This window comes from Polyangium jinanense, from assembly GCF_028435365.1.
Map to the genome: position 1 here is coordinate 1 of NZ_JAGTJJ010000048.1, position 57,671 is coordinate 57,671.

At 68.2% G+C, this 57,671-nt stretch carries 42 protein-coding genes and 1 tRNA gene (1 of these 43 running past the window's edge); 20 read left to right on the forward strand and 23 right to left on the reverse strand.

Annotated features, from left to right (window positions below; genetic code table 11):
* Positions 1–110 precede the first annotated feature (110 nt).
* From KEG57_RS41985 to KEG57_RS42000, 4 genes are all read right to left on the reverse strand, one after another.
* Positions 111–4,253 carry a tetratricopeptide repeat protein gene (locus KEG57_RS41985; RefSeq protein ID WP_272422038.1) on the reverse strand — a complete coding sequence of 1,381 codons (4,143 nt, stop codon included), beginning with the start codon at positions 4,251–4,253 and terminating at the stop codon, positions 111–113.
* A 129-nt stretch (positions 4,254–4,382) separates the two neighbouring features.
* Positions 4,383–6,305: a M61 family metallopeptidase gene (locus KEG57_RS41990; RefSeq protein WP_272459547.1), complete on the reverse strand. Its 1,923-nt coding sequence runs from the start codon at positions 6,303–6,305 to the stop codon at positions 4,383–4,385.
* A gap of 232 nt (positions 6,306–6,537) precedes the next feature.
* The gene (locus KEG57_RS41995; RefSeq protein WP_272422041.1) at positions 6,538–7,818 is read right to left on the reverse strand and encodes a S1C family serine protease; all 1,281 of its coding nucleotides are present in this window, start codon (positions 7,816–7,818) and stop codon (positions 6,538–6,540) included.
* Positions 7,819–7,902: 84 nt separating this feature from the next.
* A complete protein-coding gene (locus KEG57_RS42000; protein WP_272422044.1) occupies positions 7,903–9,264 on the reverse strand; it encodes a hypothetical protein in 1,362 nt (453 codons plus the stop codon).
* 69 nt (positions 9,265–9,333) lie between these two features.
* Here KEG57_RS42000 and KEG57_RS42005 point away from each other — a divergent pair, with 69 nt between their 5' ends.
* Together KEG57_RS42005 and KEG57_RS42010 are read left to right on the forward strand one after the other, a co-directional pair.
* On the forward strand, positions 9,334–10,056 hold the full coding sequence (locus KEG57_RS42005) for a hypothetical protein (RefSeq protein ID WP_272422046.1): 723 nt from the start codon (positions 9,334–9,336) through the stop codon (positions 10,054–10,056).
* A 153-nt stretch (positions 10,057–10,209) separates the two neighbouring features.
* Positions 10,210–11,790: a hypothetical protein gene (locus tag KEG57_RS42010; RefSeq protein WP_272422047.1), complete on the forward strand. Its 1,581-nt coding sequence runs from the start codon at positions 10,210–10,212 to the stop codon at positions 11,788–11,790.
* Between the two features lie 269 nt (positions 11,791–12,059).
* Here KEG57_RS42010 and KEG57_RS42015 read toward each other — a convergent pair whose 3' ends face one another.
* From KEG57_RS42015 to KEG57_RS42030, 4 genes are all read right to left on the reverse strand, one after another.
* Complete coding sequence (locus KEG57_RS42015; protein ID WP_272422048.1) at positions 12,060–13,028, reverse strand: HD domain-containing protein; 969 nt, start codon at positions 13,026–13,028, stop codon at positions 12,060–12,062.
* A gap of 68 nt (positions 13,029–13,096) precedes the next feature.
* Positions 13,097–13,594: a SixA phosphatase family protein gene (locus KEG57_RS42020; RefSeq protein WP_272422049.1), complete on the reverse strand. Its 498-nt coding sequence runs from the start codon at positions 13,592–13,594 to the stop codon at positions 13,097–13,099.
* Positions 13,595–13,641: 47 nt separating this feature from the next.
* The gene (gene recA, locus KEG57_RS42025) at positions 13,642–14,763 is read right to left on the reverse strand and encodes a recombinase RecA (RefSeq protein WP_272422051.1); all 1,122 of its coding nucleotides are present in this window, start codon (positions 14,761–14,763) and stop codon (positions 13,642–13,644) included.
* Between the two features lie 156 nt (positions 14,764–14,919).
* The gene (locus tag KEG57_RS42030; RefSeq protein WP_272422052.1) at positions 14,920–18,183 is read right to left on the reverse strand and encodes a POTRA domain-containing protein; all 3,264 of its coding nucleotides are present in this window, start codon (positions 18,181–18,183) and stop codon (positions 14,920–14,922) included.
* A 99-nt stretch (positions 18,184–18,282) separates the two neighbouring features.
* Between KEG57_RS42030 and KEG57_RS42035 the strand changes: the two genes are divergently transcribed.
* Entirely contained in the window at positions 18,283–19,095 is an 813-nt protein-coding gene (locus KEG57_RS42035; RefSeq protein ID WP_272422053.1) for a phosphate/phosphite/phosphonate ABC transporter substrate-binding protein, read from the forward strand.
* Positions 19,096–19,397: 302 nt separating this feature from the next.
* Here KEG57_RS42035 and KEG57_RS42040 read toward each other — a convergent pair whose 3' ends face one another.
* Entirely contained in the window at positions 19,398–23,819 is a 4,422-nt protein-coding gene (locus KEG57_RS42040) for a translocation/assembly module TamB domain-containing protein (RefSeq protein WP_272459548.1), read from the reverse strand.
* A 158-nt stretch (positions 23,820–23,977) separates the two neighbouring features.
* On the opposite strand from KEG57_RS42040, the gene KEG57_RS42045 reads away from it, so the two are divergent.
* Entirely contained in the window at positions 23,978–25,690 is a 1,713-nt protein-coding gene (locus tag KEG57_RS42045) for a MopE-related protein (protein ID WP_272422056.1), read from the forward strand.
* A gap of 70 nt (positions 25,691–25,760) precedes the next feature.
* Here KEG57_RS42045 and KEG57_RS42050 read toward each other — a convergent pair whose 3' ends face one another.
* Positions 25,761–26,825 (reverse strand): endonuclease/exonuclease/phosphatase family protein, encoded by a 1,065-nt coding sequence (locus KEG57_RS42050; protein ID WP_272422057.1) that lies wholly within the window; start codon positions 26,823–26,825, stop codon positions 25,761–25,763.
* Positions 26,826–26,969: 144 nt separating this feature from the next.
* On the opposite strand from KEG57_RS42050, the gene KEG57_RS42055 reads away from it, so the two are divergent.
* Complete coding sequence (locus KEG57_RS42055) at positions 26,970–27,152, forward strand: hypothetical protein (RefSeq protein WP_272422059.1); 183 nt, start codon at positions 26,970–26,972, stop codon at positions 27,150–27,152.
* A gap of 85 nt (positions 27,153–27,237) precedes the next feature.
* On the opposite strand, the gene ettA is transcribed toward KEG57_RS42055, so the two are convergent.
* Together ettA and KEG57_RS55925 are read right to left on the reverse strand one after the other, a co-directional pair.
* Positions 27,238–28,917 (reverse strand): energy-dependent translational throttle protein EttA, encoded by a 1,680-nt coding sequence (gene ettA, locus KEG57_RS42060; RefSeq protein ID WP_272422061.1) that lies wholly within the window; start codon positions 28,915–28,917, stop codon positions 27,238–27,240.
* Between the two features lie 113 nt (positions 28,918–29,030).
* The gene (locus tag KEG57_RS55925) at positions 29,031–30,644 is read right to left on the reverse strand and encodes a lipopolysaccharide biosynthesis protein (protein ID WP_272459549.1); all 1,614 of its coding nucleotides are present in this window, start codon (positions 30,642–30,644) and stop codon (positions 29,031–29,033) included.
* Positions 30,645–30,762: 118 nt separating this feature from the next.
* On the opposite strand from KEG57_RS55925, the gene KEG57_RS42070 reads away from it, so the two are divergent.
* Positions 30,763–30,838, forward strand: a tRNA-Asn gene (locus KEG57_RS42070).
* A gap of 115 nt (positions 30,839–30,953) precedes the next feature.
* On the opposite strand, the gene KEG57_RS42075 is transcribed toward KEG57_RS42070, so the two are convergent.
* Entirely contained in the window at positions 30,954–31,691 is a 738-nt protein-coding gene (locus KEG57_RS42075) for an O-methyltransferase (RefSeq protein WP_272459550.1), read from the reverse strand.
* Between the two features lie 220 nt (positions 31,692–31,911).
* Here KEG57_RS42075 and KEG57_RS42080 point away from each other — a divergent pair, with 220 nt between their 5' ends.
* Positions 31,912–32,766, forward strand: a complete 855-nt coding sequence (locus tag KEG57_RS42080) for an AraC family transcriptional regulator (protein WP_272459551.1) — start codon at positions 31,912–31,914, stop codon at positions 32,764–32,766.
* A 157-nt stretch (positions 32,767–32,923) separates the two neighbouring features.
* On the opposite strand, the gene KEG57_RS42085 is transcribed toward KEG57_RS42080, so the two are convergent.
* Positions 32,924–33,664, reverse strand: coding sequence for an SDR family oxidoreductase (locus KEG57_RS42085; protein ID WP_272422230.1), 741 nt, complete (start codon positions 33,662–33,664; stop codon positions 32,924–32,926).
* 108 nt (positions 33,665–33,772) lie between these two features.
* Here KEG57_RS42085 and KEG57_RS42090 point away from each other — a divergent pair, with 108 nt between their 5' ends.
* Both KEG57_RS42090 and KEG57_RS42095 read left to right on the forward strand, forming a co-directional pair.
* The gene (locus KEG57_RS42090; RefSeq protein WP_272422231.1) at positions 33,773–34,669 is read left to right on the forward strand and encodes an AraC family transcriptional regulator; all 897 of its coding nucleotides are present in this window, start codon (positions 33,773–33,775) and stop codon (positions 34,667–34,669) included.
* Positions 34,670–34,871: 202 nt separating this feature from the next.
* Entirely contained in the window at positions 34,872–35,663 is a 792-nt protein-coding gene (locus KEG57_RS42095; protein WP_272422233.1) for a phytanoyl-CoA dioxygenase family protein, read from the forward strand.
* A 45-nt stretch (positions 35,664–35,708) separates the two neighbouring features.
* On the opposite strand, the gene KEG57_RS42100 is transcribed toward KEG57_RS42095, so the two are convergent.
* On the reverse strand, positions 35,709–36,629 hold the full coding sequence (locus KEG57_RS42100) for an oxygenase MpaB family protein (protein ID WP_272422234.1): 921 nt from the start codon (positions 36,627–36,629) through the stop codon (positions 35,709–35,711).
* Positions 36,626–37,342, reverse strand: a complete 717-nt coding sequence (locus KEG57_RS42105; RefSeq protein WP_272422235.1) for a TetR/AcrR family transcriptional regulator — start codon at positions 37,340–37,342, stop codon at positions 36,626–36,628. Before KEG57_RS42105 ends, KEG57_RS42100 begins: the two co-directional genes overlap by 4 nt.
* Before the next feature lie 122 nt (positions 37,343–37,464).
* On the opposite strand from KEG57_RS42105, the gene KEG57_RS55930 reads away from it, so the two are divergent.
* From KEG57_RS55930 to KEG57_RS42125, 4 genes are all read left to right on the forward strand, one after another.
* On the forward strand, positions 37,465–38,496 hold the full coding sequence (locus tag KEG57_RS55930) for a pyridoxamine 5'-phosphate oxidase family protein (protein WP_272459552.1): 1,032 nt from the start codon (positions 37,465–37,467) through the stop codon (positions 38,494–38,496).
* A gap of 76 nt (positions 38,497–38,572) precedes the next feature.
* The gene (locus tag KEG57_RS42115) at positions 38,573–39,040 is read left to right on the forward strand and encodes a MarR family winged helix-turn-helix transcriptional regulator (protein ID WP_272422237.1); all 468 of its coding nucleotides are present in this window, start codon (positions 38,573–38,575) and stop codon (positions 39,038–39,040) included.
* A gap of 23 nt (positions 39,041–39,063) precedes the next feature.
* A complete protein-coding gene (locus KEG57_RS42120) occupies positions 39,064–40,239 on the forward strand; it encodes an alpha/beta fold hydrolase (protein WP_272422238.1) in 1,176 nt (391 codons plus the stop codon).
* Positions 40,236–41,600, forward strand: a complete 1,365-nt coding sequence (locus tag KEG57_RS42125) for an MFS transporter (RefSeq protein WP_272422239.1) — start codon at positions 40,236–40,238, stop codon at positions 41,598–41,600. Before KEG57_RS42120 ends, KEG57_RS42125 begins: the two co-directional genes overlap by 4 nt.
* Positions 41,601–41,662: 62 nt before the next feature.
* Here KEG57_RS42125 and KEG57_RS42130 read toward each other — a convergent pair whose 3' ends face one another.
* The 3 genes from KEG57_RS42130 to KEG57_RS42140 form a co-directional block, all read right to left on the reverse strand.
* Positions 41,663–42,022 carry a GFA family protein gene (locus tag KEG57_RS42130; RefSeq protein ID WP_272422240.1) on the reverse strand — a complete coding sequence of 120 codons (360 nt, stop codon included), beginning with the start codon at positions 42,020–42,022 and terminating at the stop codon, positions 41,663–41,665.
* A gap of 119 nt (positions 42,023–42,141) precedes the next feature.
* On the reverse strand, positions 42,142–43,836 hold the full coding sequence (locus tag KEG57_RS42135) for a sensor histidine kinase (protein WP_272422241.1): 1,695 nt from the start codon (positions 43,834–43,836) through the stop codon (positions 42,142–42,144).
* Positions 43,837–43,855: 19 nt separating this feature from the next.
* Positions 43,856–45,028 carry a glutathione-independent formaldehyde dehydrogenase gene (locus KEG57_RS42140; protein ID WP_272422242.1) on the reverse strand — a complete coding sequence of 391 codons (1,173 nt, stop codon included), beginning with the start codon at positions 45,026–45,028 and terminating at the stop codon, positions 43,856–43,858.
* 206 nt (positions 45,029–45,234) lie between these two features.
* Between KEG57_RS42140 and KEG57_RS42145 the strand changes: the two genes are divergently transcribed.
* The 6 genes from KEG57_RS42145 to KEG57_RS42170 all read left to right on the forward strand — a co-directional run bounded on the left by KEG57_RS42145 (position 45,235) and on the right by KEG57_RS42170 (position 52,609).
* Positions 45,235–46,185, forward strand: coding sequence for a LysR family transcriptional regulator (locus KEG57_RS42145; RefSeq protein WP_272422243.1), 951 nt, complete (start codon positions 45,235–45,237; stop codon positions 46,183–46,185).
* Positions 46,186–46,738: 553 nt separating this feature from the next.
* A complete protein-coding gene (locus KEG57_RS42150) occupies positions 46,739–48,601 on the forward strand; it encodes an amidohydrolase (RefSeq protein ID WP_272459553.1) in 1,863 nt (620 codons plus the stop codon).
* A gap of 14 nt (positions 48,602–48,615) precedes the next feature.
* Positions 48,616–50,265 carry an MFS transporter gene (locus tag KEG57_RS42155; RefSeq protein WP_272459554.1) on the forward strand — a complete coding sequence of 550 codons (1,650 nt, stop codon included), beginning with the start codon at positions 48,616–48,618 and terminating at the stop codon, positions 50,263–50,265.
* Entirely contained in the window at positions 50,262–50,732 is a 471-nt protein-coding gene (locus tag KEG57_RS42160) for a DoxX family protein (protein ID WP_272459555.1), read from the forward strand. Before KEG57_RS42155 ends, KEG57_RS42160 begins: the two co-directional genes overlap by 4 nt.
* Complete coding sequence (locus KEG57_RS42165; RefSeq protein ID WP_272422248.1) at positions 50,732–52,162, forward strand: alginate export family protein; 1,431 nt, start codon at positions 50,732–50,734, stop codon at positions 52,160–52,162. Before KEG57_RS42160 ends, KEG57_RS42165 begins: the two co-directional genes overlap by 1 nt.
* 60 nt (positions 52,163–52,222) lie before the next feature.
* Positions 52,223–52,609, forward strand: coding sequence for a VOC family protein (locus KEG57_RS42170; protein WP_272422249.1), 387 nt, complete (start codon positions 52,223–52,225; stop codon positions 52,607–52,609).
* Between the two features lie 13 nt (positions 52,610–52,622).
* On the opposite strand, the gene KEG57_RS42175 is transcribed toward KEG57_RS42170, so the two are convergent.
* Positions 52,623–53,309: a glutathione S-transferase family protein gene (locus tag KEG57_RS42175; protein WP_272422250.1), complete on the reverse strand. Its 687-nt coding sequence runs from the start codon at positions 53,307–53,309 to the stop codon at positions 52,623–52,625.
* 24 nt (positions 53,310–53,333) lie between these two features.
* Positions 53,334–53,819 carry a DoxX family protein gene (locus tag KEG57_RS42180; RefSeq protein ID WP_272422251.1) on the reverse strand — a complete coding sequence of 162 codons (486 nt, stop codon included), beginning with the start codon at positions 53,817–53,819 and terminating at the stop codon, positions 53,334–53,336.
* Positions 53,820–53,950: 131 nt separating this feature from the next.
* On the opposite strand from KEG57_RS42180, the gene KEG57_RS42185 reads away from it, so the two are divergent.
* Positions 53,951–54,877, forward strand: a complete 927-nt coding sequence (locus KEG57_RS42185) for a LysR family transcriptional regulator (protein ID WP_272422252.1) — start codon at positions 53,951–53,953, stop codon at positions 54,875–54,877.
* Between the two features lies 1 nt (position 54,878).
* On the opposite strand, the gene KEG57_RS42190 is transcribed toward KEG57_RS42185, so the two are convergent.
* Both KEG57_RS42190 and KEG57_RS42195 read right to left on the reverse strand, forming a co-directional pair.
* Entirely contained in the window at positions 54,879–55,544 is a 666-nt protein-coding gene (locus KEG57_RS42190; RefSeq protein ID WP_272422253.1) for a lysophospholipid acyltransferase family protein, read from the reverse strand.
* A gap of 136 nt (positions 55,545–55,680) precedes the next feature.
* Positions 55,681–57,671, reverse strand: partial view of an AgmX/PglI C-terminal domain-containing protein gene (locus tag KEG57_RS42195; protein WP_272422254.1) — the 3' portion only. Its footprint extends 49 nt past the window's final position; 1,991 of the gene's 2,040 nt are visible here — the last part of the coding sequence; the start codon falls outside the window, past its right edge — the gene reads right to left on this strand; it ends in the stop codon at positions 55,681–55,683.

Here is a 57,671-nt window from a genome sequence, read left to right on the forward strand (position 1 = left end):
AGAACTGCGCATCGCGCAGTTCTTCCACCCCGAGTCCAGGGCTTGCCCTGGTTCGGGTCGAGGGGCGAACAGCCCCCGCGGGGTCCGGGGCAGAGCCCCGGCGCAGCGGCTTAGTTCGTAGCCTTCCCGGCGAGCAGGTCTGCGGCTGTCTTGCGGATGCGGGGCTCGGGGTCGCTTGTGGAGAGCTTGCGCAGGATGGGCTCGGCGGCGGCGCGATCGAGCGAGGCCATCGAGAGGGCCGCGGCCTCGCGCACGAGGGCGTACGGGTCCTCCTGCGCGATTGTGGTGAGCGTGTCGAAGGCGACGCGGCCGCCTGCGCCTGCGCCGAGACGACCGAGCGCTTCGGCGGCGCGCACGCGGAGCGGCCAGCTCGGAGCCTCGCGGCCGAGGCGCGCGACGGCGGCGATGGTGGCTGGGTGCTTGACCTTGCCGAGTGCGGCGAGGGCTGCCCGCCGTACGCTCTCTTCGGGATCGGAGAGCGCGTCGATCACGGCGTCTTGTGCCTCTTTTTCGGGCCTGCGCGCGAGGAGCTCGACTGCGCGTGTGCGGACCTCGAGCGCCGGATGGCGGACGAGCGCGACGAATGCGGGGACGACGGCGGCGGCGATGCGCTCGATCGCGGCGGAGCTTGCGCGTGCCGACTCGGGATCGAGTTTGTCGTCGGCGCCGAGCAGGGGCGCGAGTGAGAGATCTGCGTCGCTTGCAAGAAGCGCATCTGCCACGACGCGGGCGCGATCTGGTGAGGTCGAGGCTGCGGCCACGGCTGCGCGTTCGAGCGAGGGCGCGAGTGCGACGAGGGCGCGGGCGCGGGCGGACGCGAGGCGTGCCGCGTCGGGGCCGAGGCCTGCGAGGATCTCCTTCATGGAGAGTGGTCCATCGGGCACCGGCAGTGCTTCGCCCGTGCGGGAGAAGTTTTTTGTGGCGAGCGCGGTTGCGGCGGCGACGGCGGTGCGGCGCATCGACTCGTCGGTCGCGAAGAGGCTCGACGCGAGGGCGTTCTCGGCCGAGGCGCTCTGCGCGGCGTCGCCCTTTGGCGCGAGACGCGCGAGGGCCACGAGGGCTGCCTGCCGGAGGATCGGCTCGTTCGCGTCGGCGAGTGCGACGAGCATGTGGAGGTTTTCGCTCTGGGAAGCGCCCAGCTCCGCGAGCGCGTGCACGGCTGCGGCGCGTGCGGTGGCGCCGGCCTCGGGCGCGCGGGCGAGGGCCACGAGCGCGGGCGTGTACTTCTTGTCGTGCGTGAGCCCGAGGCCGAGGGCCGCGACGCCGCGCACCTCCGGCGAGGTCGAGCCGAGAAGTTTGACGAGCAAGGCTTCCGCCTTCTTGTCGCCCATGCGCGCCACGCCCCAGGCTGCGGCGACGGCGATGGAGTCGCTCGGCAGGAGCGCCGCGCCCGTGTCCTTTGGCGCGAGCATCTGCTCGTAGCGCGGCAGGATCGACGGATCCCGCAGCGCGCCGCATGCGATCATGGCCCGCACGCGCAGGCTCTTGTCGGCCTGGCCCGTGGCGTAGTTGTAGAGGGCCGGTCCCGCGCTCTTGTTCTCGACGTATGCGAGCACCTCGATCGCGATCTTCTGCTGCGACTCCTTGTCGTCGGCGAGCGCGTCGAGCAGCGGCTTGATCGCGCGTGCGCCGATCTTCGCGAGTTCCGCGCGGGCCGCCTTCGCCGCAGGGGACGTCCCGCCCTCGTGGCGCACCTTCTGCACGAGTGGCAGCGTCATCGCGCCGTACAGCTCGACGAGCAGGCGCCGGTAGATCCCCTTCTGCGGGTTGCCGACGGCCACCGGCAAAAGCTCGCGTTCGAGGGATTCGAGCGAGTTCTTGCCGAGGTTGATCTGCATGCTCATGCGCGCCGCGCGCGAGACGAGCTCCTCGTCGGGGGAGGAGCGCACGACGCGGCGGAAGAGGCGATCGGCTTCGTCGACCTGGCCGCTCGAAAGGAGCAACTCGGCGAGGTCGAAGTAGACCGGGAAGAGACGATCGTTCCGCTGGATGGCCTGCCGATACTCCGCGATCGCGTGCGGAAAATCCTGCCGCCGGCGGTACATGTCGCCGAGCTTCTGATGGCCGTTTGCGTCCTCGGGCGAGAGCTCGACGGCGCGCGCTGCGTACTTGATGGAGTCGTCGTCCCGATAGAGCTCGGCCGCGTACTGGGCCATGCGCTGGTAGAACTCGCGGGCGCGCTTGGGGTTCACCTCGACGAGTTTTTCGAGGACGCCGATCGCGCCGAGCAGGTTTTGTTCGAGCACCAAGATTCGTTCGAGCGCGAGCAGGCTCTCCTCGTCGCCGGGCGCGAGCTCGGTGACCTTGCGCAGCGTGGCCTCGGCGTCCGCGAGGCGATGCAGGCGGCGCTGCACCTCGGCGAGCAGCCTTCCGGCTTCGAGATCGGGGGGGCTCCCGTTGAAGCGCGCCGTGAGCGGCGCGACGCGGCTCGGGAGCTCGTGCGCGAGCGACCACAAGCTCACGATGTGCGTGCGCGCCTCGCGCGCGAGGAGCTTGTCGTTCTGGGCGCCGGCGAGCAGCTCCTCCCAGATCACGCGCGCCTCGGCGTAACGCTGCGCGGCGCTGCCGAGCGACGCGGCCGTGCGCTCGATCGCGATGGCGAGGTTCTTCTTGTACCGGACGTTGGTCGGCTCGAGCTGAACGGCCTCGCGCAGGGCGTTCAGCGCTTCGAGCGGCATGTCGTGGTCGAGGTAGACCTCGCCGAGCAGGGAGTTTGCCCGCGCGCGGTTCGGCACGACCTGCTTGATGCGCGCCCACGTCTCCAGGGCCTTTTTCTTGTCGCCGGCCTGGTAGTAGCGATCGCCGAGGTCGACGATGTACGTGTGGTCGGCGCCGCCCGAGGTCGCGAGCTTCTGCAGGACCTTGAGGGCTTTGTCCTTCTCCTCGACGCGCTCGTAAAAGTCGGCGACGGCCGCGAGGATCTCGGGCTCGCTGCCGACGCGCGCTTCGAGCTCGGTGAGGAGCTTCAGCGCCTTCGGGCGATCGCCGCGCTGGATGAGCGTCTCGCAGAGCTCGAAGACGAAGTCCGGGTTTCCCGGCGCGGCCTTGATGAGCGCCTCGTACTCCTTGATCGCCGCGTCGAGCTCGCCCGCGGTCTGCAAGAGGTGCACGAGCTTCAGGCGCACGTCGATCGCGCGGCTGTCGATGCCGAGCACCTTGCGGTACGTGGCAATCGCCTTGTCGACGTCGCCCGTCTCCTCGTAAAGGCCGCCCAGCGTGGCGAGACGCTGCGCGTCCTGCGCCTTCTCGGCTTCGAGGATCGGGATGAGCTCGGCGAGCTTGCCTTCGGCGCGGAAGGCGTCGGTCATGATGACCAGGATCTCGGCGCGCACGCCGGCCGCGCCGCCCGCGACCGAGAGCGCGCGCTTGAGCACGCTGAGCGCCTCCTCGGTCTTCTTCTGTCGCGCGAGGACCTGACCGAGATCGCGGAGCGCAGGCGCAAGCGCGCGGTTGTCGCCGGCCGCGGCCTTCACGAGCTCGCGGAACTCGACCTCGGCGCGATCGTAGAGCGCCCGGGCGAGCAGCTCCCGGCCGAGCTCGGCCTTCACGAAGAGCGAGCCCTGCGCGGCCTTCACGAGCGCGTCGTGGTGCTTCTTCGCGGCCTCGAAGTCCTTCAGATCGAGGCAAAGCCCGAGGAGCGTGCGTGTCGTCTGCTCGAAGTCCGGGCCGGGTTTGAGCAGGGCGAGGGCCTTTTCGTAGCTCGCGCGCGCCGCGGATTTGTCGCCGCGCTCGGCCTGGAGCTGCGCGAGGGCGAGGATCGCCTGCGGATCGTTCGGCTTCTCCGCGATCGCGGCTTCGTACGTCTTGACGGCGTCCTCGGGGCGGCCGTCGAGCTTGTAGATGCCGGCGAGCGCGACTTTCGCGGCCCAGGCGTCGGCGCCCGGCGTGGCAGCGCGTTTTTCGAACTCCTCGACGAGCTTCTTGATGTTGCCGTCGCGCTCCCGATAGAGCTGCGAGAGCCGCTGGAGCGGGAACGGCGCGCTCGGCTGCGAGATGACGATCGCCGTGTACCGCGCGATGAGCGCGTCGCTCCCCGGGCCTTTGCCGGTCGCCTCGTCGCCCTGAGGCTGCTTCGGCTGCTTGGGCTGCTTCGGCTGACCTCCGCTCCCGGGCTGCGGGTTCGGCTTGGGCGGCTTCTTGCGGTTGCGCCCGGACGGGTCGAAGTCCGCGGCCTCGGCGCTCGGCGGCGCGAGGACGGTCGCGGCGAAGGGCAAGCCGAGGAGCAAGCAGCCGGCGAGGACGTGGGAGCGCACGAGCGGGAGGGTATCACGCGGAGGCGCGTCGAGCCTGCTCGCGGAGGAGAGCGGAACCGGCAAGCGGAGGCGGAAACGGAAGTCCGGGTCGAGTTCGGAGGAGATGTCCGCGCGCGGCTGTCAGTTTTTTCAGTTTTTGCCCGAGCTCGCCGGACCGCGGGGCGCCCGAGACTTGATGACCTCACCGAGCAGGTCGGGTCTCGAGGAGTCGCGTTCCAAGTGCGGATGTTTCTCCCCCTCGGTATAGTTCACGAAATAGGTCCTATAAAACCCTGCGTTCTCCACCAGCAGCTCGATGGGCTGGCGCGTCCTCTTGGCCGTCCGCAGGGCGTTTCGGAGTTCTTCGGCGGACCATTGCCGTCCATTCACCGCAATCAGTTTCATGCCGGGCGCGAGGCCGGCCCGTTCCGCTGGCATACCGTTGATGGCGTCCACGATCCTCCCGTCCTCGCTCCGCGTGCGAACCATCAACCCGATCGAATAGCTGAAGTCTGCTAGCCGTCGATACTCCCTATAAAGGGATTCCGTGAGCTCGTTGGGTTTGTCGGTATAGGTCAACTTCCACCCACTCGATTCGATGCCTCCGAGTGGAGCGTGCGGTTCCGTGGAGTTCAATCGAGCGTCGAAGAAACCCTTCCAGTCGTAGGGAGCCACGTCATTGAGGGCAGCGACCAGGTCGTCGAACGTGTAGGGCTTCATCTCGGGGGCGCCGCTGCTTCCGCCGTAAAAGAGGCGGATGAAGTCGTCGAGCGACCGCCGGCCCTGGGTCTCTTGGCGGATGATCCCGTCGGCTTCGAGCCAAATCAGCACCCCCTCACCGTAGTAATCGGTGCCCCGCCGCCAGGCTCTCCATTCCCGCGGCGCGCTGCCGAGGATCTGTGACGAGATCGCCGTGTCTACCAGGGGGCGCCACGTGCGTCCTGGGCGGGCGCGATCCAGATACGCAGCGGTGCTCGCAAGATCCTCCCGATACTCCTCGGGCGTGAAGAGGCCGCTGCGGGCCGCGAGCACATTCCCCAGGTATTCCGTGAGTCCTTCGTAAACCCACAGCATCTCTCCCTTCATTGGCTGCTGGAAATCGGGCGTCGCCAGGCCAGCGGGGCGACGGTATTTTCCGACCCAGGAATGCACGAACTCGTGCGAAAGCAAGCTGCCCGCCAGCTGCCGCAAGCCGTCGGTGCTGAGGGAACGCTCCGGAAGCCGGTTGTCACTGGATTCATGGTGTTCGAGTCCGAGGTAACCACCCACGTGATCACTGAGCGATATCAGGAAACGGTAACTGCGATAGTGATGAGCGCCGAAAAGGGCGTGGGCCTCGGCGACCAGTCGTTGGTAGTTTTCGGCCATTTGCGCCGGCATTTCCAGCGCCGACTCGGAATCGCCGGCCATGTCTATCTGGTGAGGAGGCAGGCCGGAGACGCTGAGCGGAATCGTCTGAAAATGAGCGCCGGTGAGGACCGGCGAGTCCACGAGGGTCGTCAGAGATACAGGGTCAAACTCGATGGTCTCCCCGCTCTGCTTTGCCACCGGTAGCGCGGTGCCGAACTTCCACCCGGCGGGCAGGCGCAACGTGGCGGCATAGGTCAGCTCTCCTGGTGTGCGGCCCTGGGGAGAGAGTAGGACCTGATTCCAGCTCAACACAGCCAGTTGCGCACTGGCCGACGAACCCTCAGCTGCTTGGGTGGGTGAGATGTAGTCGAGCTCGACCTCGATGGCATCCGCTCCGGCAGGCGCCTCCAGATGGAAGGCATACATGTCCACGTCGTCGCGTCTCCAAGCGAGCGTCTGGCCCGCGGCGGTGAACTTCAGTCCCGTGAGGTTCACAATCGGGCCTTGCGGGCTGTGGTGGCCGGGAATCCATTTGGGATAGAGCAGAGTAAGAGGTCCCGGTGTGACGGGGATGATCAACTTGGCATGAAAGAGCCGGCGGGGCGCTTGGCTCAAGTCCACGCTCAGGCGAATGGTCTGAGCCTCCGCGCTCCCGGCGCCGATCGAAATCAACGCCACCGCGACCCAACTCAACCAACTCCTCATCATGGAAATGTTTCGCATGGATGCCCCCCCGAAATGGCTTCCCCCATGTCGCCCCACATGATGTGTAGGCCGCTCGTGCGCGGTCGTCAAATGGGGCTCGAGGCGCCAGGATCAGCGAAGGCAGGGCGAAAACGGAGCCGCGTCAAGAAACGCTATGGCGGAGGACAACTGCAAAAAAGGCTTGGCAGGTTCGCGTCTCTCGTAAGGCTCTCCAGAAGCGCGTCCCCCGAGGCACCTGCCATCCCGTATTTCATTCGTATCCGGCGAGACGCCAGTGACCCTGCTCCAGGCGGAAGCGCATCGTCCGGCGCTCGCCCGAGCCGAGATCCATGCCCACACGCACGAACCCGCGATCCTCGTAATCACGCACGTCCTTCTCGACGACGCGCGAGCAAGGATCCCCCGTGATGCCCTTTTGCCGTTTCAGGTCGACGTAGAGGTAGGCGAACGTGAGGCCGCGCAGGTGCTCCATCACGTCGCCTTTTTTTACGGCCGACACGAGCTCGCCGAAGGCCTCCTCGTTGACCTTGGGTTTGCCCGGAGTGACCTCGCCCGTTTCCTCGTTGCGCTCCGGAGGGCCATTCTCGATGTACCGGAGTTCCCAGGTGGGCACACCACGCTCGGCGACGAGGCGATCCGAGACGAGCGAGACCGTGGAAATGGGAGGCTCGCCGCCGATGCTGAGCTCGTCCGTGAGCTCCTTGCACGAGCCTTGGATTTGCTTGATCGTCGCCTTGACGTCCGTCTTCGAAGGCACCTTGAAGGCGCGATCGAGCACGCCCTTCACCGTGGCGGCGGGGACGGCGCTGTAGAGGTTGTCGTTCGAGCGCATCGTCAGCGTGTTGATGCCGATGACCTCGAGCGAGTCCTTGCGGAAGAGCGGGCCGCCGCTGTTGCCTGGATCGATCGCGGCCGTGTGCTGCAGGAACGAGGACTTGTGGCCGCGCACCGTGACCGCGAAATCGGAGTTCGAGATGGTGCCGCTCGTGAGCCGGTACGATTGCTGCTCACCGACGCGCGGATACCCCGAGGCCTGCACGGCTTCGTCGTTTTTCGCGGTGCCGTCTCCGAGCGTGGCCACCGCAATGGCGCTCGTCGCAAGGCTGTCGGGCACCTTCACCACGGCGACGTCGTATTTGTCGTCCGTGTAGAGGACGTCGCAATCGTTGAGCGACGTGTGTTCGTCGAGCACGATCGTGACCTTCGGCGCGCTGTCGACGACGTGCCGGTTCGTGATCAGCACGAGGCCCTTGCCGTCCGGCGTTTTGAGGAAAAACCCGCTGCCGGTCGAGGTCCAGCCCACGCCGACGGTGCCCATGGCGTCCGGGAGGCGCGATTGCTTCACGGTCTCGACGAAGGCCGTCTTCACGTCCTCGGGCAACTCGGCCTTGACGCGCACGGTGGCCTTGCGCTGCATCTCGGGGACGTTGACCTTGGCCGCGGCTCTAGGCTCCTTCGTCTCCGGAAGAGGCGCACCGCCTCCGCAGCCCATCAAGAGAAGAACCAAACCAAACGCGAGCCTGGAAGCCATCGGCACATTCCTCGTGGGGGTGGATGGAAACCGCGAACCTCGATCAGACACGACTCCGAGGCCCTTGGCAAGCCGTCCCACGAATCAACGGCGGAACGTGGAGAGGGCCGCGAAGAGCGCAAAACCAAGCACGACGAGCGTGATCACGAGCGCGACGCGCAGCGCCGGATGTCGATCGCGCGCGGCTTCGACGATACGTCGTTGGTCTTCGGACGGAATGGGCGCGCCGGCCTCGTCGCTGGCTTCGAGCGAGACGGCTGCGGCGAGGTTTGCATCGAGATCGCGCTGCGACGCCCGCGTGCGCACGAGGATCAAGAGGACCTCCGCGAGGGCCGCGATGGCGACGAGGAAGACGGCCGCGCGTCGCGCCGAGGAGGCTCGCGCGTGTTCGCGGGCTTCGGCTGCGGCCGATCCGTCGAGGAGGAGCTCGAGGCGGGGCGCGGCGGCGGATGCGGCGTGAGGTGCGAGGGGCCAGGCCGTCGTGGCGTCGCCGCGCTCGCCGGGGTCGCCGGAGAGGATGATCTGCGCGGGTTCTTTCGGCAGCTTCACGTCGAGGCGACCGCGGAAAAAACCGGCGTCGTCGCGCGTGACGGGGACGATCGCGCCGAGGATGCGGCCTGCGTCGGTGACGATGGAGGCGTAGACGCGATCCCGCGGGGCGGGCGAGACGAACGTGAGGCCGGCGTGGAGATCGGGGTCGAGCCAGATGGCGCCCGGCCGCACGGGCAAGAGGCCTTCCCAGCGACCTTCGTTTCCACGGTGATCGTTGGCGACGAGGATGAGCTCGACGAGGTGCGCGAGGGGCGTGACGGTGAACGTCGCCGGACGCGGATCGCGCAAATTCACGTTTGGTGGCTCGATCGTGGCGCCGGACGCCGACGCCTTGATGGTGATTGGCGGAACGCGCCCGGGCAGGAGCGGGAGGTCGTCGGGTTCGCGCACGCGGACCTGGATCGCCTCGGGGAAAGGCGCGGCGAGCTGGCCTCGCGGCACGACCACCGAGATACGCAAATCCCCCGTCGCCACGCCTTGCACGGGCGGCCTGCCGAGCCGCGGGGGCTCGGTAGGCCGAAGCGGCACGGTCCCTTCGACGAGGACGGTGTTTCCCTGGAGAACCCGGACGTCGAGCGGGCCTGTGAGCGGCGCGTTTTTCTCGACCGAGGCTTCGCCCACGCCGTCCGGGCCGAGCGAGACCGCCCGGGGCGCGAGGTTCGCCCCGGCGTCCGTCACCTCGACGGTCACGCCTTCGAGTGCCGCGACGTCGTCCACGCCGAACAGCCGCCGTGCGCCTTCGAGGCGAAGGGCGAGCGTCTGGCCGCCGGCCACGGGCACGCCGCGGACCCGCACGAAGGGCGCTGGGTTCGGCGAACCTGGGCCGAAGAGCACGAGGGCGGTGACGGTCACCGAGGCCGCGGGGACGACGTAGGTGGCCAGGCGACCGAGCATGCGAGGCCGAGTCTACTGCGGTTGGATTGCGTTCGGGCAGCGCATCCGATAGAGCAAGCGCGAGGGACGATGGGAGAGGCAAAGACGAAGAAGGGCGGAAAGAAGGCGCCTTCGCGGGACGAGGTCGTGCTGAAGCTCCGCTCGGATCCGCGCACGGAGAAGCGGTTCGAGCCGAAGAGCTCGCCGTCGGCGATCCTGTCGGTGCTCGCATTCTCGGTGGCGGCGGTGCTCGTCGGGGCCGGGACGTACGGGCAATGGCTGCGCGACGAGGCGCTCGGGCCGCACAAGGCCGCGCCGTACCTGCTCGCCGCCGGCGCGGCCGTGCTGCTCGTGACAGCGCTGTTCGGGCCACGGCCGGCGCAAACGATCCGCGTGGGCGACGCAGGCGTCGGGGTCGAGAAGGGCACGAACGAGATCGAGCGGATCGCGTGGCATGCGGTGCGCCGGATCGTGCTCGGCGATCGGAGCTTGACCGTCGAGGGGGAGGGGACGTCGATCGTGATCTCCCTCGCGGCGTTGCCCGAGGCGGCGGGCAAGGTGCTGCGCGAGGCGCGCGAGCGGATCCCGGCGAAGATGGAGGACGTCAAGGCGGGCGCGCTGGAGAACGCGGGCGAGGGGGCGGCCGAGACGCTGCCGCTCGAGCCGGCGCAGGTCGCGGGGCTCAAGTGCAAGGCGAGCGGCAAGCTCATCGCGTTCGAGCGCGACGCACGGCTCTGCGGCCGGTGCGGCGAGGTTTACCACAAGGATGCCGTGCCGAAGCGCTGCGCGACGTGTGACGCGCGGCTCAAGTAGTCCGCTCGAGCGCCGAACTCGTTCGGTGCTCCGCGAGATCGCGCAGCGAGCTCGCCTCGGGGGGTGAATCGGCCGGGCTTCGCCTGGCCGAGAGGGGGACGCGAGGCGTCACCCTCGGGACAAAAGCGGGCGGCCTCGGGTAACCTCGGGGCCATGTCGACTTCGCACCTCGAATCTCCGCGCAAGATTCTCGATCTCGGCGCTGGCACCACGGCGTCTGCGTGGCTCGGGACCACGGGCCTCGTCGCGTTTTTGACGTCGAGGCCGGCCCGCATCGCGGTCACGCCCGTGACGGCGACGAGTGGAGACGCGATCGATCTGCCTCGCATCACCGCGCAGGAGGTGGCGCTGCTGTCGAAAGACGTGGCGCTCGTTCGCGACAAGGAAGGAACGGTGTGGTCCGTGCCGCTCGGGGATCCGTACCGGGTGCGCGAGATCGTGCGGGATATGCGGACGCTGCTGCCGCGTCCTTCGGGGGAAGGCGCGCTCGCGATCAGCGATGAGGGCAGGGTGCTCTCGCTGTCGCTTGGTCGTGGCGAGGTGGGCGCGCGGCCTGTGGAGGTTCCGGGGCGCGTGCGCGCGGGGGATGCGGGGGATGGCGTGACGTACCTCTTGGCCGAGGGCGAGCAGGGCGGGCAGCTTCGCGTGTATCCGGGCACGGCGCCGGAGCGCGGGCCGAGCGCGCGCGTGACGTTGCCGGCGGGGGCGGCGGAGTTCGATCAGGTGCGCGGCGGCCGCGTGTATTGCGTGGTGTGGAAGCGCGGCGGGGCGGGGATCTGCGTGGTGACGCGGGACGGGGAGCGCGCGGAGGCGTCGCTCGTCACGCTGGAGGCGCCGATCGCGGACGCGGTGGTGACGGACACGAGCGTGGTCGTGGCGTTCGCGAATGGGAAGATCGCGCTGTACGACGCGGCGTCGCTTTCGGCGCCGAGCGAGGGGCCGAAGGCGCCGGTGAGCACGACGGCGGCGGGCGGGAAGGGGCGGCCGCGGGTGCTTTTGGCGACGACGACGAAGGGGGCGACGTCGATCTGGATTGGGACGGCCGAGGGCGAGGTGATGCGGGCGGCGGTCGTCGAGGTGGCTGCGGCGCCGGAGCCGCCGGTCGCGGAGCTCGCGGCGCCGGTCGTGCAGGGGCCGTCGAAGGAGGAGGTCGAGGCGCTTCGGAAGGAGGTCGAAGCGCTGCGGGGGGCGCTCGACGCGCGGGTTGGTGAACTTGCCAGCGTGAGAGGGGAGCTCAGCGAGCGGGTTGGTGAACTCGCCAGCGTGAAACGCGAGCTCGACGCGCGGGTTGGTGAACTTGCCAGCGTGAGAGGGGAGCTCGACGCGCGGGTTGGTGAACTTGCCAGCGTGAGAGGGGAGCTCGACGCGCGGGTTGGTGAACTCGCCAGCGTGAGAGGGGAGCTCGACGCGCGGGTTGGTGAACTTGCCAGCGTGAGAGGGGAGCTCAGCGAGCGGGTTGGTGAACTTGCCAGCGTGAGAGGGGAGCTCGACGCGCGGGTTGGTGAAGTTGCCAGCGTGAAACGCGAGCTCGGCGAGCGGGTTGACGAACTCGCCAGCGTGAAACGCGAGCTCGAAGTATCCAGGGGGGACCTCGCGCGTTCCCTGGAGGATCTCCGTGAAGAGCGCGCGAAGTTGGAGCGCAGCTTGGGCAAGCGGATCGACGGCGTCCTGCCTGACCGCGTGCGCAGCGGCCTCGACTTTGTCGTATCGCTCGTCGAGAACCGCCGCCGCTAGCAGGCTGTTGATAAACTTGCTGCGCGCCCTGGATCGTCGGTCGTCGTCCTCGGAATACGCCTGTATTCCTGCGTCCTCCTCCCTAGCTCCAGGGCGCTCGCGGCGTTTCTCAACAGCCTGCTCGTACAGCGGGTGCTGCTACAGGCTCCCCCTTGCATCGACCGCATCGCGGTCGATGCACCTCGGGTCCAGCGCTTGCGCTGGTCCGGGTGCAGGGGCGGATAGCCCCTGCTCGGGTCCGGGGTGAAACCCCGGCGCGACGCTCCCTCTCAGAGCCCGAAGCGCCCCGCGTTCTCCCGCAGGAACGCGAGATACACGTCGGCACACTGGTGCGACGGGACCTCGCCGCTCTCGACAGCGGCTTCGAGTGCCTTCTTCAGCTCGCCGATCTTGCGCGACGGCGGCAGACCGAACGAGCGCATGATCTCGTCGCCGATGCCGCTCGGCAGCGGGGGGACGACGGCGTCGAGCTTCTGGATCTGCTCCACGCGCTCGGCGAGATCGCTGATCTGGCGCAGACCCTTCTTCTTCTTTTCGGGTCGCTTCGTGGTGATGTCTGCGCGCGACAGGTCGAGCAGATCTTGAAGCCCGTCCCCCATCTCCTTTGCGAATCGACGCACGGCGCTGTCCGTCCAGGAGGCCTCGTACTGGCTTGCCCGCAGGTGGTGCAGGATGAGGAACCGCACGGAGCTCTTCAGCGCGGGCTCGGGGTTGAAGAGCGGCAGACGCCGATCGAGCCGGTCGAACATGCGCGCGCCTACCTCGGCGTGGCCGAAGAAGTGGACCTCCCCTGAGGGCGAGATCGTCCGCGTTTTGACCTTGCCGATGTCGTGGAGCAGCGCTGCCCAGCGGACTTCGAGCCGCGGCACGGCTTGCCGCACCACTTGCTTCGTGTGTTTCCAGACGTCCTTGTGACGCCACTCGCCGTCGCCGAAGCCGACCATTGCTTTGACTTCGGGCAGCATGGCGGCGAGTGCGCCGCACTCGAGGAGCGCGTCGAGACCGTCTTCGGCGTCGCGCGACATGATGATTCGGTCGATGGAGCGGCGGACGTCGGGGAGGTAGAGCGATGAGGCGGCGCGGAAGTCGTCGCTGTCTGCGACGGGGTGCGTGGGGGCGTCGCCGGGCTCGGGGGGCGGTGGGGGCGTGCCTCTCTCGGCGCGCTCGACGGCCCAGGCGAGGGCCGTCATGGCGCGCTGCGGATCGGGGGACTTCGGGGCCTTCGTCTCTTCCTGCACGCGCAATCTCGGTGAAAATGGGGGAGGGAACGGGTAGCGCGGCGCGCCTTGCCTGTCGAGCGCGCGCGTCACCGGGCTGGGCGGAGCACCGTCGTCACGCGGAAGGAGCCGCCGAGCTCGGGTTTTACGTCGGGCCCGCTCGGGCGCGCGATACCCACGAGCATGCCTGGATGCAGGCCGAGTGGCAGCTCTGCCACGTCACGCACGAGCAGACGCAGGAGGGCGATCACCATCGGGTGATGGCCGACGAGCAGTGCGTCTGCGTTTGCCGTGGCGAGCTCGCGCAGGAGCGCGACGGGCGGCGGCTCGTCTGGTTCGAGCTCCGAGAAGGTCTCGATCGGGATTGCTGCGGCGCTGAGCACGCCGGCCATGAGCTCGGCGGTGTGGTGCGCGCGCAGGTACGTGCTTGCCACGATGCGGCCGAGCGTCGGCCCGTGCTGGGCTCGTAGCGTCTTGCCGATTTCCTCGACGCCGAGGATGCCTTCGGAGGTGAGGGGGCGATCGCGGTCCCGGCCCGATGGCGAGCTCTCGGCCGCGAGGCCGTGGCGCATCACGTAGAGGTTCATGGTGACGAGAGGGAGCCTGCCATGAGGAAGGCTCCCTTGGGGATGGATCAGTTGGTCTTCGCGGGGGCGCGGCGACCTTCGGCGGGGGCTCCGGCGGCCTTGCCGGCCGGGGCGGACGCGGCTTCGGGCGCTTTGCCGGGGCGCTGGATGCCGTGCTTGGCGAGCACGAGCGTCTCGATGCGCTCGAGCACGTCGGGGTGCTGCTCCAGGTAGGTGCGGGCGTTCTCGCGGCCCTGGCCGATACGCTCGCCCTGGAAGGAGAACCAGGCGCCGCTCTTTTCGACGATGTTCGCCTCTGTCGCGAGGTCGATGACGTCGCCGGCGTGGCTGATGCCCTGGCCGTAGAGGATGTCGAACTCCACCTCGCGGAAGGGCGGCGCCATCTTGTTCTTCACGATCTTCACGCGGGTCCGGTTGCCGACGACGGCGGGCTCCTTGCCGCTCGCGGCCGCCTCCTTGATCTTGCCGATGGCGCGGATGTCCATGCGCACCGAGGAGTAGAACTTGAGGGCGTTGCCGCCGCTCGTCGTCTCGGGGTTGCCGAACATCACGCCGATCTTCAGGCGGATCTGGTTGATGAAGATGAGCAGGCAGTTCGACCGGGCCACGGTGCCGGTGAGCTTGCGGAGGGCCTGGCTCATGAGGCGGGCCTGGAGGCCGACGTGGCTGTCGCCCATGTCGCCTTCGATCTCGGCCTTGGGCACGAGGGCGGCGACGGAGTCGACCACGATGATGTCGACGGCGTTCGAGCGGACGAGCATGTCCGCGATCTCGAGGGCCTGCTCGCCGTAGTCGGGCTGCGAGATGAGCAGCTCGTCCGTCTTCACGCCGAGCTTTTTCGCGTAGTTCACGTCGAGCGCGTGCTCGGCGTCGATGAAGGCGGCGACGCCGCCGGAGCGCTGGATCTGGGAGATCGCGTGCAGGGTGAGGGTGGTCTTGCCGGACGACTCCGGGCCGTAGATCTCGATGATGCGGCCGCGGGGGTAGCCGCCGATGCCGAGGGCGATGTCGAGCGAGAGCGAGCCGCTGGAGACGGCGGCGACGTCGTCGTGCAGGCTCTGCCCCTCCTTGAGGCGCATGATCGCGCCCTTGCCGTATTCCTTCTCGACGCTCGCGATGGCGAGCTCCAGCGCGGCGAGCTTCTGCTTCGGGTTTTTCTCGTCACTCATGGCGACCTCGGGGGGGGCAGGGGGGCAGTGAGGGTAATGGGTCGCGGGTTTTGCGCCACGAACCGTTCGTCTCGGCTGCGTATACTGTCCGGCTGTTCAGGAGGCAAGACGGAACGGCGGGAGAGCGGACAGGTTATGTCCGATCCCAAATTTCCGTCAGAACAGGCCGATCGAGAAGTGGAAGGCGCCGATGTCCTCCCACTGGCGGCGGTTCAGGTTGAAGCCGTAGTCGAGCGCGAGGGGGCCGATGGGGGTCGTGATGCGCAGGCCCCCGCCGAGGGCGTAGCGGAGGGTGAAGTCGATGGCCGTCGGCTCCTTCCAGAGGTTGCCCGTGTCGAGGAAGAAGCCGGCCTGGAAGAGGTCGGTGACCGGCACGCGTAGCTCGAGGCGCGGGTTGATGGAGAGGTCGCCGCCGCGGATCGGGACGTTCGCGAGGACGGCCGAGCGCGTGGTCTGACCTTTCGCGATGAGCCCTCGCGCGACGTCTTCGGGCACGAGCGCGTCGGCGAGGAAGGCGCGGATCGTGTCGACGCCGCCGAGGAAGAAGAGGCGGTCGGGGTAGGTGGAGCTGCCGTCCTTGAGCTGCAGGTTGTAGCCGGCCGCGAGGCTCATCGCGATGCTCGGGCCCTTCGAGCTGAGCTCGAAGTAGCCGGCGACGCGGCCGGACATGCGGAGGAAGTGGCTGTTGATCGTGGCCTCGCCCTCGTCGGTGGGCAGCGCGTTGACGTGCTCGACGCCGAGCGCGACGAGCGCGCCCTTGGTGGCGGCAAAGGCGCTGTTGCGGCCGTCCCACGCGAAGTTGATGCGCTCGGCAACGGCGAACGTGCTGCCGAACGGCACGCGGAGGAGCGGGATGATCGGTGAGTCGATGGCCGTCTCGTTGAAGACGTCGACCTCGTTCACCTCCGCGGACGCGCCGAGGCGCATCGTGATCGTGCGGCTCGGCCGGTAGGCGAGCGTGGGCACGAGCGCTTGCCGGGTGATGCCGAAGCCGCGCTGGTTGTCGCGCACGTCGATGCCGTCGACGGAGAGGCTCACGAGCGGACCGAGCCCGATTTCGGGGAAGGTGATCGACGCGGTGTTGCGGCGCTCGAGCTGCTGGCCGACGCTGAGCTTCTTCTCGTAGTCGGCGCGCACGCCGGGATCGACGACGATGAAGTCGAAGAGGTAGGAGAGCTGCACGCGCAGGGTGAGCGCGATGGCGAGGCCCGCGATGTTCTTGTGGCCGTACTCGACGGCGAAGCGCAGGCCCTCACCCGTGGAGAAGCCGACGCGTGGATCGAGGTACTGCGGGACCTGCTCGGTGACCGTGACGAGCACGCGCTTCTGCTTCTGCGGGACCTCTGGATCTTCGAGGCCCACGGAGACGCTGGAGAACGCGCCGAGCGATCCGATGCGCTCCTCGCTGCGCCGCGCGTCGCGCTCGACGAAAGGCTTGCCCTCCTCGAGCGCGATGCGGCGCAGGATGAGCTCTTCGCTGGTGCGGAGCGCGCCGCGTACGACGAAGCCGCCGACGATGACCTGATCCCGCTCGGTGATCGCGAACCGCGCCCGCGCCCGCGTGCGGTCGGGCGAGGGCTCGATCGAGGCCTTCACCTCGACGAACGCGTAGCCACGATCGCGGTAGGACTCGACGAGCCGGAGGCGCGCGGCTTCGAGCTCGATCGTGGAGAGCGGCTTGCCGAGCTCGAGGCGGCTCGTCTCGAAGAGCGCCTGCTCGGAGACCGTGCGGCTGCCCTCGAAGGCGACGTCGTGCAGCAAGGTCTGCGGGCCGAGGTGCATCGGGATGCGCAGCGCGATCTCGCGCGAGCACTCGACGTGCTTCACGGGATCGGGGCGGCACACGAGCGTCTGCGGGGGATCGGGCTCGGGCAGCGGTAGGCCGAGGGCGTCTTTCGCGCAGACGGCCTCGTTCGGCTCGCGTGGCTCGGGGATGCAGCGGCCCGCGGGGGAGCGCGCGCTGCACGTCGCGCGCTCGAGTTGCACGGGCCCGACGACGGCGTTGAGGTAGCCCTTGCTGTAGGCGAGATCCTTCAGGTGCTTGAGCGCGCGCTCGTAGGTTTCGGGCGCGTACGTCTCGACCGGGTTCAGATCGAGCGGCCTCGCCACGGCGCGTGGTCCGCGCCCGCCGAAGAGCGCCGAGACCGCGTTCGGATCCTTCAGCGAAAAACCTTTGTCGCCGGGCAGATCCTCCACGAGGAAGCTGTCGATCTCGCCGCGCACCTGCTCGGCGTTCCACGTCTTCGGCAGGCACGGGAAGATGCGCTGCACGACGCGCACCTGATCACCCTCGTCGATCCGCAAGACGAGGTGGTGCACCGGATCGTTCGGGCCGCCGCGCTCCTCGGGGACGACACGCGCGTCGAAGAAGCCACGCTGCACGTAGAAGCGGGTGAGCCTCTCGACGAGCTCTTGCGTCTTCTGCTCGAGTCCCTTCTTCGGCGCGATCGCGGCGGAGAGCTCGACCTCGTCGACGGAGCGGTTGCCCTCGAAGACCGGGACGATGCGCGGCCCGGGCGTGACGTACACGAAGAGCTCGCTGCTCGACGCCGAGAGCCGCACCACGTGCTTCACGTCGGCGCGGTAGAAGCCGTTTTCCCGCAGCACCTCGGCGAGCTCCCGATCGGCCTCCTCGAGCAGCGGTTCGTCGATGCGCGCGCCGACCCCGAGCCGATAGCGATCTTCGAGGCCGTTCACCTCGCGCTCCATGCCGGGCGTGATCACGAAGTAGCGACGCGTCACCGTGCGCGGCGCGCCCGCGTCGATGTCGATGCGCAGGACGACGCGGTTTGGATCGTCCGTGTCCGAAACGTCGGACGTGACGTTCGCTTGGGGGTAGCCGTGATCCGCGTAGTACCGGCGGATCCGCTGGCCGATCTCCGTCAGCATCGGCGACGTGATCTCGCCGCCTTCGCGCACGCGCGCCGCGTCGAGTGTCGCCGCGCGATCCAGCGTCGCGCCCGAGAGGCGGATCGAGGCCACGAGGCGCCGCGGCAGCACGTGCGCGCGCAGCACGACGCCGTCTCCCTCGGCGATGGCCTCCACGGTCACGCGCGCGAACTGCCCCGACTCCGTGAGCTCGCGCATCACGGTTCGCGCGGCCGAGGGCTCGAACGGTTCGCCCGCGCGGACCTTCGTGATGCGCAGCGAGGTGCTCCATCGCGAGCCCACGGTCACGACGTCGACCCGCTTGATCGGTTTGCCCGTGAGCGCGCTCGTGTCCGGCGGCGGCGAGAGCTGCGGCGCGGCAAGCGCGGCTTGCGGCTCCTCGCCAGCAAGCGCCGCGCGTTCGCCGGGGCTCGTCCCCTGGTTTTTCGCGTCCTCGGCCTCTGCCGACCCTGCGCCGAGCAGGCAGACGAGCGAGCATGCCGCGGCGAGGCAGCGGGCTCGTTGGGACCGGGAAAAACGCGGGATGGGCACGGGCCGAGGTAGATGGGGGGCACGGAGGGGCTCGCGGCCCTTTGGAGACGCCCGTCCCGATGCTACCGTCCGCCCGAGTTGCTCGCCAAAAGGTACGGCATGGCTGATCCGACGATCCTGATAGGGGCGGTCGCATACGACCCGAAGGTCGTGACCATCTGGGAGGGCATGCGTGAGCACTTCCAGGAGCACGGCGTGTCCCTCGATTTCGCGCTTTTCTCCAGCTACGAGCGGCAGATCGAGGCCCTACTCCACGGGCACGTCGACATCGCCTGGAACTCGGGCATCTCCCATGTGCGTGTGAAGCGGCGCACCGAAGGCAAGTCGATCGGCATCGCCATGCGCGACCGCGACCGCGACGTCTGCGCAAAGATCCTCATCCGTCGGGAGGTCGTCGTTCGGAAGCTCACGGATCTGCACGGAAAGGTGCTGGCCGTGGGGACGCGGGACTCGGCGCAGTCGCGGATCCTGCCGCTCTACTACTTGAAGCAGGCGGGTGTGGATCTGAACCAGGTGAAGATCCTCGCGTTCGACTCCGACGTCGGCAAACACGGCGACACGGGCGCGAGCGAGCTCGCGGTGCTCGCGGCCGTGCACGAAGGTCGGGCCCACGCGGGCGCGGTCGGGAGCCTCGTCTTCCAGGCCGAGCAGGCGGCAGGGCACGTCGATCCACGCATCGTCGACGTCCTGTGGACGACGCCGACGTTCGACCTGCGCATGTTCGACGCGATGCCCACGCTCGCCGCGGACAAGGTCGAGGCGTTCAAGCGCACCCTCTCCGAGATGGCGTACGCGAACCCGAAGCACCGCAAGCTCCTCGACATGGAAGGGCTGCGCCGCTGGATCCCCGGCCGCGAGCAGAGCTACGCGCCCGTGCGCGCCGCGCTCGACGATCTGCCCGGCTTCGGCTGAGCGCGGGGCTTTGCCCCGCACCCCAGAAGGGGGCTGTCCGCCCCCTTCACCCCGGACCAGGCACGGCCTGGACCGAGGGCCGAGAAACCGCGCGATGCGCGGTTTCTCGGACGGGTCCGGGGCAAGACCACGCGCGGCGTTGCCAACCAAGACAGCAGCGCTGTCCTACGTGCTTGGAACGTTTTCCCTGTCGACAGCGCGCATCGCGCGCTGTCGCCCCGGGTCCAGCGCTTGCGCTGGTTCGGGTCCAGGGGCGAAGAGCCCCTGGTCGGGTCCGGGGTGAAACCCCGGCGATACGCCCGCTATTCGAACTCGAGCCGCCAGCGCAAGTCGGCGCCGAGGTTGCCGAGTGGCGAGCTCGAGACGTCGTTCGTGTTGTCGTATGCGCCCTGCACGATGACGCGTTTGCCGAGACGCCACTCGATGCTTGAACGGACCTCGCGGTTCTCGGTGATGCCTGTCGTCACGGTGGCGCGCACGTCCTCTGTGATGCGCTTGCCGAGCGTGACCGTCGGCTCGGTGCGGCCTGTGCGCGACGAGTACGACGTGCCGAACCGGAACTCGTCGATGAGCGGCACGATCGTCTTCACGGCCTTGTCTGCGCCGGTGAGCGCGGCGAGTGCTTCGAGGCCCACGGTCTCGCCGAGGGACGATGCGAGCCCACGATCCATCTCGGCCCGCGTGAGGCCGAGCGTCAACAAGAGGACGATGTCCTCCTGCCCGAGTGGCGGATCACTCGTGAGGTCGAGCTTCACGTTCTCCTGATCGCCGTGGGCGTAGAGGTTGATGCGCCACTGCTGCCCGAGCGTCGCCGTCGCCGCCGCGCTCGTGCTCGTGTCCGCTGGCGCCGTGCCTGCGGCGCTCGTCGCTGCGTAACGCCGGTACTCGGTCTGCGCGCGCAGATCGATCCGCGGCGCGAGACGCAGGGGATCGTCGAATCGAACCGAACCCTCGCGCACCGTGAACTCGCTGTTTCGCAGCCGGAGCTTCGAGTCTGGCAGGATGCGCAGGTTGCCGCGTGCGCCGTATCGCTGGTTCGTCCCGGAGAGCGCGAGCCCGGGCGGCGTCACTTCGAGCAGCATGTCGACGAGCCCGTTCGAGAAGCGCATCGGCCGCGGCGAGACCACGTTCACGTCGAAGCGCAGCGCGTCGTTCTTCGGGTCGTACGTCTCGACCGCGGTGCGCTTCGGCCCGCCTGCGAGCTGGTTCAGATCGAGGCTCAGTGCGATCGGCCGCGAGTACGTGAACGACGTCAGCGACACCGTCCCCTTCACTTCGGGCAGGTTCTTCTCCGCGCGCTCCTCGTCGGACGTGCTCGGCCGGAACGTCGCGGCGAGATCGGCGTCTGCGGTCAGGTTGATGCCCTCGCCGAGCGGCATTTTCACGCCGCGCGCGAGGATCGAGGCCTCGGCTGTGCCGAGCTCGAAGCCGCGGATCGGCATGCGCCCCGTCACGCTCACCTCGCCGCCGCCGACCTTTGCTGCTCCGCGGAGGATGCGCACCTCGCTGTTCGTGACCGCGATGTCCACCTCGACGTCGTCGATCGACACGGGCAAACCTCGCAGCGCGAGCTCGCCGCCTCGCAGCCGCGCTGAACCTCCGTACCGCAGCGCGTTCGTCGTACCTTGCACGCGCAGGTTCGCTTCGAGGGATCCTTTCGCGCGCGAGACCTGCGGCATGTCCGCGGACAGACGCCCGAGATCGAGCGGCCCCACGCGCAGGCCCACGTCGAACTCCGGCGCGGTCACGAGCCGCTGCACGCGGCCGCCGAGTGAGATCGGCGCCGACAAACCCGAGCCGCTCTGCACCACGAGATCGAGATCGGGCAGCGCGAGCGTGTTGTTCTGCACGACGATCGGCCCCGGCGTCCCGCGCAGCGACACGCGCCGCCCGCCACGCTCGAGATCGAGTCCCGTCAGCGCCACGACCACGTCGCTCTTCGCGAGATCGTCGAGGGGAAGACGCCGGATTTCGAGCGCCGCGTCGAGGCTCCCGTGGGGCGGCGTCGCGCTGAACGCGACGCCGGGGATCAGGTTCGCGAGCGTGCCGAGATCGAGCCCGCGCGTCGTGAGCTTGCCCGTCACGACCTTGTGCTTCTGGCGCGTGATGCGCACGTCCTCGAGCGCGAGCTGCCCGCCTGCGAGCATGCCGTCGACGCGGAACGTGCCCGAGGACGTGTCCCTGTCGAACTCGGCCCGATCGAAGGGCGCCGAGCGCGGGTTGCCGCAGCGCGTCCAGCCGATCGTCTTCACCTGCGTGTTCTCGGATCCCATGAGCACGCGGAGCTGCGACGACGGCAGCGACGAGGGCCCGATCCGGATCGGCGAGATCTGCACGTCGGCCTGCGCCTCGAGCTGGCTCACCGTGCCCGAGATGTTCGCGATGGCCGAGATCGAGCCGTCGAGCGGCTTGCCCATGCGGCCGAGCGCGTCGAGGTGATCGATCGGGATCCCCGTGGCGATCGCCTGCCCGGACACACGCCCGCCTGGACGAACCGACACGGTCGCGAGCAGCGAGCCCGAGCCCTTGCGCAGGCTCGCCGCGTGCACGTCGAGGTTCATCCCCGCGGCGCCCGCATCGCGATCTTCCCAGTCGAGATCCACGTCGACATCGCCGTCGGAGTATTTCTCGCCGAAGAGCGCCACCTCTTCGAGGTGCATCTTCGTCTTCACGCGCAGCCGGCCCGAGCCGCAGCGATCCTCGGCCCCGCCGACCACGAAGTGCACGCGCGCCGTCCCGCTCGCGTTGCCGTCGATGTCGGCGAAGCGCGGATCGTCGTCGAGGTGCACGATCCGGTAGAAGTCGTGGATCCAGAGGTGCGGCGCGGCCTGCGTGTCGATCTCCGCGTCGACCACCACGTTCGGCCCCGCGTCGAAGTCGATGTGTACCTCGGGCGCGCGGATCTTGCTGTCGCCCTTGCGCAGGTGCACGTCGGCGAGGCGCAGATCGAACGGCTCGAAGAACACGCGCGCGCTCTCCACGTCACCGAACGAGAATGCCGCGAACTCGAAGCCCTTGATCGACACGTCGGCCTCGATCTTCGGCCGCGTGAACGGCCCGCGCGCCGCGGCCGTGACCTCCGCGATCCCCGCGATCGGGATGTTCTTGAGCGGCGAGATCTCCGACAGATCGACGTGCGAGCCCTTCGCGATCTCGATGTCGAGGAAGCTCTTGAAGAAGAGTTTTACGGTGGTGTGGAGCTCCGACTTCGGCGTCTCGATGGCCACGTCGTCGAGCACGATCCCCGTCGGACGCACGCGGAACGTGCCGTGCAGCTTGCCCTCGGCCACGCCCATCATGTGCCCGCGCGCGGGATCCGTGGTGGGTTTGTCGAAGACCTCGAAGTTCCGCGTCGCGAATTCCATGGGCCCGTCGAGCGAGATTGGCGAGAGCGTCCCGCCGAACCGCTCGAAGTGGCCTCGCTCGAGGTTCCAGGCCACGTGCGCCTGCGGGTGCACGCCGAGATCCCGGAGCAGCCCCGGGAACTGGATGTCGCGGAGCTCGATCGGACCCGCGTTGAGCGGCGCGCCCGGCGCGAACGGCTCGATCTTCACGTCGGCGATCGTCGCCGTGCCGTCGGCCCACCCGACCTCGATCTTCGACACGCGCACCACGTCCTCGGCGATCGACAGCTCGCCCTCGAACGTCGTCGCGAAGACCTTGCCCGACAGCCCCGGCCGATCCGCTTCGATGCGCCCCACCACGCGCGGCAGCGTGGACTTGCCGTCGTGCGCGACCTCCACGTCGAGCCCCACCGCGCCCGTGAGCCACGGCGTGTCCACGAAGCGATGCGCGATCGGGACCGGCAGCCGCGTCCGCACGCGGCCACGAAACGCCGGCATCGCGAGCGGCGCTCCGCTCGGCAGCTCCACGCGCAGCGCGCCGAGCTCGAGCTCCACCGAACGCCAGTCCTCCTTCGCCAGCTCGCACCCCGGGCTCGTTCCTGCGTCCGGATCGAGATCCGCCGCGCCGAGCAGCCGGAGCCGCCGGACGAGCAGACCCTCCGCGTCGACACGCACGCGCGTGTCGAGCCGGCAGATCACGTCCTCGTCGACCATGTCCTCGTCGGGCCGACCAGGCATGGAGTGCGTCCGGACGATCGTGCTCTTCCCGGCGCGGAGCGCGATCTCGAAGGCCCCGTCGTCCTCCGCGGATACGTCGACGTCGACCTCGTTCGTCACGACGTGCACGCCCTCGACGAGCGCGTCGATCCGCGCGTCCGTCACGGCGAGCGACGAGAAGGGGGCTCGCGTTTTCTCGGCCGACGGCTGCGAGGCCGGCAGCTTGAGCGCCAGGTTCTTGAGCGCACCGCCTTCGACGACAGCGCGGATCCGCGGCCCGAGCACCTCGACCTCGCCCACGTCGAGCTCCCCGTCGAGCAGGGAAAACACCCGCGGACGAACGCTGATCCGCTCCACCGAGAGCACGGGCGCGCCGCCGTCGGTCGCGTCGACGACGAGCTCTTCGAGATCGATCGCCATCGGCCAGGCTTGCACGGCGACCTGGTAGCGCGCGACGACGCCGAGCTCCCGTTCGATGAGCGCCGCTGTCTCGCGCGCGGCCCACGCGCGTACGGGGCCCGTTCGCACGAGCGCGCCGAGGACGAGCGGGATGGCCCCGACCAGGGCAAACAGCACGCAGAGCGCGATGGCGAAGACGCGGCCGACGTCACGACGCCCGCGCTTTCGCGTGCGTTTGTTCGTCGGGGCGCTGCCGGAAGCCATGACGCCGAGCTTACCTCAGGCCTGTCCCCCGTGCCGGGATCACCTTTCGCGAGGCCCTTCAGCGCTTTACGCGGCTCGAGAATCCTGGAAACATCCGGCTGTCTTGCGTGCGAGGTCCGGGTGCGCGTGTGCTCGGCCTCGTGTTGTTCGGAGGGCCGATGCGATCGACGATCCCCGCCACGCTGGTGGCGCTTGGCTGCTTGGCAATTCATGCGTTCGGCTGCGCGGGCGGCACGGACGAAAACACGGGGGCGGGACAAGGCGGCACTGCCGGGGTGGGCGGCACCGGCGGCCAAGGCGGCCAGGGTGGCGCCGGCGGCCAGGGCGGCGCTGGCGGCATGATGTGCACGCCGACCGACGAGAAGTGCGACGGCCTGGACAACGACTGCGACCAGGAAGTCGACGAGGACTGCCCCTGCGTCCAGGGACAAACGCAGTCCTGCTACTCGGGCGCCGAGGGCACGCAGGGCATCGGTCCTTGCACCGCGGGCCAGCAGTCGTGTGATCTGAGTGGCAAGTGGAGCAAGTGCGCAGGCGAGGTCGTGCCGAAGACGCAGGAGACCTGCAACGGCATCGACGACGACTGCAACGGCGCCGTCGACGACATGGCCCCGACGTCCTGCGGGTTCGGCGCCTGCCAGGTCACGGTCGTCACGTGCGAGAACGGCCAGCTCAATGAGTGCATCCCGCTCCAGCCCACGCTCGAGGTCTGCGACGGCCTCGACAACGACTGCGATCAGATCCCCGACGACTCCTTCCCCGAGAAGGGCAAGACCTGCACGTCCGAGCTGGTCGGCGCCTGCGCCAAGGGCAAGTACGCCTGCACGAGCGGCGAGCTCATCTGCGTGCCCGACGTCACGCCCGTCCCCGAGACCTGCAACGGCGTCGATGACGACTGCGACGGCACGACGGACGAGGACATCCCGGGCACGGGCGGCCAGTGCGGCACGGGCCTGCTCGGCGCCTGCTCGAACGGCGCGATCGCGTGCAACGGCACCACCATCGACTGCTTCCCGGTCACCCCGCAATCGCCCGAGAAGTGCAACGGCATCGACGACGACTGCGACGGCGTGGTCGACGAGAACAACCCGGAGGGCGGCGTCCCCTGCCAGACGGGCCAATCGGGCGGCTGCTCGAGCGGCACGTTGAAGTGCGCGAGCGGCGCGCTCATCTGCGAGCCAAACTCGGCGGCGACTCCCGAGCAATGCAACGGGATCGACGAGAACTGCAATGGCATCATCGACGAGGGCAACCCGGGCGGCAACGTCGCGTGCGCCTGCGGCGGCAAGACGGCGTGCTCGAGCGGCCAGCTCACCTGCGTGAGCGCCGCGACGATGTTCATCTACGAGGATTTCGCGGACGCGCCGGACTGGACCCTCGGGTCCGAGTGGGAGATCAAGGCGGCCGTCGGCGGCGCCTGCACGAACTCGAGCGGCACCCACAACGATCCCACGAACGACACCTCGGCGTCGGCCGACAACAAGATCGCGGGCGTCGTCGTCGGCGGCTGTTCGACGAGCTCGCAGAGCGCGACGACGCACGCCTACTACTACCTGACGAGCCCGGTCTTCGACGCCTCGGCGGCCCCCGGCGTCTACCTCCAGTTCCAGCGCTGGCTGAACAGCGACGTGACGCCGTTCATGAACAACGTCATCGAGGTGTTCAACGGCACGGCCTGGGTTCAGGTCTGGCAGAGCGGCAGCGCCGCTTCGACGGCGTCCGCGTGGACGAAGGTCTCCTACGACCTTTCCCAGTACAAGAACGCCAACATGCGTATTCGCTGGGGCTTCAACATCGCGTCGACGCTGGTCTACCCGTACGCCTCGTGGAACATCGACGACGTCATCGTCTCGAACACGCTTTGCCCGTGACGTTTGCCTGCCAAGTAGCCCGGCGCTCCCCGTCGCGGAGAATCGCCGGGCCTCTCCTCTCGCATCCCCGCTACTTCACGCCATAGGTCGCCACGACGGGCGCATGGTCCGTCGCATCGTCCACATCATCGCCGTGGCGAATGGTCACCGAGACCTGATCGAGCATTCCCGCGAGCAGCGGATTCGACATCTGGTGGTCCACGAGCTCCAGCGCTCCCTGATAATCGTACGTCCATCGATCGTTTGTCGGGACGAAATCCGGCGCATTCGTGTACGTCCCGTCCCCCTCGCCCATGACGGCGAGATACGGCGGCGAGCCCGGCGTGTCATTGAAATCGCCCAGCACCAGCACCGCCCGTGACGGGTCCTCCTTCACGAGCGCATTCGCGATCGCGCGCGTGCGTTGCGCCTCCGCGAGGCGCTTGTTCGGATTGTCGTCCTCCTTCGCCTTGAAATGCACGCCGAGGAGCACGAGCTTTCGCCCATTGTAGGTCAGGTGGTACTCGGGGCAGTCGCGCGAGAATCGATACGTCGGCCCCACCGTCCCGTTCAGCGGGAATTGCTCGTCCTTGTGCGAGACCACGTCGTCGATCGGCAGTTTCGATACAATCGCGATGTCGATGCCGCGCGGATCGTTCCCGTCCACGATCCCGATGCTCGTGTATTTCCCTCCGAGCTCACTCTGCACGAGGTCCGACAGCGACGCCTCGTTCTCCACCTCCTGAAGCACCACCACGTCCGCGTCGATCGCCGAAAGCACCACGCCGATCGCCTTTCGATGGGCCACGTATTGCGCCGTCGTCCGCACCACCTCGTCCACCGCGGCGCTGTCGTTCTTGTCGTTCAGGTAATTGCGCACGTTCCAGTTGACGACGCGCAGCGGCATCGGATCTTTCGGCGCCCCTCCGCCGCTCCCGCCCGCTCCGCCGCTCCCGCCGCTCCCGCCGCCCCCGCCGCCCCCGCCGGCGTCGCCGCCCGAGCCTTCCCGGACGCGGCCATCCTGTCCGCATCCGCCGCTCGAAAGCACGAGAAGCGCTGCGGCGAGGGCGCCGCTCGCCGTGAGCCTTCCCGCGCGGGCGAGGCTTGTCCATCCACCGAAACGAGAGCCTTGGGACCGAGAAGAAGCATGCAACATGCGCTCAGTGTCCCGTCGCCATTTCGGCGTGGCAAGTGCCGTCGTTCTCGGTTTCCACGACGTGGTCAGGTCCGCGACCATCCCCCGCCACTTTGCGGAGGGATTGTCGGATCGTCCGGGTCCGGCTGGGCTCACGGATCATGAATGCAAAGGACGGCTCCCTATTCTTTACAGGATCGTCCGGCCCATGCGGCGATCACCTACAACGATTGCGACGGCATCATCGACGACGACAACCCCGGCGGCGGCGTCGCCTGCACCACGCCCCTGCCGGGTATCTGCGCCTCCGGCACGCTGCAATGCGCGCCGAACGCCCCGCCGACGTAGCCGAGGGGGATCACCCTCAAAAGGAAAAACCCCGGCGGATCCAGCCAGGATCCCGAGGGTTTTTCCTTTGCCCTGAAAGGAACGGCTAGCCCACGTCCGTCATGCGCCGGTACCGGATCCGGTGCGGCTCGTTCGCGTCGGCGCCCTTGCGCCGCTTCAGATCCGCCTCGTAATCCTCGTAGTTCCCCTCGAACCACACGACCTTGCTGTCGCCCTCGAACGCGAGGATGTGCGTCGCGATGCGGTCGAGGAACCAGCGATCGTGGCTGATGATCACGGCGCAGCCGGCGAACTCGAGCAGCGCCTCCTCCAGCGAGCGCAACGTGTCGACGTCGAGATCGTTCGTCGGCTCGTCGAGCAGGAGCACGTTGCCCCCGCGGCGGAGCAGTTTTGCCAGGTGCACGCGGTTGCGCTCGCCGCCCGAGAGATCACCGACCTTCTTCTGCTGATCGGCGCCCTGGAAGTTGAACGACGCCACGTACGCGCGCGAGTTCACCTCGCGCTTGCCCACGAGCAGCGTCGGCTCGCCGCCCGAGATCTCCTGCCAGACGCTCTTGTTCGGATCGAGCGCGTCGCGCGACTGATCCACGTACGCGAGCTCCACGCTCTCGCCGATCCGGAGCGCGCCCTTGTCGGCCTTCTCGAGGCCCATGATCATCTTGAACAGCGTCGTCTTGCCCGCGCCGTTCGGCCCGATGATGCCCACGATCCCGCCGCGCGGCAGCGAGAACGAGAGGTCGTCGATGAGCAGCTTGTCGCCGAACGCCTTCGTCAGGTGCTCGGCCTCCACGACCACGTTGCCGAGGCGCGCGCCGGCCGGGATGTGGATCTGGCTCGGCGAGTACTCCTTCGCCTTCTGATCCTCGGCGAGCAGCGTCTCGTAGGCCGCGAGGCGCGCCTTGCTCTTGGCTTGCCGCGCGCGCGGGTTCATCCGCACCCACTCGAGCTCGCGCTCGAGCGTCTTCTGCCGCGAGGACTCCTGCTTCTGCTCGAGCTCGAGGCGCTTCTTCTTCTGCTCGAGCCAGCCCGAGTAGTTGCCCTCGTACGGGTAGCCCATGCCGCGATCGAGCTCGAGGATCCAGCCCGCCACGTTGTCGAGGAAGTAGCGATCGTGAGTCACAGCCACGACGGTGCCCGTGTACTCCGCGAGGAACCGCTCGAGCCACGCCACGCTCTCGGCGTCGAGGTGGTTCGTCGGCTCGTCGAGCAGCAAAAGATCCGGCTTTTCGAGGAGCAGCCGGCAGAGCGCCACGCGGCGACGCTCGCCGCCCGAGAGGTGCTCGACCTCGGCGTCCGCGGGCGGCAGGCGCAGCGCATCCATCGCGCGCTCGAGCACGCGATCGAGCTCCCAGCCGCCCGACGCGTCGATCTTGTCCTGCAGGACCCCGTACTCTTCGAGCAGCTCCTCCATGTTGTCCGGCGACTCGCCGAGCAGCACGCCGATCTCCTCGAAGCGCTTCATCAGCTTGCGCGTCTCGGACACGGCGGCCTCGACGTTCTCGAGCACCGTGCGGCCTGCGTCGAGCCTCGGCTCCTGCTGGAGGAAGCCCACGCGCGTGCCGTCGGCCGGCTTCGCTTCGCCGAGGAACTCCTTGTCGGTGCCCGCCATGATCCGGAGCAGCGTGCTCTTGCCTGCGCCGTTGTGCCCGAGGACGCCGATCTTCGCGCCCGGGAAGAAGGAGAGCCACAGGCCCTTCAGCACCTCCTTGTTCGGGGGGTGCACCTTCCGGACGTCCTGCATCGTGAAAATGAACTGATGCGCCACGTTTGTCTTACCGCTCTAGCGAGTTGATGAATGGGTGAAGTGAGGAGGGGGGCGGCGAAGGATACTGAAAGCCGACGATTCGTCACGCCCGACGTGCGGGTTCTCCCGCATGTTCAGGCCTTTCCGAGGACCTTCCGGACGAGCGACAGGTCCTTCGTGCCAAGCTCGCCCGTCACGACGAGCACCGACAGATAGAGCGCGCCGGTCACGAGGCCCTGGATGAGCACGGCCGGTTTGCCGAGCCAAGGCAGCTGCATCCCCATGGCCACCGTCACCGCCGCGGCCACGACGACCCGCACGAGCGAGAGCGGCGCGACGAACGCACCCGCCTCGCGCCGCAGCGCGATCGCCGCGACCACGGCCACGAGGCCGAGCGCGATCGACGTCGAGATCGCCGTCCCGAAGAGCATCGGCGGTCCGAACACGAGCCGCGGCGTCACCACCACGCACCCGAGCGCCACGAGGCAAACCGCGAGCGCGTTGAAGGTCGCGCTCATCCGCTCGCGCCCGAGCCCCGTCAGCGCGGCCGAGGTGATCCCGAGGATCGCGAACGACCCCATCCCGAGCGCGAGCACCCGGAGCACCGGCCCGCCGTGCTCCCAGATCGCGCTCGATTTGTAGGCGAAGCGCAGCACGTGCGGCGCGAGCGCCGCGATCGTCCCCGAGACCGCGCCCGTCACCAGGAGCGCGATGCGCACGCCGGCCCGCGTGTACTCGGCGACGAGCGGCTCGCTCTTCTCGGCACGCGCCTTCGCGAGCATCGGGAAGAGCACGAAGCTCACGGACATGAGGAGCTGGTAGGGCAGGAACGAGAAGAGCTGCACGCCGCGGTAGATCCCGATGAGATCGTCGGCCGCGGTCGCGGCGAGCCCGAGCCGGCCGGCTTCACGCCCGACGAAGCGGCTGAGCAAGAGGAGGTCGGTCTGGAGCAAGAGGTTCAGCGCGAGCTGGCCGAGCGCGAGCGGGCCGAGAAAGCCGAGGTACTCGCGTGTGCTTGGCCCCGCGGTGCCGCTCTTGCCCACGCCCGAACGCGTGATCGCGATCGGCACGATGAGCGCGGCCGCGGAGACGAACCCCAGCGTCGCGCCGAGCGTCCCGCTCCCACCGAGCCGGAGGAGCACGAAGGCCCCGACGCCCATCCCGAGCGTGCGGAGCAGCCCGTAGCCCACATCGAGCCCGGCCTGATCGAGGAAACGCCTGCGCCCGTTCAGCGATCCGACGAGCGGCGCGTAGATGCCGTAGAGCAGCACCACGGCGGCGACGATGCGCAGCGGCGTCGCCACGTGCGGCGCGCCGACCTCGGCCGCGATCGTCCCCGCGGCGAGCGCGAAGCCGAGCGAAAGCACGATCGCGAGCGCCACGTGCACGCGCAACGTACGCGCGAAGGCCGCGTCCACATTCTCTTCCGTCGCCGTCGAGACCACGCGGGACACGCCCTGGATCGCGGTCGCGACCACGACGTTGTTCAGTACGCCGACGATCGCGAGCACGCGGGAGATCTGTCCGTAGCCGGCCTGCCCGAGCAGCCGTTCGAGGAGGAGCTGCTGGGCGAAGCCGAAGATGATGAACGAGACCTTCGCGAAGGCGATGGCGAGGCCGCCGCGGCCGGCCGTGCGTGCGGCGCTCGGCGTGGCGGGCGCGGGGGCGGCACCGCTTCCGGCAGGCGCGGAGGCGTTCGTCGCGGGAGCGGGCGCGGCGTCTTGCACGTCGGCTTCTTCGCAGAACACACGGGGGAGAGCAACCGCTCGTTGCCCGGCCGGGAGGCGTTCTTCGCGTGGGCTCGAAAAAAGTTCTTGACGGACGAAGCTCCGCGGGTATCCTCGCGGTCCGTTTCGACGACGCCATTCCAGCTTAGCTCAGTCGGTAGAGCAGGCGGCTGTTAACCGCCGGGTCGCTGGTTCGAGTCCAGCAGCTGGAGCCAATCCCCTTCGAAACTGAGGCCTCGGAGAGCAATCTCCGGGTCCGCCGTCTTTTGTCCTCCGTTCCCGCGACCTTCGAGGGAGCCGAGAACGAGGAACAGCTCGAGAGACACCGTCTCACACCGCCTTTGCCTCGGCCGTCCGGTCGGGGTTGGCCGGCGTCCGGACGGAGTATTCGGTGCCGGACTTGAACGGGATCAGCATCGACGTGAAGCCGTTGCGTGGGTCGCGCATGAAATCCACGTAGGGACGGTAGTCGCCTTTCATGACCCCGACGTTGTCGGCGACGACCACGGCGCCGGTACGTAGCCATGGCCGGAGGAGCTTCACCACGTCGACCGACTTCTGCGGGAAGCCATCGATGAGCGCCATGTCGACGTCTCCAGGCAGCACGCGGAGTGTTTCGAGCGCGTCGCCGACGCGGATCTCGACGATGTCGGCGAGGCCGGCCTCCTCGATGTGCTTTTGCGCGCGCGCGGCCTTCTCTGGGACGAACTCGGTACCGATGACCTTGCCTCCACCGTTCGCACGTACGGCAGCGGCGAGCCAGATCGTCGAGATGCCGAATGACGTGCCGAACTCGACGACGAGCTTCGCCCGAAGCGCGCGCACGGTCTGATGACAGAAGGCACCTTGAGGCCGCTCGAGCGCGATGAACTTGTCCGCGAAATAGCGCGAGCGGAGAGCCGAGGCATCATCGAGGGCGACCTTACGCCCCAGAAGGAGGGCGGGCAGCTTTGAAAGATAGTGAAGTGCCAGACCGAAGAATTGCTCGTCCGCTTCTTCATGAAGGCGGCGCAACACGCGCGCCACACGTGAATCGGTGAGCACAGAAAAGGGATCAGGTTTCGTCATCGTTCCTCTTGCAATCGAATGACAGCGCTCGTGGCTTACATGCCCGAAGGCGCGGTGGAAGGCGGGGGCATGGCGGAGAAGGTAGATCCCGGCGCTGTTGACTGCATTGCGCAATCAAGACAAATTGTTTTTCAGAACGGCCATGGCAGCGAAGCGGCGAAGTTCGAAGGCGACACAGATTGTGCATCCGACGGGCTGGACGTTTCGCGGAGACGTCCAGGTGGCGAACGAGCCCCGTGGCGCGGCGGCGTCGCTCGAGTTGCTCGCGAGCCGTTTCGTGCTCGAGGCGAGCGGGCGCTGGAAGACCGGGGTCGCGCGACCGGCGAACGCGATCGGGCTCAGCATGGCGAGCGGCGGGCTCGAGAGCGAGCCTCACGCGCACCGCGAATCGCAGCTCATGTACTTGGTGCGCGGAGAGCTGATCTGCGAAGCGTCGAGCGCCCTCTGGATCGTGCCGCCGCAATCGGCGCTGTGGATCCCCGGGTCCGTGACGCATCGGATCCGCGCGCGCGCGCCGCTCGAGGGCTACGCCGTCTTCGTCGAGCCCGGCGCGGCGCCGAACCTCCCACTGGATTGCTGCGCGGTGTCGGTGACGCCGCTCCTCCGCGAGCTCTTGCTTCGCCTGGCGACGCGTCCCGCGCTCTACGACCTCGAAGGACCGGACGCGCGTCTGGTGAGCGTGCTCCTCGACGAGCTCGCGACGGTCTCGATCGAGAAGCATCGCCTGCCGATGCCGATCGATCCGCGGCTCCGTCGTTTGGTGGATGCGATGACCGCCGATCCGGCGAACGGCGCGACGACGAAGACGTGGGCGAAGCGAATCGGCGTCGGTGAGCGCACCTTGAACCGTCTCCTGGTCGAGGAGACGGGCTTGAGCTTCGGCCGCTGGCGCCAGCAGCTCCACATCATCCTCGCCATCCAGAAGCTTTCCCGCGGCGCGACCGTGCAAAGCGTGGCGCTGGACCTCGGCTACGAGAGCGCGAGCAGCTTCGTGACCATGTTTCGCAAAGCTCTCGGGACGTCGCCCGCGCGGTACATGGCGAGCCGCCTGTCCGCGCTTGCAGACGCTGGCTAGAGCGCCGAACAGTTCGGCGCTCTGCGAGATCGCGGAGCGAGCTCGCCTCGGGGGGTGAATCGGCCGGGCTTTGCCCGGACGAGAGGGGGACGCGAGGCGTCCCCCTCGGGACGAAAGAAGCCTAGAACATCGAGCGGTTGTCAACCCGATCGATGTTCTAGGCCGGAGCCAGCGCCACCGCGTCGGGACCGGCGGGGAAACGGAGCCTTCCGGTCGCGTCGTTCGCGGCACGCCACACCCCCTCGGCCACATCGGACTCGCGGGTCACGGCAGCGAGTTGCCTGAAAGAAGCGAAGATGCGCGCTGCGAAAGGCGCGTACGCCTCGGGGATCAACCCTTCCATGCGGGACCCCCCGTTGCTCGTGAAGCTCGTGTTCGGGCAATAGCCCGGCTCGACCAGCTTCACCCGCACATCGAATGCCTCGAGCTCGAACGCGAGCGACGCGGTGAACCCTTCGATGGCCATCTTGCTCGCCGTGTACACGGCCACCAGCGGCATGGGCGAAAGCGTCGCGCTCGAGGTCACGTTCACGATCACGCCCGACTTGCGCGCGCGGAATTGTGGCAGCACGGCCTGCGTCATTGCCATCACGCCGAAGGTGTTGGTCTCGAACACCTCGCGCGCCGTGCTCATCGGTGTGACCTCGAAGGCGCCCAGGAGCCCGATGCCAGCATTGTTGACGAGCACGTCGATGGGCCCACTCGCCTCGAGCGCGGCCGCGATCTGCTCGGGCTTCGTCACATCGAGCGCGATCACGCGCAGCCGGTCCGATCGGGGTAGAACGTCCTCGCGGGGCGTTCGCATGGTGGCGATGACGTTCCAGCCCTGCGCGTGGAAATGGCGCGCGGTCTCGAGGCCATAGCCGGAAGAGCAACCCGTGATGAGTACCGTTTTCATGTCGGCTCCTTTGCCGCGATGCGCGCGGCGTCCATGGGGAGAATGTAATTGCGGCGAGCCGGACGATCTACCATGGAGAGTCCGAATGTCGTTTGCTAGAGTCCGGACATGAATGACCCTCTCTCGGAAATCATCGCGCTGCTTCAGCCGCAGGCTGTGTTTTCGAAGCGCATCAGCGGCGCTGGTCGCTGGGGTGTTCGCTACGCGGAGTTTGGCCAGCCGAGCTTCTGTGTCGTGCTCGAGGGTCGCTGCCGTCTCGCCGTGGACGGCCAGCCTGCCGTCACGCTCGAGGCAGGCGACTTCGTCCTCCTGCCGGCGACGCCGGGCTTCACCATGTCGGGCTTCGAACCGGTGACGCCGGAGCGCATCGACCCCAAGATGACGCCCGCGCCGACGGATGAAGTCCGCCACGGCACGCGTGGTGGACGGCCCGACGTGCGGCTGCTCGGCGGCTATTTCGTCTTCGACTCGCCGGACGCGGCTCTCCTGGTGTCGCTCTTGCCGGCGCTCTTGCACGTGCGTGGTGTCGAGCGGCTGTTGGTGCTGGTGCGGCTCGTCGGCGAGGAATCGAAAGAGCAGAGAGCGGGGCGCGACCTCGTGCTCACGCGGCTCGTGGAGATCCTGCTCATCGAAGCGTTGCGGTCGACGTCGGGCGACGACGCGCCTCCGGGGCTCTTGCGCGGGCTATCCGATGCGCGGCTCGCGCCGGCGATACGGCAAATGCACGGTCAGCTCGCGCGTTCGTGGACGGTGGCCGAGCTCGCGAAGACGGCGGCGCTCTCTCGCTCGTCGTTCTTTGAGCGTTTCATCCGCACCGTGGGCGTGTCGCCGATGGAATACCTGCTCGCCTGGCGGATGGCCGTCGCGAGGGATCTGCTCCGCCGTCACGACATGGGAATCGCCGAGGTCGCCGAGCGCGTCGGCTACAGCTCGGCGAGCACCTTCAGCACGGCGTTCCGCCGCCACGTGGGCCAGCCGCCGAGTCGTTATGCGCGTGCCGGTTAGAACGTCCCATCCGCCCTTGCGGCGTCGCGGCGCGCTTGCGCCATGCCGAGCGGAGTGGCATCCTCCGCCCCGGATGACGATGCGTTTCGCAGTTTTCCTGCTCGGCTGAGCGTGGCCCAAGGCCCGCGCAATTCGCTGTGCGCGCTTGCCCGCGTGTGGGCAGGCGTGCGCCACGTCTCAGTCCGTTTGCTGGAGAATCGTCATGCCTCATCGCCAGTTCGCGCTCTCGGGAGCGCAGATCGATCAATTCGTCCACGAAGGCTACGTCCGTATCGACGACGCCTTCCCCCGCGACCTCGCCGACGCGTGTCGCGCCATCTTGTGGGCCGCAACGGGCTGTTCGCCCGACGACCCGTCCACCTGGACCAAGCCCGTCATTCGCATCGGCGACCAAGCCCATCCGCCTTTTCGAGCGGCTGTGAACACCACGAAGCTCCTTGCCGCCTTCGATTCGCTGGTCGGGGTCGATCGCTGGTTGCCCCGCGCGAGCCTCGGCACGTTTCCCATTCGCTTCCCATCTCCCGACGAGCCGGGGGACTGCGGATGGCACATCGATGCCAGCTTCGGCTGGGAGAACGAGCCGGACTTTTTCGCGTGGCGCGCCAACGTCGCATCAAAAGGCCGTGCGCTCTTGATGCTTTTTCTCTTCTCGGACGTCGGTGACGACGACGCGCCGACGCGCCTTCGCATCGGCTCGCACGCCGAGATTGCACGTCGCCTCGCGCCGCACGGCGAAGGTGGTCTCACGCTGCGCGAGCTCGTGAGCACGGACTTTCGCGAATCGGCGCACCTGCCCGAGGCGCTCGCCACGGGCCCCGCGGGGACTGTCTACCTCTGCCATCCGTTCCTGGTGCACGCGGGGCAGCCGCATCGCGGCCGCGTTCCACGTTTCCTCGCCCAGCCCCCCTTGCTGCCGCGTGTGCCCTTCGAGCCCACCCGTACCGATGGTAACGACTCGCCAGTCGAGAGAGCCATCCGCCTCGCGCTCGACTGAATTCGCCCGCCCATAGCAGGGCTGCGCGGCCGAGACCGGCACGTTTTACTCTCCGGCGACGGCTTGCGCGGCCCCCTTCTTCGCGAGAATCTCGAGCACTTTGGTGGGGCCGAGGCGGAGCCGGTCGTAGCCCGAGGGGTAGGTGGGGTAGTAGCTGTAAATCTCGGTCTCCCCGAAGTCACGGTGCTCGTAGAGCGAGACGTGGCGCGTGGCGCGGCGATAGACGGCGAGTAGCGCGTGAAGGAAACGAGCGAGGTTAGGGTCGGGCTCGCGAAGACCGAGCGCGGCGCGGAATCCGTCGTCTTCCGTGAGGAGGACGACCACGGACTCGATGTACGGGGCGAGCGCGGGCGGCAAGAGGCTCTGCACGGCGACGAGCAGACCGCGGGCGACCGCCTCGTTCTCGCGCGCGTAGCGTTGCGCGCGACGCTCGTAGTCCTGCCGCCACGCGAAAAACGCCGCGCGGCTCTCCGGGATGTCGCGGATGTGCATGAGCTCGCCGAGCCGGCGGTAGAGGAAGTAGAAGGCATCTTTTTCCTTCTCCGTCATGGCGCGGTGGCCCCATTTCTCGATGAAGAGAATGGGATCGAAGACGAACGTGCTCAGCGTGTAGAGGAAATCGTCGTTCGAGATCCGGTACAGCCCGTGGATGCGGTTCAGGTGCTCGACCATCTCGCGGCTCGCGCGTGATTCGAGGCCGGGTCGGTGGATCTCGTTCAGGATGGCCTTCGTGTCGTCGAGCCGCTTCGGGCCCTCGCGCTCGTACTGCCCGGTCGCGTGGAGCAGCTTGCTGATGCTCGGGATCGTGAACGTCCTCAGCTGCGCGATCTCCATCGCGGCGATGATCTCGAACGGGAAGACGTGGTTCGCGAGCGCGTAGACGATGGCCTCGTAATCGCGCTCGGGATCGAGCCGGGCGATCTCGTCGTCCCAGCGGCGTGTGCGCAGGGGGATGGAGAGCTTCATCGGATGACCTTTCGGGGTTCGAGCATGGCGACGACGGACGCGACGACGACCTCGCGCCGGTGCTCGAGGGAGCCGGGCAGCCCGAGATCGGCGGCGTGCACCGCGTAACTCGTCACAAGGCTCGCGAGGACGACGGCCGCGTCGCTCGGATTCGTGGGCAAGGCGAGCAGGCCCTCGTCCGACCTCCGGCCGAGGTAGCGCTCGACGGCGCGCGTCAAATACGCGCGGACGTTCTCGTCCCAGATGCGCCCGAGCTCGGGCGATTCGAGCGCGCTCGCGTTCATGATGCGCGCTCCGGCCCGATACCTCGTCGCCAGGTCGAACAGCTCGCCGACGACGCCCGCGAGCTCCGTTCGCGCTTCTGCCGTGGTGCGGGGAGCGGACCCGCGGAGCGCGCGCTCGAGGGCTGCCACGCGGCGGCTTTTCTCGAAGAATGCGCGCAGGAAGGACTCGATCTGGCCGGGCTCGGGGTTCGGCACCGGGAGGTTTCCGGGGGGCTCGTAAGGACCTGGCGAGGCGGCGGCGCGCCGCAGCACCTGCTCGAACAGCGCGTCCTTGCCGCGAAAGTAACGGTAGAGCGCCGGTTCGCTGACCCCGACGGCCGCGGCGACCTCCGACAGCCGCGTACGCCGATAGCCGCGCGTCGCGAACAACGCCTCGGCTTCGTCGAGGATGCGGGTGAACGTTCCTTCGGACTCTGCGGAGAGCGGCACGTCTCGGATACTTAGTTAGTCATTCACTAACCGCAAGAAAAATGCGGCGACCCGGCCGGCGGCGAACGCGCTCAGACAAAATGAAGTTGCAAGTCATCATCAACAAGCGCAGGATGAGGTCCGTGGAACTCAAGACGGTCGAAGCGCTGGAGCAGGTCGTCGGCAGCAGGCCGCTCGGGGTGTTGATGAAGTCCATCGACACGCTCGACGTGCACTGCGTGCGGCTCCTCGCGCGCTCGCCGTTTGCCGTGCTGGGCTTCGCGGACACCGATGGCCGAGCGCGCGCGTGGCCGGTGGGAGGCACCCCTGGCTTCGCGCGCTCCATCGAGGGAACGCACCTGCGCTTCACGCTGCCGGAGCCCGCGGCCGTCGATGTTCGCATCGGGTGCTCGCTCCTCTTCTTCGTTCCGGGGCTGGGCGAGACGCTGCGCGTGAATGGCCGGCCCTCGCTCGACGGCGCGGAGCTTTTGGTCACCGTCGAAGAAGCCTTCATGCACTGCGCGAAGTCGATTCTGCGGTCCTCGTTGTGGGAGAAGCCGGTTGAAATCTCGCTTCCGCGGCTCGCCGCTCCCTCGGGGCTGTTGGCCGACGCCGAAGTGCTTTCGTTCCTCTCCCACGTGCCTTTCGTGACGCTGAGCTCGTGGGATGCGAAGGGCGAGGGCGACACGAGCCCCAAAGGCGATCCTCCGGGGTTCCTCAAGGTCGACGCGCAAGGCCGGCTCGCCGTGGCGGATCGGCCGGGCAATCGGCGCACCGACACCTTCCACAACCTGCTCGAACAGCCACGCGTTGCGCTGCTCGCGCTCCGGCCCGGCGATGATCGCGTGGTGGAGCTCTCGGGCCGCGCCTCGCTCACGATCGAGCCGACCTTGCTCTCGTCGATGGCGGTCGAGAACAAGACGCCGAAGCTGTCGATGCTGCTCGACGTCGAATTCGCGCGCCTCGTCCCCAGCACGGCCGTGCGCGACGCGCAGCTCTGGAACACGTCGCGCCACGTGCCCCGCAGCGAGCTGCCGAAGATGGCCGAGATCTGCATCGACCACCTAAAGCAAAACAAGCAGAAGGGCCTCGCGGCGTCCGCGGTGCGCGCGCTCGCCTCGAAGACCGTGGTGGGCTGGGCGCTCGAGCACGACTACGAGAAGAACCGCTACTGACGCTTCGGCGGTGCTCCTGCCGCGCGCGCACGCGCTTGGCTTGACAAGTACGTGCATATGCACCTATAGGAAGGTCATGGCGTCATCGACGCGTGGCCAGTCTTCGGACGCATCTCTCGCCCCGAGCGAGATCCTCTGCAACTGCCTCGCCATTCGCCAGGCGGCTCGCCAGATCACCCAGCTCTACGACGAGGAGCTCGCGGGCACGGGGCTCCGCGCGACCCAGTATGCCGTGCTCTCCCGCCTTTCGCGCATCGCTCCTGCGACGATGCAGGATCTCGCGGAGGCGCTCGTGATGGATCGGACGACGCTCACGCATAACCTGAAGCCCCTCGAACGAGAGGGCCTCGTCGTGATGGGCGTCGCCGAGCACGACCGCCGCGTGCGTCAGCTCCGGCTCACCCCGGCGGGAACGGCGACGTTGAAAGAAGCACGCGTCGCATGGGCGCGCGCGCAGGCCCGATTCGAAGACGCCTACGGCGCGGACGACGCCGCCGAGCTACGAAGGCAGCTCGCTCGGGCCGTCGAAGCCGCGCGCACCTGACGGTTTCCCCAAGGAGGACCTCGATGAATCGTCGGTTCATAAAGGTGCATATGCACCTATCGACATGGGTGATGGTGACCCTGGGCCTCGCCGGCGCCGGGTGCGTGGCCTCTCCGCCGGCCGAAACGCCGGCCCCGTCGCAGGCGAGGGCGCAGCCGACGACGGCCGCCCCTTTCACCTCGGCCAGCGTGATTGCAGCGAACGACGGCACGGCCGTGTTTCACGACGTTCGTTTCGCTGACGGCCGCGTGCTCGACGAGGTCCGCATCCATTACGCGACGGCCGGCACGCCTCGCCGCGACGACCGCGGGCGCATCGTCAACGCCGTCTTGATGCTCCACTGGACGGGATCGAGCGGCGACGTCCTCCAGGGACGCGCCTTCGCGGACGCGCTGTATGCGCCGGGCAAACCGCTCGATCTCTCGCGTCATTACCTCGTCTTCCTCGACGCGCTCGGGCACGGGCGCTCGAGCAAGCCGAGCGACGGCATGCGTGCACGATTCCCCTCGTACGGATACGACGACATCGTCGGCTTGCAGCACCGCACCGTCACCGAGGCGCTGGGCCTCGACCATCTTCACGCGATCGTGGGGTTGTCCATGGGCGGGATGAACGCATGGCAATGGGCCGTGCGTTACCCCGATTTCATGGACGCGATCCTCCCGATCGTCGCGCTGCCGGCGCCTATCTCCGGGCGCAACCTGATCTGGCGGCGCTTCGTGGCCATGCACATCCGAAAGGATCCCACGTGGGAAGGCGGCAACTACACGAGCCCGCCGCGCGGATGGACCGAGGCGTTCCCCGTCTTCCGCATGATGCTCGACGGCGTCCCCCACCTCCACGAGACCGTGCCCGATCGCGACACCGCCGACGCGTTCGTCCGCGACGCCTCCGCGCAAGCCGCTCGTATGGACGCGAACGACATTCTTTACTCGCTCGAAGCATCGCGCGACTACGACCCGAGCCCGGCGCTGGAGCGCATTCGCGCCCGCGTCTTCGCGCTCAACTTCTCCGACGACGAGTTCAATCCCGTCGCGCTCGGCATCCTGGAATCGAGCATGCGGCGCGTTCCTCGCGGGAAATACGTCATTCAGCCAGGCACGAGCGCGTCGTTCGGCCACTTCACGCAAGCGCATCCGGAGCTTTGGGCTCAAAACGTCGGCGCGTTCCTCGCCGAGCTCGAAGGAGTCACGCCGTGACGAACTCCTCCACGAAACATCGACCGGTCGAGACCTTGCTCATCGTCGGGACGGCCAGCGTCCTTTCGTCGCTCGATCTCTTCGTCGTCAACATCGCCTTCTCGTCGATCAAGCAGAGCTTCGCCGACACGACGAACCAGGCCCTCTCGTGGGTCCTCTCCGCGTACTCGATCCTCTTCGCCGCGATGATGATCCCCGCGGGCAGGCTCGCGGATCGGTACGGACGCAAGCGCGTCTTCCGCCTCGGACTCGTGGTCTTCGGCGTCGCGAGCGCGGCTTGTGCCCTTGCGCCGAGCGTCTCGATGCTGATCCTCGCACGCGCCGTCAAGGGAATCGGCGCGGCGATGATGGTCCCGACCAGCCTGGGCCTCGTCCTCGCGGCCTATCCGCGCGAGAAGCACACGCAAATGGTCGGCGTGTGGGCGGCAACCGGCGCGGTCGCGGCTGCGCTCGGCCCGGTCGTCGGCGGCGCGCTCGTTCACCTCGACTGGCGCCTGATTTTCCTCATCAACGTGCCCTTCGTGGCCGTGGCGACGTGGCGGAGCAAAGAGCTCGTCGACACGGCATATGGGGGAGCCGACGTGCCGGACCTCCTCGGTTCGTCCCTGCTCGCGCTCGGCATCGGCGCGATCGTCGCTGCCATCTCGTACGCCCCGGACTGGGGCGCCCTGAGCCCGAGTTTCCTCGTGACGAGCTCCGTCGGCGTCGTCCTGCTCGCCTGGTTCGTCCGGCGCTGCCGAACCTCCGCGTCCCCCGCGCTCGACCTGCGACTCTTTCGTATTCCAACCTTTGCAGTCGCAACGATCGGCATGGGCTGCTTCTACATCGGCTTTGCGATGATGCTCCTCGGAGGAACGTTGTTCCTCACCTCGGTCTGGCAATGGGACACGCTCGTCGCTGGCGCGGGATTCGCGTGGGGCCCGGCGACGGCGGCGGTCACGGCGCTCGTCGCGGGGCGGCTTTCCGTGCCGCCGCGGTACGCGACGATCGTGGGCGGAGGTCTGTTCGTCCTCGCGGCGTTCTGGTGGTACGCGCTGCTCGATCAGGTGCCGACGTGGACGACGCACTTCCTGCCCGCGTCGCTGCTCTTCGGTGCGGCCGCGGGGATCGCGCAGACGGGTTTCCTCGCGGGAGGAACGGCCTCGCTGCCGGCGTCCGAATACGCGACGGGGACGGCCATCCTCAACACGGCGCGGCAGCTCGGCGGTGCCGTCGGCGTCGCGCTCTTCGTCGCGCTGACCGGCACGGCGACCTTGGCGTCCCAGTATGCTCCCGCGTGGCTCGCCATCGCGTGCTTTGGGCTCGTCACCTGCCTGTCGGCCTTCGCGCTCCGAGCGCACCGCGCGGCCGCGCCTGCCTAACACGCGGAGATCACGCCTTCGCCTTCCGAAGGCGAAGGCGGAGCTCATCTGCCCGAGCCTCGTCAGAGGCTCTTCCCGTCGAACTCCTTCACCTTGAACGCGCCGAGGTCCACGTCGTCGAGCGTGCGGACGTTGATCGCGTACATCTCGGTCCCGTCAGGCATCGAGCCGCGGGCGAACGAGCGCACCCCGCAGGTCGGACAGAACAGGTGATGGATGTGTTTCTTGCCGAACTGATAATCGTTGACGATGTCCCCGCCGGAGAGGACCTCGACCGCCGCGGCGGGCACGAAGGCCAGGAACGAGCCCGTCTTCATGCAAATGGTGCAATTGCACGACACCACGTCCTGGATGCCGGTCTTCACCTCGTAACGAACCTTCCCGCAGTGACACCCGCCCGTGTACGTCTTTGCCTCGGTCATGTGCTCGACTCTCCTCGTGCGTCGTCCTGACGCGCGGCGCAGTTTGTCCGAGCGCTCGTCCCGGGCCCACGGCGAAATGCGTCTGCCTGCCGGACGCGTGGGGAAAGGGACGCCCCCGATCACGCCGCGAGCGGCATCGAAAACGAGAACGCGCTCCCCCGGCCCACCTCGCTCTCCACCCAGATGCGGCCGTGGTGCTGCTCGACGATCGCCTTGGACAGGTAGAGGCCGAGCCCCAGGCCGACATAGGAGCCCGTGCGCACGCTCACGCCGGGAACGCGATAGAACCTATCGAAGACGTGAGGGAGGGAGTCTCTCGGGATGCCCGGCCCCCGGTCCTTCACCGTGACGATGGCCTCCGCGCCGGACTGCTCGAGCGAGAGGTCCACGGGCTCCTCCGCCGCGGAGTATTTGTACGCGTTGGCGAGCAGGTTCGTTATCACCTCGGCCGTCCTGTCCTCGTCCGCGAGGACGTGGACGGGCTCCTCCGGCAGGTGGAGCGAGAGCGGCCGACGCGCCACCTGCGACTGCTCGGCCCCAGCGCTCCTGCAGATGGCGCGTAGATCGCAGTGCGTCTCTCGGAGCGCGAGCTTGCCCGCGGCGATCGCCGACACGCTCAGCATCTCGTTCACGAGCCGCGTCATGCGATCGATCGAGCGAGTGAGGCGCTCGAGCCGCTCGGCGAGGCGCGGCTCGAGCGCCTGGAGCTCGCGGTGGACGAGCTGCACGTTGAGCTTCAGGCAGGTGAGCGGCGTGCGCAGCTCATGGGAGGCGATTCCGAGGAACATGTCCTTGAGCCTCGACTCGGCCACGGCCGCCGCGTGGAACTCCGCCGCTCGCCGGCTCTGGATGTCGGCGAGCGCGACGGAGATCTCGCGCGCGACGCGGTGGACGAAGGCGCCATAGTCGTCGTCGAGCGCGCGGGCCGGGCGGAGGCCCACGACCAGCACGCCGGCGCGGCCCGACGGCGAGCCGCCCGTCACGGGGAGGACCGCCGCGTGCGTCGGGCCCGCGAGCGCGTTCATCACGCAGAGCCCGAGGCCCGACACCGGGACGAGCCGCATCTGGTTCTCGCGCGCCACGCACGCCATCTCCCAGGGACACCCGGGCGAGAGCACGATCTCGCGGAGCGCCTCGGGCACCTCGGCCGCGAGCCCCGCGGAGGCGCGCAGCGTGGCCCTCGTGCCGGCCGGATCGAACTCGTAGAGGAACGCGAAGAGGACGTCCTTCAGCGTGTAGGAGAGGGCCTTCGGCATGATCCGGTAGAAGTCGTCCTCCGTCTTCGCCGGGCGGAGCGCCTCGGTGAGCAGGCGGAGCGCGCGCTCGCGCCGCGCGGCGAGCACGGAGCCCGTCGTCTCGATGCCGCACATCAGCGCTCCACACACGGCGCCCTGGTCGTCGCGGATGGGGCTGAATGAAATCGACACGTACACCTCCTCGAGGTCGTTGCCGCGATCGAGGAGAAGCATGAGATCCTTCCCCGTCACCGGCTGCCCGGCGTACCAGACCTGGCGGAGCGCCCACTCGAAGAAATCCCAGCTCTCTGGCCACACCTCGCGCGCAGGCCGCCCCATCGCAGAGGGGTGCTTGTGACCGAGGAGCGCGGAGAACGCGTCGTTGTAAACGACCCGCGCGTGGGCCGGATCGGTCCCGAGGAGCACGCAGAGCGGGATGCCGCTCGGGAGCGCCGTTTCGATGAGCACCCTCACCCGCGGAGGCCAGTCCGAGAGGGGGCCGAGCGGCGTCTTCGACCACTCGAGCCGCGATATGAGTGCCCCAGCCGCGCCGGATCTCGCGATGAGATCGGTCGTCACTTCCCCATTCCCCCTTGCATTACATGTGCGGGTCGAGGACCACCTTCGCGAACCCGTCCTCGCGGCGGCTGAGCTTGGCATACGCCTCGGGCGCGGCGTCGAGCGGCATCCTGTGGGTCACGACCTGGCTCGGGCGGGCCCGGCCGGAGGTGACGAGATCGCGCAGGCGGCTACCATAACGCATCACCGGCGTCTGGCCCGTTCCGAAGGAAATTCCTTTTTCCCAGAGCTTGCCGAACGAGATCTGGAGCTCTCCCTTCTTCGCATGCGGGTTTTTCCCGCCCGGGTCCTCGGGGACGTAGAGGCCAACGATGCCGATGTGGCCGGTCGGATTGACGAGGCGGATCAGGTCCTCGATGATCCGATTCGGCGCCTCGTGGGATGGGTCCGTCCAGTCGACGGCCTGGAATCCGACGGCCTCGATGCCAGACATCACGCCATCCATTTTGGCGGTAGCGATCCCCTGGGCTTTCCGGAGCGCGACAATCTGCTCCACCGGGTCGCCGCGCATGAAGTCGATGGCCGTTGCGCCCATCGCCTCGGCCCGGGCGAGCCGGTCTGGCACGTAGTCGACGACGTAGATCTCGTCCGCTCCACGCAGCGATGACGCGTACGCCGAGAGGAGCCCGACGGGCCCCGCGCCGAAGACGGCCACGCTCATCCCCGGCTCCACGGCGGCCAGATCCGTGGCGAACCAGCCTGTCGGGAACACGTCGGCGAGGAGCACGAAGTCGTTCTCGAAGACGTCCCTCGGCTCGCCGGGCAGCGAGAGGCAGTTGGTGTCGGCAAACGGCACCCGGAGGTGCTCGGCCTGCCCTCCGCGGAAGGGGCCCATTCCCACGTACCCGTACGCGCCGCCGTGCGCGCTCGGGTTGACGTTGAGGCATGCCGCCGTGTACCCGCGCTTGCAGTTGAAGCACGTCCCGCAGGAGATGTTGAAGGGCATCACCACCCGATCGCCCTTTTTCACCCGCTCGACCGCGGAGCCGACTTCCTCCACGACGCCGAGCGGCTCGTGGCCGAGCACGGTCCCTGGCTGCGCGGCGGTGCGGCCTTCGTACATGTGCAGATCACTGCCGCAGATGGCGGCCGAGGTGATCTGCACAATCGCGTCGGTCGGCTCCTCGATGCGCGCATCGGGGACCTCCTCGACCGCGACGTCGAGCCGACCTTTGTAGACGACCGCCCTCACGACATCTCCCTCGCGGCAATGTCGGATCGCCGGATCTCGCGTCAAGCCCAGGCGGGGTCCGCGCGCCAACCTGCGAAAGCGGCTGAGGGGTCCGAGCTGGACGAAGGAACGACGCCGTTTGCGGGAAAACCGCACGTACGGTTTGAACAGGCGTCAGGCTCAACCCAGGTGCGGATGTCTGCGCAAGAAAGAGATAGGATTTCCCCATGCTCGACACGGTGACCCTGGATCAGCTCCGCGTGTTCATCACCGCGGCGGACGAGGGGAGTTTCTCGGCTGCCGCGCGCAAGCTGCGCCGTGTGCAATCGGCCGTCAGCCAGGCGATCGGGAACCTCGAAGCGCAGCTCGGCGTGGCCCTGTGGGATCGCTCGACGAAGCTGCCGACCTTGACCGCCGAGGGGCGCTCCATGCTCACCGCCGCTCGCCGGGTCGTGGGCGAGGCCGATTCGCTGCGCAAGCTCGCGGCGGGAATGGTCACGGGGCTCGAAGCCTCCGTCTCTCTTTGCGTCGACGCTCTTTTCCCGGTCTGTGCGCTCGTCGATCTCTGCCGCGGCCTCGCGTCCGCCTTTCCCTCCGTGGATCTGCGCGTCGATACGCAGCCGACGTCGCTCGTCGCCGCGCGTGTCCTCTCGGGCGCGGCCACGCTCGGCGTGGTGGGCGCGACGGGCATCCCCCCGGGCCTCGAGCGCCAGGTACTCTCGCCCATTCGCATGATTCCGGTCGTCTCTGTCGAGCACCCGCTCGCGCGGCACGAGGGCCGCATTCCCGCATCGCGTTTCGCCGAGCACGTGCAAGTCGTCCTCGCGGCGCCGGAGCAGGGGGATGAGCACTCCGTGCTCTCGTTTCGCACGTTCTGCGTGGCCGATCTCGCCACGAAGCACGCCCTCGTGCGGGCCGGGCTCGGCTGGGGCAACTTGCCCGAGCACGTGGTGCAGGCTGACGTACGGTCGAAGCGCCTCGCGCGAATCCAGCCCGAGCCCTGGGGTGAAGGCGAGCACGTATTTCATCTCTCTGCCATTTACCGACCGGACGCGGCTTTTGGCCCGGTCCATCGCTGGATACTCGCGGAGCTCGCGAAGCTCTGCCCGCGCGACGCAGGCCTCCCGCATCGGCCACGCGAAGCAAAAAGTCGACGCCGGAACCATCGGCCGAGGTGATAGGTCCCATCATTCGAATGCGGATTGCGAAAGGCTCCGCCAGGCCGATAGATTCCCCGCGTGCCTCGGCCGGGCTCGAACTCGGTCGACATCGAGCAGAGGAGGCATCTCATGCAACTGGGCGCGCACCGCGACGTACGACCGTCACGGGTCTCGCCAAGGAGCTCGGAGGCGCGTATGGTCTCGGCATCACGTATGCCAAGATTAGGTTCGGCGGCAGCGCTGCCCCGTAGCGCCGGGGTTTCACCCCGGACCCGACCAGGGGTTATCCACCCCTGGACCCGGACCAGGGCAAGCCCTGGACGCGGGGCGACAGCGCGCGATGCGCGCTGTCGACAGGGAAAACGTTCCCAGCAGGTAGGGCAGCGCTGCTGTCTTGGTTGGCAACGCCGCTCGTGGTCTTGCCACGGGCCCGTCGGAAAAACCGCGCATCGCGTGGTTTTTCCGCCCTCGGTCCAGGCCGTGCCTGGTCCGGGGTGAAGGGGGCGGACAGCCCCCTTCTGGGGTGCGGGGCAACGCCCCGCGCATAGGTCGAGGAAGCGAGGAGGTCGACATGGCAGCGGACTTGATTCTCACGAATGGACGATTCACCACGCTCGACCCGGGCGAACCTGCGCCTGAGGCGGTGGCGATCGAGGGCGGCAAGTTCTCCGCCGTCGGCGGCACGAAAGAGATCCTCGCGCTTGCGGACGAGCGCACCCGTGTCGTCGACCTTCGGGGCCGCCGCGTTGTTCCTGGGCTGATCGACAGCCATTTGCACGTCATTCGCGGCGGGCTCAATTACAACATGGAGCTCCGCTGGGACGGCGTGCGTTCGCTTGCCGATGCCATGCACATGCTCGAGCGGCAGGTCGCGGTGACGCCTGCGCCGCAATGGGTGCGCGTGGTTGGTGGTTTCACGGAGCTTCAGTTCGTCGAGAAGCGCCTCCCGACGCTCGACGAGTTGAACCGCGTCGCGCCCGACACGCCCGTCTTCATCCTGCACCTCTACGATCGCGCCTTGCTCAACCGGGCGGCGCTTCGCGTCTGCGGCTACACGAAGGACACGCCGAACCCGCCGGGCGGTGAGATCCAGCGTGATTCGAATGGCGATCCGACGGGCCTCCTCCTCGCGAAGCCCAATGCGCTCATTCTCTACGCCACGCTGGCGAAGGGGCCGAAGTTGCCCCCCGAATACCAGCTCAATTCGACCCGCCATTTCATGCGCGAGTTGAACCGGCTCGGCGTGACGGGCGTGATCGACGCGGGCGGCGGCTTTCAGAATTACCCCGAGGACTACGAGATCATCCGCAAGCTCGCGGACGACGGCGAGCTCACCTTGCGCATCGCCTACAACCTCTTCACCCAGAACAAGGGCGGCGAGGTCGACGATTTCCGCAAATGGATCGGCATGGTGAGCCCGGGGCAGGGGGACGACTCGTTCCGGCACAACGGCGCCGGCGAGATGCTGGTCTTCTCCGCGGCCGATTTCGAGGATTTCCGCGAGCCGCGGCCCGATCTTTCCGCGTCGATGGAGACCGAGCTCGAGGGCGTCGTGCGTGTGCTCGTCGAGGGCCGCTGGCCGTTCCGCCTGCATGCCACCTACGACGAGACGATTTCCCGCGCGCTCGACGTCTTCGAGAAGGTGAATCGTGACATCCCGTTCGGCGGCCTGCACTGGTTCTTCGACCACGCCGAGACGATTTCGGATCGCAACATCGATCGGGTCGCGGCCCTCGGCGGCGGCATCGCGGTGCAGCACCGGATGGTTTACCAGGGCGAATACTTCGTCGAGCGCTACGGCGCACGTGCGGCCGAACATACGCCGCCCGTGCGAAAGATGCTCGCGGCGGGATTGCCCGTTGGCGCCGGCACGGACGCCACGCGCGTCGCCTCCTACAACCCCTGGGTCTCGCTCGCGTGGCTCGTCACCGGCAAGACGATCGGCGGTTTGTCGCTTTACCCCGAGGACAACCGATTGGACCGAGAAATGGCGCTGCGGCTCTGGACCGAGCGGAATACCTGGTTCTCCTCGGAGGAGGGCAAGAAGGGGCAAATCAAGGTCGGGCAGCTCGCGGATCTCGCCGTGCTTTCCGCCGATTACCTCACCGTGCCCGAGGACGAGATCCAGGACATCGAGTCTGTCCTGACGATCCTCGGCGGCAAGGTGGTCCACGGCGCCGAGGAGCACGCATCGCTCGCGCCGCCCTTGCCGCCCGCCATGCCCGACTGGTCCCCCGTGCGCACGTTCGGCGGCTACCAGCGCCGCACGGCCCCCTCGCAGGGCCGCGGCCAGGCCCTCGGCACCGCCTGTTTCGCCGCGGATCCGTGCGCCGTGCACGGCCATGATCGGGCCCGCGCGCTCCTTTCGCACGTCCCCGCCTCGGATGAGAGCTCATTCTGGGGCGTGCTCGGCTGCTCCTGCTGGGCGTTCTAGCAGGAAAAACCGCAATGATGGCAGGGGCAAGCCAGACCGCCGCGCCCGACGCGTGGGCGCCGCTGCGCCGCGAGGTCTTTCGATCCTTGTGGCTCGGCGCGCTCGCCTCGAACGTCGGGCTCTGGGTCCAGAATGCGGCGGGCAGCTGGGACATGACATCGTTCGGGACGGCGCCGGTCTACGTGGCGCTGCTCCAGACGGCTTCGAGCTTGCCGGTCTTTCTCATCGGTTTGCCCGCGGCGGCCTTCGGCGACATCTTCGATCGCCGAAAGCTTCTTGCGTCCTTCGCCACGTGGATGGCGCTGGTCTCGGTCCTGCTCGCTGCGCTCTCTTTTGCTGGGCTCCTGGGCCCGACCAGCCTGCTCGCGCTCACGTTCGCCCTCGGCCTCGGCGCGGCGCTTTCGGCGCCGCTCTGGCAGGCCGTTCTCCCGTCGCTCGTCGACAAAGCCGAGCTTGCGTCGGCCGTCACCTTGAGCGGCGTCGCCGTCAATGTCGCGCGGGCGCTCGGCCCTGCCATCGGCGGCATTGGCCTCGCCCTCGCGGGCAGCGGGCCCGTTTATTCGTTCAACGCGCTCGCTTTTTTCGTCGTCGTCATCCAGGTCCTCCGCTGGAAACCTCCCGTCACGAAAGCGACCTTGCCGCCCGAGCGTGTCGCGGGCGCCATCGTGGCGGGCCTTCGTTTCGCGCGCCGGGCGCCCGCGCTTCGGGCCGTGCTCGTCCGCGCGGCCGCGTTCATCCTGGCCGGCAGCGCATTGTGGGCGCTCCTCCCCGTCATCGCGCGGCGCGAGCTCCACATGACTCCGCTCCGCTTCGGCATCTTGCTCGGTTGTATCGGAGCGGGCGCGCTCGCCGGAGCCGCCGTCATGCCACGCGCGCGCCAAAAACTCGGCTCCGACGGGCTCGTCGCCATTGCGACGGTCGTGTATGCCGGGTCGATGGCCGTCCTCGCGCACGTCCGGGTCGAGTCGGCACTTTATACGTCCATGCTCGCCACGGGCGTTGCGTGGATCAGCATCATGTCGAGCTTCAACGTCGCCGCGAGCTCGGCGGCTCCGGGCTGGGTGCAATCCCGCGCGCTTGGCCTTTACCTTTTGGTCTTTCAAGGCGGCCTCGGGCTCGGCAGCTTCGCGTGGGGCACGCTCGCCGGGCGCATCGGCAGCGCCGCGACGCTCTCGGCGGCCGCGGCCTGCGTGCTCCTCGGCTTGCTCTCTGCGCTCCGCTGGAAGCTCGGCGCCGCGCGGAAGGACGACGTCGCGAGCTTCGACGCCTGGCCCGAGCCTGTGATCGAGGTCCCGATCGATATCGACGCCGGCCCCGTGCTCGTCGAGCGTCGTTATGTCGTGCGACCGTCGCAGCGCGCCGAATTCCTCTCGCTCGCCCCGGAGCTCGAATCCCTCCGGCGTCGCGACGGCGCCATCGATTGGGCGCTTTATGAGGACCTCGGCGGCAAGGACGGGCTGGTCGAGACGTTCCTCGTCGCCTCGTGGGCCGAGCACCTCCGCCAGCACCGCCGCGCCGTCGCGGCCGACAAGGCGCTCCTCGAACGCATTCGTGCCCTCTCCGAAGACGCAGGCGTCGTGCACCTCGTCGACGCGCGCTCGGCGGCCGCCGCCCGCGCGCGGGGCCTCGAAATCGCGGACCGTGCGCACAGGGAGGAACCGTGACAAACCCCGAACATCGCATCAGCCACCTCCTCGATCGCTCCCGTGACGCCGGCCTGCTCGTGCTTCGCGTGGGCGCGGCCCTCCTCATCTGGGCCTTTCACATGCGCCCGAAGCTCGCTCATTTCGATGAGGAGCTCCGCTCGTTTCCCGATCCAATCGGGATCGGGCACGCGCCGAGCTTCCTCCTCGCGCTCGTCTCGGAGGGGCTTTGCAGCGTTCTCTGCGCGCTCGGCCTTTTGACACGCCTTTCTGCCTTGCCGATCGTGTTCACGATGGCGATGGTCCTCCTCCTCGCCGTGCGCGGCTTCGAGGGCGCCGATGTGCAGGCGGCGCTCCTTTATGCATTGCCATACCTGACGCTCGCGCTCGTCGGACCGGGCCGCCATTCCATCGATCACTTGCTCCGGCACCGGTACGAGGCGCTCCTTCGCCGATACCTCCACCGCGCTCCTTCACAGGGCGCCTGATGCGACCTGCTCGAACCTCGGCGCTCGTCCTCGCGACGGGCGTGTTCTTCGGCCTCGCGACCACGCCGATCTCCGCGCCGCGCGCGCAGGACGTCCACGGTGGCGAGCGAACGGCGGCGCCGGCCCCGCGTTATCAATCCCTGCGATACCTGGAGGATTACAGCTACCTCGCGCACACGCGCGGCGACGACCCCTTCGACCGCCTCAAATACGTGCCGCTCTGGCCCGGCGGCCACCTCTCCATCGGCGGCCAGCATCGATTGCGGTACGAGTATCTCGCGCCCGTCGATCTCGCGCCGGCCTCTGCCGAGCCGCGGGAGAGCGTCCTCTTCGTCCGCAACCTCCTGCACGCCGATCTCGTGTTTCACCGGCAGATCCGACTCTTCGCGCAGATCGGATCGTTCGAGGCGCTCGGCGCCCCCGCGCGCGACGAGCCGCCCGGCGCGAACCTCCTCGATGCGCCGCAGTTCTTCCTCGAGATTCGCGGTAAGGCCCGCGGCGTCGGAATCGTCGCGCGCGCGGGGCGCCAGGAGATGTCGCTCGGATCCACGCGCTGGGTGAGTGCGAGGGACGGGACGAACGTCCGGCAATCGTTCGACCTCGCGCGTATCTCCCTCTCGGGACGTACGTGGAAAAACGACACCTTCTTTGGCACCGTCCCGGCCCTCGAGCGCGGCGTCTTCGATGACGCGCCCAGCTTCCAGAGCAAGTTCTGGGGCACCTATTTCACGCTCGCCGTGGCCCCCGGGAAAGCCGCGAGCCTCGACGCGTTTTACCTCGGCCGGGACCGGCCCGACGTCACCTATCGCGAAATCAGCGGCCGCGAAGTGCGCCACACGCTCGGCGTCCGCGCGTTCGGCGAACTGGCTTCGGGGTTCGAGTACATCGTGCACGGGCTCTTCCAGGGCGGCACCGTCGGCGACGCGTCGATCCTCGCCTGGGGATTCGCGGGAGGCCTCTGGCAGCGCCTCCCCGGGGCCTTTTCGCCGCTCCGGATCGGCGTCCGATGGGACGCCCTGAGCGGCGATTCGCGCGCCGGCGACGGCACCGTCTCGACGTTTCACCCGCTCTTCCCGAACCAGACGTTTTTCAGCGCGCTGCCCGCGATTTATCCGACGAACCTTTACGAGGTGCACCCGCTCATGCAATTCGAAAGGGGCACCGTGAGCGCCGAGGCCGGCTGCACGTTTTTCTGGCGCCAGGCCGTCGAAGACGCCGTCTACCAGCCGCCCGGCGCTCCGTTCATCCGCGCGACCGAGTCGCGGGCTCCGTTCACCGCCGCCCAGATGTCCCTCTCGCTCGGCTACCGCGCGACGCGGCACCTGTCCTTCAATGCGGAGTATTCGCACGTGTTCGCGGGCCCGGCGTACGTCGAGGCCGGCGGCACGGACGTCGACTTTTTCGGTACGTGGACCACGTTCACCTATTGAAACGCCGAGCGACGCTCCGCGCTTGAGTCCGGCGCCCGCTCCGTGCTACAAGCCGCCGGCATGAAGCTCGGATATGTCATTCTCTATGTGCAGGACGTCGAGCGGGCCGTCGCCTTTTACGAGCGTGCCTTCGGGCTCGCGCGCCGGTTCGTCCACGAATCCAAGCAATATGCGGAGATGGAGACGGGCGCGACCGCGCTCGCCTTCGCGAGCGAATCCCTCGCCGGATCCCACGGCTTTTCGTTCCGCGCGAGCCGGCCGACCGAACCTGCGGCCGCGGTCGAGATCGCGCTCACCACGCCCGACGTCCCCGCGGCCTTCGCGGTCGCCGTCGGCGCGGGCGCCGCGGCCATGAGCGCGCCCGAGACGAAGCCGTGGGGACAAACCGTTGCTTATGTGCGGGATCTCGACGGCTTTCTCGTCGAGTTGTGCACCCCGATGGGGTGACGGGCGGCGTGGTTCAGGCGCCTTCGGGCGCCTGACGAAGCAGGTAGGCGTCGTGCGACGCGAGGAACGCGCGCAGTTTGTCCGGGTAATTCGCCGGCACCGCATTCTTCACGCTCGGCCGCTCCGCGAGCGCGGCTTTCCAGGCCCGCACGCGGGGCGCCTTCTCGAACACGCGCGTGTCCTTGATCGCGTCGATGACCTCGAAGTACCGGAACGCCGAGGCGATGACGGCGTCGAGCATGCTGAACGTGCGCCCGTGGAAATACGGCCCGTCCGAGACCGCGCCTTCGAGGATCTCCACCTTCGACACGATCGCCTTGCGCTTGGCCTCGAACACCTCGGCATCCTTCGTCGTTTCGAGCGCCCAGATGTCCCCGAGCAGGCCCGAGGCGAGATCGAACCACGCGCGGTCACGGGCGCGCTCGATCGGATCCTCCGGGTGCAATTTCGGCCCCGAAAGCGTCTCCTCCAGGTACTCGCAAATTGCGAGGCTCTCGAAGAGCACGGCCTCTTTTCCGTTTTCGTCGCGCACGCGGAGCAAAGGCACCCTGCCGAGCGGCGAGATCGCGAGGAACCAGTCTGGTTTTTTCGAGAGATCGATGTCGACCCGATCGAATGCGACCCCCTTTTCGGCGAGCACGATGGCGGCGCGCTGCACGTAGGGGCAAAGCTCGTGGCTGATGAGGGTGAGGTGGGTCATGACGTGCTCTTTCGTCTTGGCGGGTTAGCCGTGGGCGAGAGCCTTGGACAGCCGCGGCGCGGGCGCAAGCTTTTCCACGAGCCACGTATCGAGCGCGTACTTGCCGCCGCCGAAGACCATCACGGGCACGCTCAGCGCGAGCGCGAGCAGGTGATACTCGAAGCCCTCGCCTTGCTGCGCGCCGAACCAGTTCATGAAGAACCCGTGCTGCGCATGCGAGGTCACGATCGCGCCCAGCATGATCGAGGTGATCCCGAACGCGGCGGCGCGCGAGAATGCGCCGAACGCGAGCAGGACCGCGCCCGCCGATTCGCCCAGGATGACGAGGAAGGCGAGCGGCGCGGGCAGGTGCATGGTGTTCGTGAAAAACCCCATCGTGCCCGAGAATCCATGTCCGCCGAACCAGCCGAAGAGCTTCTGCGCGCCGTGGGGGAACACCACGAGGGCGAGGACGAGGCGTTGCACGAAGAGGGCGAGGTTCTGCTCCTGGGTCTCGAGAAGTCGCTTCATGACGATCTCCTTTGCCCCTCTTCTTTAACGCGCCCGGCGGATCTCGATTAGGTGGGGCCTGGAGCAAGGACTGTTCTCCTCCGGGCAACAATCCCGCACCCCGCGACGCGCCTACCTGCTATCGTGCCGGCATGTCGTTCGATCTCGAGTCCCTCGCTTCCATGGCCCTCTTCGCGCGTGTCGTGCAGGCGCGTTCCTTCACGGCGGCCGCGGCGCAGTCCGGCATCGCGAAGTCCGCCGTGAGCCGGCGCATCGCGGGCCTCGAACAGCGCCTCGGCGTCGAGCTCCTGCGCCGCTCCACGCGCAAGCTCGCCCTCACGGACGAGGGCCTGCGCTTCTACGAGCATTGCAAGAAGATCCTCGAAGCCGCGAGCGCCGCCGAGGACGCCGTCTCCGCCGCGAGCGAAGTGATCCGCGGCCGCATCCGCATCAGCGCGCCGGTGACATTCTCGCGAATGTACCTCGTCCAGGCGCTCGCCGCGTTCCTCCGCGAGCACCCCGAGGTCGAGATCGATCTCGTGCTCGACGATCGATTCGTCGACGTCATCGAGGGCGGCTTCGATTTGATCCTGCGCATCGGCCGGCTCAAGGACGCGAGCTTCGTCGCTCGCCGTATCGCCACCGATCGAATCGTCGTCGTCGCCGCGCCCTCCTACCTCGAACGCGCGGGCATTCCGCAGACGCCCGAGGACCTCGTGAACCACAATTGCCTGCGTTATACGCTCGTCCCGGCGAGCGGCGAATGGCGATTCCGCGGCGAGGCCATCCCCGTGCACGGAAACCTCGACGTGAACGACGGCGCCACCCTCGTTCAGGCGGCGATCGCCGGCCTCGGCCTCACGGTCGTTCCGATGTTCATGGTGGCGTCCGAGGTCGCCGCGGGCCGGCTCGTTCTCGTGCTCGAGGAGCATCGTCGGGGGGAGATCGGCATTCATGCGGTCACGGCCCAGGGCAAGGGGCTACCTCGACGAACCCGCGCGCTGCTCGATTTCTTGAGCAAATGGTTCGAGGACCGGTGCTGGGAGGCCCTCCGCGACAGGGCCTCCCAGCCGTGTTAGATCAGGCTCGACCGAGCGCTTCGCTCAGCGCAGCCTCGGCCTTCGCAAACGTCATTTCGGTGACGTGGATGGGCGGCCCGTAACGCACGCGAATCGTGGCCGACGGCACGGGCAAGCACATGTGATCCCAGCGGGGGAGCCAGAGCGCGCGGTCGCACTCGACATGCATCGGGAGCAGGGGGACGCGCGCCGCGACCGCCATCTGGAACGCGCCACGTTTGGGGCGATGAAGCGGGCCACGCGGACCGTCCACGGCAACCATGGTGCTGTACCCCTGCTTGAGGCACTCGATGACGCGGTCGAGCCCCTGGGCGCCGCCGTGGCCCGCTGAGGCCATCACCGCGCGCCACCCGAGCTTCTGCCCGAGGACGTCCCAGATCGCATTGGGCCACCACGGGTGGACCAGCGCGCCAAAGCGCCGATCCCTCTGCGTGTGGAGGATCGTGAGGAAACCCGGCACGCCCCACGTGTGCCAGAAACAGCAAATGGAGCTCGGCAACTCCTGGAGGATCTCTCGGCCCTCGACCTCGATACGACACGTCTCCAGCAGGACCTGCAGGTACCCGTGGAGCGCCGCGCTCCCGACCCGGGCATACCCACGGAGCAAGGGGCGGAGGTGGGGCGGCACGCTATCGACCGTGTAGATCGTCGAAGGTTTTCGAGGCATGCGTGAACACGAGCATCCACCGCTCGGGCCTCGAAATGCAAGGGCCCCGCACCCGCGCGCAGGTGATTCAATCGGGACGTGCGAGAGAATGCGGGGGCGCCGGACCGTCATGGGTCTGGCGCCCCCATTGCGGGGATCAGCCGCCGGGGCTGAACATGATGGGATACACGACCGTCACGATGCCGCCTTCCGGCTGCGGGAAGGACAGACCATAGAAGGCGCGGACCACACACGACACCACGCCGCCGTCCGGCATGTCCGATCCGCCATTGCCCACGTTCGACACCGCGCCGTCGCGGCCGATGACGAATCGAACCGCCACGCGGCCCTGCAGGTTCGGGTTGTTCCGCAGGCCATTCTCGTAGCAAAGGCGGAATCGGCCGAAGTTCTGGCGCACGATGCGCTGGATGACCTCGGGCGGCAGCCGTCCGCTCACGCTCGTGGCGCCCATGCGCACCTGCGGCGGCTTCGTGCGGTGCGCGCCGGACAATCGGCCGTGACCCGAGCCGAAGCCCTGGCCCGTGCCCGTGCCCGCGCCGTGCCCGATCGTGCCGATCGAGCCGAGGCCGATGCCCTCGCCGCGACCACCGCCGCCCTCGCCGATACCGGACAAACCGAGGCCGCCCGCGCCGAACGAATCGCCGATGTTGTCGCCCCACATGTTGCCGCGCGCCGAGAGCGCGTCATTGCCGAGCGAATCGTCGCGGCCCCACGGAGCCGTCGGCGCATTCGGATCGCCGCCGGCGCCCGCATTGAGCAGGCCGATCATGCCGAACTCGGCCGCGTCGCGCAATGCCGCCTGCCGCGCGATGTGCGGATCGGTGTTGTCCTGCGGGCCCTGTACGCCATAACGATTGCCCGTCGCCTTCGTGGTCGGGTTCCCCATGGAACCCTCTTCGCCCTTCGCCTTCGTGCCGGTGCCGCCCTCCTTGTTGTCGGCGTTGTTCTCCGCCGTCATGTCGGTCGGCTTCTCTTCCTGCTCCTTCTCGGCCGCGGCATTGAGGAACTGCTGGATCATGAACTTCTGATCGTCCGAGACCCCGTCCTCGTCGGTCGCGCCCATCGGGGGCATGAAAAACGCCATCGCGGCGAGCAGGCCCACGTGCACGGCCGTCGACAGACCGTGATAGAGGTAATTCTGCGTATCGAGCTGCACGTGGCCCGCGACCACGCGGCCCGCGTTCACCGTTGACACCTGGAAAATCAGCCCGTCCACCTCGATCCGCGCCTTCGAGCCCGGAGGCAGCGTCATCTGGAACGCGCCCGAGAGCTCCGCGCACGGCTGCGTTTTCCCGCTGTCGATCGCCTGCTGCACCGTCATCTTCGGCTGACCGGCGAGCTCGATCGTGCCCTTCGCCCGCGGCAGGAGCACCACCGCCACCGACCCGCCCTTGTCCGCGAGCACCACGGGCGCGCGCGTCGTGCCGAGTTTTTCCTGCGGCACGAAGTAATCGCACTTGAAGTTCTTCGTCTCCTCCTCGCCCACGTAATACGAGCGCGGCGGCGTCAGGTGCGCGACGTTCAGGACCATTTGATCCCAAAGAATCATGACCTCGACCGACGCGGACGGCGTCTCGACCTCGTCCGACGGGACGTCCGGGCCGCTCTTGACGAGCTGGTACGTGTACGAACCCTCGGGCGCGTCGTGCGGCACTTCATCGTGCGAGGGCGGCTTCGGCTGCGCGAACGGGTTCTGCATGCCAAACGGATCCCCGCCGCCGAACGGGCTCGCCGCGGGCGCCGCGCCGAACGGGTTCGCCCCGCCAAACGCGGCGGGCGCCGCGGGCGCGCTGAACGGGTTTGCCGAGGGCGACGCGAACGGGTTTGCCCCGGGCTTCGACGCGCCGATCGCGACGGCCACGGGCTCGGCCTTTTCCAGCAGGATCTTCGTGCCGCCGATCTGGAGCTGATCGCCCGCCTTGACCTTCACCTTGTTGACGCGCGCGCCATTGACGAGCGTCCCCGGCTCATTGCCGAGATCGATGAGGGTGATGTCCTCGGGCGACGCGACCTCGATGACCGCGTGCATACGCGAGGCCAATTCATCGTCCACCCGGAGGTGGCTCTTCGGATCCTTTCCGACCTTGACGATGTCTTGCGTCACCGTCTCTCGACGGACGAGCGCGT

What these genes read in the sequence shown, in the direction of transcription:
- KEG57_RS41990 (WP_272459547.1), bottom strand. Translation starts at nt 6,305, where the DNA reads ATGCGAAACATTTCCATGATGAGGAGTTGGTTGAGTTGGGTCGCGGTG.
- KEG57_RS41995 (WP_272422041.1), bottom strand. Translation starts at nt 7,818, where the DNA reads ATGGCTTCCAGGCTCGCGTTTGGTTTGGTTCTTCTCTTGATGGGCTGC.
- KEG57_RS42000 (WP_272422044.1), bottom strand. Translation starts at nt 9,264, where the DNA reads ATGCTCGGTCGCCTGGCCACCTACGTCGTCCCCGCGGCCTCGGTGACC.
- KEG57_RS42005 (WP_272422046.1), top strand. Translation starts at nt 9,334, where the DNA reads ATGGGAGAGGCAAAGACGAAGAAGGGCGGAAAGAAGGCGCCTTCGCGG.
- KEG57_RS42010 (WP_272422047.1), top strand. Translation starts at nt 10,210, where the DNA reads ATGTCGACTTCGCACCTCGAATCTCCGCGCAAGATTCTCGATCTCGGC.
- KEG57_RS42020 (WP_272422049.1), bottom strand. Translation starts at nt 13,594, where the DNA reads ATGAACCTCTACGTGATGCGCCACGGCCTCGCGGCCGAGAGCTCGCCA.
- recA (WP_272422051.1), bottom strand. Translation starts at nt 14,763, where the DNA reads ATGAGTGACGAGAAAAACCCGAAGCAGAAGCTCGCCGCGCTGGAGCTC.
- KEG57_RS42035 (WP_272422053.1), top strand. Translation starts at nt 18,283, where the DNA reads ATGGCTGATCCGACGATCCTGATAGGGGCGGTCGCATACGACCCGAAG.
- KEG57_RS42040 (WP_272459548.1), bottom strand. Translation starts at nt 23,819, where the DNA reads ATGGCTTCCGGCAGCGCCCCGACGAACAAACGCACGCGAAAGCGCGGG.
- KEG57_RS42045 (WP_272422056.1), top strand. Translation starts at nt 23,978, where the DNA reads ATGCGATCGACGATCCCCGCCACGCTGGTGGCGCTTGGCTGCTTGGCA.
- KEG57_RS42050 (WP_272422057.1), bottom strand. Translation starts at nt 26,825, where the DNA reads ATGTTGCATGCTTCTTCTCGGTCCCAAGGCTCTCGTTTCGGTGGATGG.
- KEG57_RS42055 (WP_272422059.1), top strand. Translation starts at nt 26,970, where the DNA reads ATGCAAAGGACGGCTCCCTATTCTTTACAGGATCGTCCGGCCCATGCG.
- KEG57_RS42075 (WP_272459550.1), bottom strand. Translation starts at nt 31,691, where the DNA reads ATGACGAAACCTGATCCCTTTTCTGTGCTCACCGATTCACGTGTGGCG.
- KEG57_RS42085 (WP_272422230.1), bottom strand. Translation starts at nt 33,664, where the DNA reads ATGAAAACGGTACTCATCACGGGTTGCTCTTCCGGCTATGGCCTCGAG.
- KEG57_RS42090 (WP_272422231.1), top strand. Translation starts at nt 33,773, where the DNA reads ATGAATGACCCTCTCTCGGAAATCATCGCGCTGCTTCAGCCGCAGGCT.
- KEG57_RS42095 (WP_272422233.1), top strand. Translation starts at nt 34,872, where the DNA reads ATGCCTCATCGCCAGTTCGCGCTCTCGGGAGCGCAGATCGATCAATTC.
- KEG57_RS42100 (WP_272422234.1), bottom strand. Translation starts at nt 36,629, where the DNA reads ATGAAGCTCTCCATCCCCCTGCGCACACGCCGCTGGGACGACGAGATC.
- KEG57_RS42115 (WP_272422237.1), top strand. Translation starts at nt 38,573, where the DNA reads ATGGCGTCATCGACGCGTGGCCAGTCTTCGGACGCATCTCTCGCCCCG.
- KEG57_RS42120 (WP_272422238.1), top strand. Translation starts at nt 39,064, where the DNA reads ATGAATCGTCGGTTCATAAAGGTGCATATGCACCTATCGACATGGGTG.
- KEG57_RS42130 (WP_272422240.1), bottom strand. Translation starts at nt 42,022, where the DNA reads ATGACCGAGGCAAAGACGTACACGGGCGGGTGTCACTGCGGGAAGGTT.
- KEG57_RS42145 (WP_272422243.1), top strand. Translation starts at nt 45,235, where the DNA reads ATGCTCGACACGGTGACCCTGGATCAGCTCCGCGTGTTCATCACCGCG.
- KEG57_RS42150 (WP_272459553.1), top strand. Translation starts at nt 46,739, where the DNA reads ATGGCAGCGGACTTGATTCTCACGAATGGACGATTCACCACGCTCGAC.
- KEG57_RS42155 (WP_272459554.1), top strand. Translation starts at nt 48,616, where the DNA reads ATGATGGCAGGGGCAAGCCAGACCGCCGCGCCCGACGCGTGGGCGCCG.
- KEG57_RS42165 (WP_272422248.1), top strand. Translation starts at nt 50,732, where the DNA reads ATGCGACCTGCTCGAACCTCGGCGCTCGTCCTCGCGACGGGCGTGTTC.
- KEG57_RS42170 (WP_272422249.1), top strand. Translation starts at nt 52,223, where the DNA reads ATGAAGCTCGGATATGTCATTCTCTATGTGCAGGACGTCGAGCGGGCC.
- KEG57_RS42175 (WP_272422250.1), bottom strand. Translation starts at nt 53,309, where the DNA reads ATGACCCACCTCACCCTCATCAGCCACGAGCTTTGCCCCTACGTGCAG.
- KEG57_RS42180 (WP_272422251.1), bottom strand. Translation starts at nt 53,819, where the DNA reads ATGAAGCGACTTCTCGAGACCCAGGAGCAGAACCTCGCCCTCTTCGTG.
- KEG57_RS42185 (WP_272422252.1), top strand. Translation starts at nt 53,951, where the DNA reads ATGTCGTTCGATCTCGAGTCCCTCGCTTCCATGGCCCTCTTCGCGCGT.
- KEG57_RS42190 (WP_272422253.1), bottom strand. Translation starts at nt 55,544, where the DNA reads ATGCCTCGAAAACCTTCGACGATCTACACGGTCGATAGCGTGCCGCCC.